The organism is Nocardia niigatensis NBRC 100131, from assembly GCF_000308655.1.
In the GTDB taxonomy this organism is placed as follows: Bacteria; Actinomycetota; Actinomycetes; order Mycobacteriales; family Mycobacteriaceae; genus Nocardia; species Nocardia niigatensis.
This window is the reverse complement of sequence record NZ_BAGC01000042.1, coordinates 1-57,671: the sequence shown is the minus strand read 5'-3', so window position 1 is coordinate 57,671 and position 57,671 is coordinate 1. Positions and strand designations below refer to the sequence as shown.

55 protein-coding genes and 1 pseudogene (1 of these 56 running past the window's edge) are annotated in these 57,671 nt (G+C 68.4%); 28 read left to right on the top strand and 28 right to left on the bottom strand.

Translation table 11 applies throughout. From position 1 onward, the window contains the following. Together ON33_RS17155 and ON33_RS17150 are read left to right on the top strand one after the other, a co-directional pair. Positions 1-457, top strand: the 3' portion of a protein-coding gene (locus tag ON33_RS17155; protein ID WP_040859978.1) for an SDR family oxidoreductase. It extends 284 nt beyond the left edge of the window; the window shows 457 of its 741 coding nt (coding positions 285-741); its start codon lies off the left edge, out of view; it ends in the stop codon at positions 455-457. A 44-nt stretch (positions 458-501) separates the two neighbouring features. Next, positions 502-1,500, top strand: coding sequence for a sigma-70 family RNA polymerase sigma factor (locus ON33_RS17150; RefSeq protein WP_040859977.1), 999 nt, complete (start codon positions 502-504; stop codon positions 1,498-1,500). Positions 1,501-1,598: 98 nt separating this feature from the next. Here ON33_RS17150 and ON33_RS17145 read toward each other — a convergent pair whose 3' ends face one another. Further along, positions 1,599-2,762, bottom strand: coding sequence for an alkaline phosphatase family protein (locus ON33_RS17145; protein ID WP_157184580.1), 1,164 nt, complete (start codon positions 2,760-2,762; stop codon positions 1,599-1,601). A gap of 245 nt (positions 2,763-3,007) precedes the next feature. Here ON33_RS17145 and coaD point away from each other — a divergent pair, with 245 nt between their 5' ends. Beyond that, positions 3,008-3,493, top strand: coding sequence for a pantetheine-phosphate adenylyltransferase (gene coaD, locus ON33_RS17140; protein WP_040859975.1), 486 nt, complete (start codon positions 3,008-3,010; stop codon positions 3,491-3,493). 72 nt (positions 3,494-3,565) lie between these two features. On the opposite strand, the gene ON33_RS17135 is transcribed toward coaD, so the two are convergent. Continuing rightward, the gene (locus tag ON33_RS17135; protein WP_051152385.1) at positions 3,566-4,375 is read right to left on the bottom strand and encodes a putative endonuclease domain-containing protein; all 810 of its coding nucleotides are present in this window, start codon (positions 4,373-4,375) and stop codon (positions 3,566-3,568) included. Between the two features lie 418 nt (positions 4,376-4,793). Then, positions 4,794-5,342 carry a GtrA family protein gene (locus tag ON33_RS17130; protein ID WP_063711020.1) on the bottom strand — a complete coding sequence of 183 codons (549 nt, stop codon included), beginning with the start codon at positions 5,340-5,342 and terminating at the stop codon, positions 4,794-4,796. Positions 5,343-5,595: 253 nt separating this feature from the next. Between ON33_RS17130 and ON33_RS17125 the strand changes: the two genes are divergently transcribed. The 6 genes from ON33_RS17125 (at position 5,596) to ON33_RS17100 (ending at position 9,659) form a co-directional block, all read left to right on the top strand. Next, on the top strand, positions 5,596-6,342 hold the full coding sequence (locus ON33_RS17125; RefSeq protein WP_040859973.1) for a polarized growth protein Scy-related protein: 747 nt from the start codon (positions 5,596-5,598) through the stop codon (positions 6,340-6,342). Positions 6,343-6,490: 148 nt separating this feature from the next. Then, positions 6,491-7,129, top strand: coding sequence for a YceD family protein (locus ON33_RS17120; protein ID WP_051152384.1), 639 nt, complete (start codon positions 6,491-6,493; stop codon positions 7,127-7,129). A 2-nt stretch (positions 7,130-7,131) separates the two neighbouring features. Continuing rightward, the gene (gene rpmF, locus ON33_RS17115) at positions 7,132-7,314 is read left to right on the top strand and encodes a 50S ribosomal protein L32 (protein ID WP_040859971.1); all 183 of its coding nucleotides are present in this window, start codon (positions 7,132-7,134) and stop codon (positions 7,312-7,314) included. A 17-nt stretch (positions 7,315-7,331) separates the two neighbouring features. Next, positions 7,332-8,102 (top strand): ribonuclease III, encoded by a 771-nt coding sequence (gene rnc / locus ON33_RS17110; protein WP_040859970.1) that lies wholly within the window; start codon positions 7,332-7,334, stop codon positions 8,100-8,102. Then, positions 8,103-8,960 carry a bifunctional DNA-formamidopyrimidine glycosylase/DNA-(apurinic or apyrimidinic site) lyase gene (gene mutM, locus ON33_RS17105; protein WP_040859969.1) on the top strand — a complete coding sequence of 286 codons (858 nt, stop codon included), beginning with the start codon at positions 8,103-8,105 and terminating at the stop codon, positions 8,958-8,960. 117 nt (positions 8,961-9,077) lie between these two features. Next, entirely contained in the window at positions 9,078-9,659 is a 582-nt protein-coding gene (locus ON33_RS17100; protein ID WP_040859968.1) for a dihydrofolate reductase family protein, read from the top strand. A gap of 3 nt (positions 9,660-9,662) precedes the next feature. Here the strand turns inward: ON33_RS17100 and ON33_RS43390 are convergent, their stop codons facing one another. Continuing rightward, positions 9,663-9,824 (bottom strand): response regulator transcription factor, encoded by a 162-nt coding sequence (locus tag ON33_RS43390; protein ID WP_281033220.1) that lies wholly within the window; start codon positions 9,822-9,824, stop codon positions 9,663-9,665. A 420-nt stretch (positions 9,825-10,244) separates the two neighbouring features. Here ON33_RS43390 and ON33_RS17095 point away from each other — a divergent pair, with 420 nt between their 5' ends. Then, a complete protein-coding gene (locus ON33_RS17095) occupies positions 10,245-10,760 on the top strand; it encodes a hypothetical protein (protein ID WP_040859967.1) in 516 nt (171 codons plus the stop codon). A 6-nt stretch (positions 10,761-10,766) separates the two neighbouring features. On the opposite strand, the gene ON33_RS17090 is transcribed toward ON33_RS17095, so the two are convergent. The 6 genes from ON33_RS17090 to ON33_RS17065 form a co-directional block, all read right to left on the bottom strand. Beyond that, positions 10,767-11,219 carry a DUF350 domain-containing protein gene (locus ON33_RS17090; protein ID WP_040859966.1) on the bottom strand — a complete coding sequence of 151 codons (453 nt, stop codon included), beginning with the start codon at positions 11,217-11,219 and terminating at the stop codon, positions 10,767-10,769. 59 nt (positions 11,220-11,278) lie between these two features. Further along, positions 11,279-12,442, bottom strand: a complete 1,164-nt coding sequence (locus ON33_RS17085) for a glutathionylspermidine synthase family protein (RefSeq protein WP_040859965.1) — start codon at positions 12,440-12,442, stop codon at positions 11,279-11,281. Further along, the gene (locus ON33_RS43385; RefSeq protein WP_245550567.1) at positions 12,442-13,608 is read right to left on the bottom strand and encodes a hypothetical protein; all 1,167 of its coding nucleotides are present in this window, start codon (positions 13,606-13,608) and stop codon (positions 12,442-12,444) included. Before ON33_RS43385 ends, ON33_RS17085 begins: the two co-directional genes overlap by 1 nt. Before the next feature lie 28 nt (positions 13,609-13,636). Beyond that, complete coding sequence (locus ON33_RS17075) at positions 13,637-13,918, bottom strand: acylphosphatase (protein ID WP_040859964.1); 282 nt, start codon at positions 13,916-13,918, stop codon at positions 13,637-13,639. Beyond that, a complete protein-coding gene (locus ON33_RS17070) occupies positions 13,915-14,379 on the bottom strand; it encodes an OsmC family protein (RefSeq protein WP_040859963.1) in 465 nt (154 codons plus the stop codon). The genes ON33_RS17075 and ON33_RS17070 overlap by 4 nt, the downstream gene beginning before the upstream one ends. A 70-nt stretch (positions 14,380-14,449) precedes the next feature. Continuing rightward, complete coding sequence (locus ON33_RS17065; protein WP_040860018.1) at positions 14,450-15,109, bottom strand: HAD family hydrolase; 660 nt, start codon at positions 15,107-15,109, stop codon at positions 14,450-14,452. A gap of 164 nt (positions 15,110-15,273) precedes the next feature. Here ON33_RS17065 and ON33_RS17060 point away from each other — a divergent pair, with 164 nt between their 5' ends. Next, a complete protein-coding gene (locus ON33_RS17060; protein ID WP_218001453.1) occupies positions 15,274-16,467 on the top strand; it encodes a cytochrome P450 in 1,194 nt (397 codons plus the stop codon). Between the two features lie 23 nt (positions 16,468-16,490). Here the strand turns inward: ON33_RS17060 and ON33_RS17055 are convergent, their stop codons facing one another. From ON33_RS17055 to ON33_RS41320, 3 genes are read right to left on the bottom strand one after another with little or no spacing between them, the layout of a single operon-like run. Further along, the gene (locus ON33_RS17055; protein ID WP_373281041.1) at positions 16,491-17,192 is read right to left on the bottom strand and encodes a response regulator; all 702 of its coding nucleotides are present in this window, start codon (positions 17,190-17,192) and stop codon (positions 16,491-16,493) included. Next, positions 17,189-19,708 (bottom strand): DUF4118 domain-containing protein, encoded by a 2,520-nt coding sequence (locus ON33_RS17050; RefSeq protein ID WP_040859962.1) that lies wholly within the window; start codon positions 19,706-19,708, stop codon positions 17,189-17,191. The genes ON33_RS17055 and ON33_RS17050 overlap by 4 nt, the downstream gene beginning before the upstream one ends. Next, positions 19,705-19,878, bottom strand: coding sequence for a hypothetical protein (locus tag ON33_RS41320; protein WP_157184579.1), 174 nt, complete (start codon positions 19,876-19,878; stop codon positions 19,705-19,707). Before ON33_RS41320 ends, ON33_RS17050 begins: the two co-directional genes overlap by 4 nt. 448 nt (positions 19,879-20,326) lie before the next feature. On the opposite strand from ON33_RS41320, the gene ON33_RS41315 reads away from it, so the two are divergent. The 6 genes from ON33_RS41315 (at position 20,327) to ON33_RS17020 (ending at position 28,085) form a co-directional block, all read left to right on the top strand. Beyond that, positions 20,327-20,980, top strand: coding sequence for a hypothetical protein (locus ON33_RS41315; protein WP_157184578.1), 654 nt, complete (start codon positions 20,327-20,329; stop codon positions 20,978-20,980). 137 nt (positions 20,981-21,117) lie between these two features. Further along, the gene (locus ON33_RS17040; RefSeq protein WP_218001452.1) at positions 21,118-22,890 is read left to right on the top strand and encodes a serine/threonine-protein kinase; all 1,773 of its coding nucleotides are present in this window, start codon (positions 21,118-21,120) and stop codon (positions 22,888-22,890) included. 353 nt (positions 22,891-23,243) lie between these two features. Further along, entirely contained in the window at positions 23,244-23,330 is an 87-nt protein-coding gene (gene kdpF / locus ON33_RS43380) for a K(+)-transporting ATPase subunit F (protein WP_120737472.1), read from the top strand. Then, positions 23,331-25,007: a potassium-transporting ATPase subunit KdpA gene (gene kdpA / locus ON33_RS17030; protein ID WP_040859960.1), complete on the top strand. Its 1,677-nt coding sequence runs from the start codon at positions 23,331-23,333 to the stop codon at positions 25,005-25,007. Further along, complete coding sequence (kdpB, locus tag ON33_RS17025; protein WP_040859959.1) at positions 25,004-27,154, top strand: potassium-transporting ATPase subunit KdpB; 2,151 nt, start codon at positions 25,004-25,006, stop codon at positions 27,152-27,154. Before kdpA ends, kdpB begins: the two co-directional genes overlap by 4 nt. 1 nt (position 27,155) lies before the next feature. Then, complete coding sequence (locus ON33_RS17020) at positions 27,156-28,085, top strand: potassium-transporting ATPase subunit C (RefSeq protein WP_040859958.1); 930 nt, start codon at positions 27,156-27,158, stop codon at positions 28,083-28,085. A gap of 64 nt (positions 28,086-28,149) precedes the next feature. Here ON33_RS17020 and ON33_RS17015 read toward each other — a convergent pair whose 3' ends face one another. Next, positions 28,150-29,691, bottom strand: a complete 1,542-nt coding sequence (locus ON33_RS17015; protein ID WP_245550566.1) for a substrate-binding domain-containing protein — start codon at positions 29,689-29,691, stop codon at positions 28,150-28,152. A 181-nt stretch (positions 29,692-29,872) separates the two neighbouring features. On the opposite strand from ON33_RS17015, the gene ON33_RS17010 reads away from it, so the two are divergent. Continuing rightward, positions 29,873-30,208, top strand: coding sequence for a helix-turn-helix domain-containing protein (locus ON33_RS17010; protein ID WP_051152383.1), 336 nt, complete (start codon positions 29,873-29,875; stop codon positions 30,206-30,208). A 115-nt stretch (positions 30,209-30,323) separates the two neighbouring features. After that, a complete protein-coding gene (locus ON33_RS17005; RefSeq protein ID WP_040859957.1) occupies positions 30,324-32,240 on the top strand; it encodes a potassium transporter Kup in 1,917 nt (638 codons plus the stop codon). Positions 32,241-32,245: 5 nt separating this feature from the next. Here the strand turns inward: ON33_RS17005 and ON33_RS17000 are convergent, their stop codons facing one another. The 4 genes from ON33_RS17000 to ON33_RS16985 form a co-directional block, all read right to left on the bottom strand. Further along, positions 32,246-32,452 carry a hypothetical protein gene (locus ON33_RS17000; RefSeq protein WP_040859956.1) on the bottom strand — a complete coding sequence of 69 codons (207 nt, stop codon included), beginning with the start codon at positions 32,450-32,452 and terminating at the stop codon, positions 32,246-32,248. Between the two features lie 141 nt (positions 32,453-32,593). Continuing rightward, complete coding sequence (locus ON33_RS16995; protein ID WP_040860011.1) at positions 32,594-33,064, bottom strand: YbaB/EbfC family nucleoid-associated protein; 471 nt, start codon at positions 33,062-33,064, stop codon at positions 32,594-32,596. Positions 33,065-33,093: 29 nt separating this feature from the next. Continuing rightward, complete coding sequence (locus ON33_RS42625; RefSeq protein ID WP_040859955.1) at positions 33,094-36,612, bottom strand: WXG100-like domain-containing protein; 3,519 nt, start codon at positions 36,610-36,612, stop codon at positions 33,094-33,096. A gap of 9 nt (positions 36,613-36,621) precedes the next feature. Continuing rightward, a complete protein-coding gene (locus tag ON33_RS16985; RefSeq protein WP_157184577.1) occupies positions 36,622-36,936 on the bottom strand; it encodes a WXG100 family type VII secretion target in 315 nt (104 codons plus the stop codon). A gap of 645 nt (positions 36,937-37,581) precedes the next feature. Here ON33_RS16985 and ON33_RS16980 point away from each other — a divergent pair. After that, a complete protein-coding gene (locus ON33_RS16980) occupies positions 37,582-38,403 on the top strand; it encodes an SDR family NAD(P)-dependent oxidoreductase (protein WP_040860009.1) in 822 nt (273 codons plus the stop codon). A gap of 127 nt (positions 38,404-38,530) precedes the next feature. On the opposite strand, the gene ON33_RS16975 is transcribed toward ON33_RS16980, so the two are convergent. The 5 genes from ON33_RS16975 to ON33_RS16955 form a co-directional block, all read right to left on the bottom strand. After that, positions 38,531-40,681 carry an acyltransferase family protein gene (locus tag ON33_RS16975; protein ID WP_040859954.1) on the bottom strand — a complete coding sequence of 717 codons (2,151 nt, stop codon included), beginning with the start codon at positions 40,679-40,681 and terminating at the stop codon, positions 38,531-38,533. Positions 40,682-40,764: 83 nt separating this feature from the next. Beyond that, positions 40,765-42,057 carry an ArsB/NhaD family transporter gene (locus tag ON33_RS16970; protein WP_040859953.1) on the bottom strand — a complete coding sequence of 431 codons (1,293 nt, stop codon included), beginning with the start codon at positions 42,055-42,057 and terminating at the stop codon, positions 40,765-40,767. 37 nt (positions 42,058-42,094) lie between these two features. Then, positions 42,095-42,538, bottom strand: a complete 444-nt coding sequence (locus ON33_RS16965) for a CBS domain-containing protein (protein WP_040860008.1) — start codon at positions 42,536-42,538, stop codon at positions 42,095-42,097. Between the two features lie 177 nt (positions 42,539-42,715). Further along, positions 42,716-43,501, bottom strand: coding sequence for a metallophosphoesterase family protein (locus ON33_RS16960; protein WP_051152393.1), 786 nt, complete (start codon positions 43,499-43,501; stop codon positions 42,716-42,718). Between the two features lie 87 nt (positions 43,502-43,588). Further along, entirely contained in the window at positions 43,589-44,029 is a 441-nt protein-coding gene (locus tag ON33_RS16955; protein WP_040859952.1) for a carboxymuconolactone decarboxylase family protein, read from the bottom strand. Positions 44,030-44,259: 230 nt separating this feature from the next. Between ON33_RS16955 and ON33_RS41310 the strand changes: the two genes are divergently transcribed. Further along, the gene (locus tag ON33_RS41310; protein WP_157184576.1) at positions 44,260-44,439 is read left to right on the top strand and encodes a hypothetical protein; all 180 of its coding nucleotides are present in this window, start codon (positions 44,260-44,262) and stop codon (positions 44,437-44,439) included. A 123-nt stretch (positions 44,440-44,562) separates the two neighbouring features. Here ON33_RS41310 and ON33_RS16950 read toward each other — a convergent pair whose 3' ends face one another. Both ON33_RS16950 and ON33_RS16945 read right to left on the bottom strand, forming a co-directional pair. After that, a complete protein-coding gene (locus ON33_RS16950; protein WP_040859951.1) occupies positions 44,563-45,687 on the bottom strand; it encodes an acyl-CoA dehydrogenase family protein in 1,125 nt (374 codons plus the stop codon). 2 nt (positions 45,688-45,689) lie between these two features. After that, positions 45,690-46,922 carry an acyl-CoA dehydrogenase family protein gene (locus ON33_RS16945; protein ID WP_040859950.1) on the bottom strand — a complete coding sequence of 411 codons (1,233 nt, stop codon included), beginning with the start codon at positions 46,920-46,922 and terminating at the stop codon, positions 45,690-45,692. 120 nt (positions 46,923-47,042) lie between these two features. Between ON33_RS16945 and ON33_RS16940 the strand changes: the two genes are divergently transcribed. Both ON33_RS16940 and ON33_RS16935 read left to right on the top strand, forming a co-directional pair. Continuing rightward, positions 47,043-47,522, top strand: coding sequence for a DUF1707 SHOCT-like domain-containing protein (locus ON33_RS16940; protein ID WP_245550565.1), 480 nt, complete (start codon positions 47,043-47,045; stop codon positions 47,520-47,522). A gap of 200 nt (positions 47,523-47,722) precedes the next feature. Continuing rightward, positions 47,723-48,625 (top strand): Rpn family recombination-promoting nuclease/putative transposase, encoded by a 903-nt coding sequence (locus ON33_RS16935; RefSeq protein WP_040859948.1) that lies wholly within the window; start codon positions 47,723-47,725, stop codon positions 48,623-48,625. Between the two features lie 70 nt (positions 48,626-48,695). Here the strand turns inward: ON33_RS16935 and ON33_RS16930 are convergent, their stop codons facing one another. Further along, positions 48,696-49,214 (bottom strand): helix-turn-helix domain-containing protein, encoded by a 519-nt coding sequence (locus ON33_RS16930; RefSeq protein WP_051152379.1) that lies wholly within the window; start codon positions 49,212-49,214, stop codon positions 48,696-48,698. 94 nt (positions 49,215-49,308) lie between these two features. Here ON33_RS16930 and smc point away from each other — a divergent pair, with 94 nt between their 5' ends. Together smc and ON33_RS44020 are read left to right on the top strand one after the other, a co-directional pair. After that, positions 49,309-52,914 (top strand): chromosome segregation protein SMC, encoded by a 3,606-nt coding sequence (smc, locus tag ON33_RS16925; protein ID WP_040859947.1) that lies wholly within the window; start codon positions 49,309-49,311, stop codon positions 52,912-52,914. Between the two features lie 104 nt (positions 52,915-53,018). After that, a complete protein-coding gene (locus tag ON33_RS44020) occupies positions 53,019-53,669 on the top strand; it encodes an HAD family acid phosphatase (protein WP_083869033.1) in 651 nt (216 codons plus the stop codon). Positions 53,670-53,723: 54 nt separating this feature from the next. Here the strand turns inward: ON33_RS44020 and ON33_RS16915 are convergent, their stop codons facing one another. Then, on the bottom strand, positions 53,724-54,599 hold the full coding sequence (locus ON33_RS16915; protein WP_245550564.1) for an NmrA family NAD(P)-binding protein: 876 nt from the start codon (positions 54,597-54,599) through the stop codon (positions 53,724-53,726). 139 nt (positions 54,600-54,738) lie between these two features. Between ON33_RS16915 and ON33_RS16910 the strand changes: the two genes are divergently transcribed. Then, on the top strand, positions 54,739-55,545 hold the full coding sequence (locus ON33_RS16910) for a TetR/AcrR family transcriptional regulator (protein WP_245550563.1): 807 nt from the start codon (positions 54,739-54,741) through the stop codon (positions 55,543-55,545). 173 nt (positions 55,546-55,718) lie between these two features. Beyond that, positions 55,719-56,624: a hypothetical protein gene (locus ON33_RS16905; protein WP_157184575.1), complete on the top strand. Its 906-nt coding sequence runs from the start codon at positions 55,719-55,721 to the stop codon at positions 56,622-56,624. A 32-nt stretch (positions 56,625-56,656) separates the two neighbouring features. Here ON33_RS16905 and ON33_RS16900 read toward each other — a convergent pair whose 3' ends face one another. Continuing rightward, positions 56,657-57,046: a DUF2237 family protein gene (locus ON33_RS16900; protein WP_040859945.1), complete on the bottom strand. Its 390-nt coding sequence runs from the start codon at positions 57,044-57,046 to the stop codon at positions 56,657-56,659. 217 nt (positions 57,047-57,263) lie between these two features. Between ON33_RS16900 and ON33_RS16895 the strand changes: the two are divergent. Then, a pseudogene (locus tag ON33_RS16895) lies at positions 57,264-57,671 on the top strand (signal recognition particle-docking protein FtsY); the annotation flags it as partial.

Genomic DNA, 57,671 nt, shown 5'->3' with positions numbered 1-57,671 from the left:
CTGGAAGACCTTCAGTCGCAACTGGGAGACCGATACCAAGCAGGCGTTCGTCTGGATCGGGGCCGCCCTGCGGGAGCCGCTGCCCTCGGGGAGCGCGGTGATCGCCATGTCGAGCGGGGCCGCGCTGGCGGGGTCGCCGCTCAGCGGCGGATACGCCGGAGCCAAGTCCACCATCCGATTCATCCGGACCTACGCCGCCGAGGAATCGGACCGCGCGGGGCTCGGCATTCGGTTCGTGGCCCTGCTGCCCCGGCTGACACCGGCCACCGGGCTCGGTGAGAAGGCGGTCGCGGGGTATGCCGCCCGGCAGGGTATCGACGTGGAGACCTATCTCGCCGAAATGGGGCCGGTGCTCACGCCCGAGCAGGTCGGCAAGGCGGTGGTCGAACTCGCCGATGATCTCGGCAGTGCCGCGGAATACTTGGTGAGCGGCGCCGGGCTGAAGCAGATCGGCTGAGGGTCGCGACCATGACGACCAGCGCACCTCCGGGAGTAGCGGCCATGCCCTCCGACACCGAACGGCCCGCGGTCACCGCAGCGCCCACCGAGCGCGAATTCGCCGCTCTCACACAGCGATTCCGGCCGGAGCTGCTCGCGCACTGCTATCGCATGCTGGGGTCGGTGCACGATGCCGAGGACCTGGTGCAGGAGACCTACCTGCGGGCCTGGCGGGGGTTCGGCGGGTTCGAGGGCCGGTCGTCGCTGCGGCACTGGCTGTACAAGATCGCCACCATGGCCTGCCTGACCGCGCTGGAAGGGCGTTCGCGTAGGCCGCTGCCGTCGGGGCTGGGCGCGCCGGAGGACGATCACCGGGTGGCGATGGCGGCCCGGGAACCCGGGGTGGCGTGGTTGCAGCCCGCGCCGGACTCGTTGTTCGGGTTCGACGATCCGGCCGCCATCGTGGCCGGGCGGACGGGGGTGCGGCTGGCCTTCATCGCGGCACTGCAACTTCTGCCCGCCCGGCAGCGCGCGGTGCTGACGCTACGCGACGTGCTGGCCTTCCGGACCGCGGAGGTCGCCGCCATGCTAAACACCACGCCGACCGCCGTGGACAGTGCGCTGCGGCGGGCGCGGAGCCGATTGGCGCAGGCCGGGCCGGTGGAGGCGGACCTGGCCGAGCCGGAGGAACTCGCGCAGCGGCGGCTGCTCGACGGCTATGTCGACGCGTTCACCCGCGCCGACCATGCCGCGCTGCTCGAACTCCTGCGTACCGACGTGGAGATGGAAATGCCGCCCACGCCAACGTGGTTCACCGGACGCGAGGCGGTCCTGGGATTCCTGCGCAGCCGTATCCTGCGGCCGGGCCTGTGGCGTTTCACGCCGACCCGCGCGAATGGCCAGCCCGCCTTCATCATTCACAAACGCGTCGACGACCACCACTACGAGGCCTACGGGATTCACGTCCTGACCCTGATCGGGGCCAGGATCGGGCGCATCACCGCGTTCAACGACCCGGCCCTGGTCCGCACCTTCGGCGCGGCGGCCGCGCTGGAACTCTGAGGCCCGGCCGGCCGTCGAGAGCCGAAGCGGGAGTGGAGGATACGGCGATGCCCGCCGTGCGCGAACACGGCGGGCATCGTCACAAAGGTCCGGGAGCGTCAGTTCTGGAACAGGTCTTTCACCGATTGCGGGGCCTTGTACTGGCAGGTGTTGGCCAGGCAGCCCAGATCCCACAGCTGCTCGATGGCCGACAGCACCGAGTAGTGGTCGGAGACCTCGGTCGAGACCTTGTGGTGCGGCTGGGGCTTGCCCTGCTCGCCCTGCTCCTTGTGCACCTTGTCGGAGTTGATCACCAGCAGTGGGGCGTCGCCGCCACCGAGGACGGTGCCGTTGGCGCCGACCGGGCTGCCCGGGCCGCCGGAGAAGCCGGAGTAGTCGTTCTCGTCCCAGGCGATCACGATGCTGGAGCGGGTCTTCTTCCAGACGTCCGAGTTCGTGATCTTGGTGACGGTGTCCTTCAGGTAGTCGTCACCCAGGTGGATCGGGCCGTGCGCCACACCGGAAGCCGGCTCTTCACAGGCCGGCTTGTTGATCAGCGCGGCGGCGACGTGCGAGATGCCGTGCATGTCCGAGCACTGGTCGGGGCTGATCCAGGTGAAGGCCGGCACATTGCCGCTCTTCAGATCGGCGTCGAAGTTGTTCTCGAACGGCACGACCTTCTGCAGGCGGGCATTGCCGGGGGAGTTGACGTCCGAGAAGTACATGAACGGATTGTGTTTCTGGGCGTACAGCTTGACCGTGGTGCCATTGACATTGCCCGGCGCGAACTCGCCCTGGAAACCGGCCGAGGGCATGCCGCCCATGTAGGCCTTCCAGGACTTGCCCTTGCCCTCGAGCTCGTCGACCAGGTTCTTGCCGGCGAACAGGTGCGGCTTGGCGGTCGCGCTGGCGATCTGTGCCGCGGTCAGCGCGGCGCCGGAGGTGCCGTCGCCGGAGTTGGGAACGAATTCCTCAGGGGCGCAGGTGGAGTCGGCGCCGGCCTTGCAGTCGTCCCAGATGCCCTGGAAGTCGCCGGAGAACATGGAGAGGTAGTTGGGCAGCGACGGGTGGGTCACGCCGTGGAAGCCGGTGGACACGCCATTGTCGTTCGCCAGCTGGTTGATGAAGGGCGCGTCGGCGGTATTGCCGAGGATGTCGGCGTCGCCCTGGTTCTCCATCATTATGTAGAAGATGTGCTCCGGGGCCGCCCCCTGGCCGTTACCCGGATCGGCGGATGCGGTCGCGCCCACCAAGCCGCTGAACGCGCTCACTGTCGCAGCCACGGTGACTGCGATCCTCCGACCCAACGATGCCCTTGCCATATGCGTGTACTACTTCCTCATCGTGCGTAATTGCCGATGCAGCTTCGCAATTGGCTGAGCAAACGATCAACGCGAGCAAACCGAACAGTACACAAACAGGGAAAGGCCAGATTCTGGGTTGTAAAACCATAGCTGACCAGGCATGACCGATTTGCGAAGTTTGGGGCGACACCGGTCGATACCCCGCCATGCGGTAGCGTTCGGCCATGGCTGGAGCACTGTGCCCCGGGTCGTTCGACCCCGTGACCAATGGACATCTCGATGTGATCGCGCGCGCCGCCGTGCAATTCGACGAGGTCGTCGTGACCGTCGTGGTGAACCCCAACAAGCAGGGCATGTTCACCGTCGAGGAGCGGATGGATCTCATCCGCGAGGTGACCGCCCACCTGCCCAATGTGCGGGTGGAATCCTGGCGCGGCCTGCTGGTCGATTTCGCCAAGCAGGAGGGCATCACCGCCATCGTCAAGGGCCTGCGCGATGCCACCGACTTCGGCTACGAGCTCCAGATGGCGCAGATGAACCGCAAGCTCACCGGCGTCGACACCTATTTCATCGCCACCAACCCGGCCTACGGCTTCGTCTCCAGCTCGCTGGTCAAGGAGGTCGCCGCCTACGGGGGCGACGTCGCTGACCTCCTGCCCCCGATCGTCCACAAGCAGCTGCTCGCCCGCATCGCCGAACGCAAGGCCTGACCGCCGCAGGGGCGCAACTCTCTCCGCCCCTGCGGAATCCGGGCCGGTGATCCGCCGCCGGACCGGTGGGGATCAGAGCGCGCGGACCGGCAGGCCGCGCGGCTCGGGCGACGGGGCCGGTTCGATCCGGCCGTCCGGGCGGCGCCGGCGGGTGGCCAGCGCGGACCGCAGCTGCCGGGCCGGGCGGCCCCGCACCAGGTCGTCCCAGGTCCAGCGCACCACATCGAAACCGAGGGCGCGCAGCGAGGTTTCACGGGTCTGCTCCCGCCGCACGGCCGCCGCCAGATCCTGACCCGGGCGCAACAGGCGGCCGTATTCGGTGGGCCCGTCGAATTCGCAGAGGATACCGGCGGATTCGTAATAGAAGTCGACCCGGCCGACGAACCGGCCATCGGGAGTCAGCACATCGCCCTGTGACCGGGGCAGCGGGAGCGCGTGCTGCTGGATCATGGTGCGGCTCAGCGACTCACCGATGCTCTGGCTGCGGCCGTCGAGCATGGCGATCACCTGTTTCGCCTGGCCGATGCCGTAGCGGCCCTTGGCCCGCGCGAGCTCCGCGCCGAGCTCGGCCGCGCCCAGCCCGAACATGCCCGCCAGCGCGTCGCCCGCCACCACGGCCGCCTCGAACGGCAGGGTCAGGGCCAGATCCACCACCGTCCGCGCCGGCGTGGTGACCAGCAGGCCGTCCAGCTCCGCGACCGAATCCACCGGCGAACCATGGACTTTGGTGAACGGCCGGGTCCGGCCGCCGCCCCGGCGGTTGCGGGTGACACACACCCGGTCCAGGGGAGCGCGCCACAGCGTGGTGCCGTAGAGCACGGCCGCCGACTGGTGGCTCACCACGGTGCCCGCCGCCATTTCCGGCAGCACGGTCCGGATCAACTGCCGATGCTGTTCCCGGCGACTCAGTGCCGGTGCGAGCCCGTGCCGTCCGTCCCTACGCCGCGGCCCGGGAGTCAGCTGCGGCCCGGGGCTCCGCTGTGCGCCGCACCCCTCGAGCGGCGCCCGCCGGGATCCGTCCGCTTCGCACCGCCGCACGGCGGCCATCGTCTCGGCGGCAGCCGTGGTCCGGGTGGTCATTCGCCCGCCCGCCGGGGTGGCCGCGGACGGCGATGCCGTACGCACGACCCGCGGACCCGCCCCGCCGGCCGCTGTGATCGCGGCCCGGCCGTATCCTGCCGTCCCCCAAGGCATCCGCGCCCACGGTCCATGTCGGAACCCCTTTCGTCGTCGATGCTGTCTTGGACGCCGACACGTCGAAAAGGGTTCCCGCGCATGCGGAGAACAGGAGAGGAAGGGCTCAGAAGACCCAGAGCCGCAGGGTCAGGAAGCGCATGGTGCCCACCGCGGCGGTAATGCCCAGCACCGCAATGGCTTCGGTGACACCGCCGATGCCCGGTTCGGTGACCTCGAGAATCGCCAGCCCACCCGAGGTGATGGCCAGTCCGGCCAGCGCGAGCGCGCCGCCCTCCAATTGCGCTGTGTGCCAGCGCACCCGGTCGGCCGCCTGGAAGGTGAGCCGCCGGTGCATCTCATTGGCCAGCGCCGTGCTCACGATGGAGCCGGCCAGATTGGCCAGCTGCGGGCCGCCGCCGTAGAGCGCGAGGAACAAGAGGATGTAGCCGACATTGCTGAGGCCGCCGACCAGGGCGAAGCGAATCAATTGCGCGAGGACCGCGTCCCCGCGCAGCCAGACGCCCAGCCGCCCCAGCCACCGGGCACTCGTCGCCTGCAGGGCCTCGGTCCCGTAGGCCAGGGCCTCGGTGCCATAGGTGTAGGTGTTCACCAGTCCGGCCACGGGCATCGTCGCCCGTTCCGGAATCTCGTGGACAGCCATCGTCTTCCCCATCCGAACACGTCGGTGCCGGCCCGGCGGTCCGGAGTCGTTCCGGGCCACGGTCATTGGCCGACACTTTCTTGCCCTTCAAAAATACCATCAAGTGGAGCAGTTTCCTCCACTTGTTTTTGTGGTCTGTGAAACAGGCCATCTGCCGGAAAACCCGCGACACGCCGTGTCGGACCTTGTTGACAGCGCTGAGATTGGCAGACTGGCTGAAGCGGAGAGTCTCGCCGTGAGTCCTGGCAGGAGAGTGGGGTAGCACATGTACCGGGTATTCGAAGCGCTCGACGAACTGGTGGCCATCATCGAAGAGGCCCGCGGCATCCCGCCGACCCGCAACTGCATCGTCCCGCGCGGTGAGGTCCTCGAACTCCTCGACGATGTCCGCGACGCGCTGCCCGGCGAACTCGACGACGCCCAGGACGTGCTCGATCACCGCGACAAGATCGTCACCGATGCCCGCACCGGCGCCGAGACCACGGTCAAGACCGCCAATGAGCAAGCGCACCACACCGTTACCTCCGCGCGCGACGAGGCCGACCGCATCCTCGCCGACGCCAAGGCGCACGCCGACCGCATGGTCGCCGAGGCCCGCGCCCACGCCGAACACCTCGTCGCCTCCGCGGAGGAGGAGGCCGAGCGCACCGTCACCGACGGTCAGAAGGAATACGACAGCCTCACCGGGCGCGCCCGCGCCGAGGCCGACCGCCTGGCCGCCGCGGGTCAGGCCTCCTATGACCGCTCGGTCGCCGAGGGCAAGGCCGAACAGGATCGGCTGGTTTCCCAGACCGAGGTGGTCCGTGCCGCCCACGTCGAATCCGCCCGGCTCATCGATACCGCCCAGGCCGACTCCGACCGCCTCCGCCAGGAATGCGACGACTACGTCGACGGCAAGCTCGCCGACTTCGAGGAAACCCTGCACAACGCCCTGCGCATCGTCGGCCGCGGCCGCCACCAGGTCCCTTCGGGCGCCTCGGTTCCGGACTACGCCTCCGAGTTCCGCCGCTGATCTCCGAACATCGCCCCGCTTCGTCCCAATTTGGGTCGCAAGCGGGGCTTTCGGTATCGTTGGGTGGTTGCCCATTCCACACCTAGCGTGAGTGAGTTCAGAGATGTCCGCCGATTCCGGTAAAAACTCGCGTCATCGTCATCCCAAGATGACCGACGCGGGTTTCGTGCTGGACGTACGCAGTCTCGGACGCGCCCCCGGATCCATGCGCGAGCTGCATCGCACCTTCACCACCGACGCGAAGATCGGTCTCGATCTGGTCGGTATCCCCGCGGGCGCGGAGCTGGAGATGGATCTCACGCTGCAGTCGGTCTCCGAGGGTGTGCTGGTCACCGGTACGGTGTCCGGTCCCATCGAGGGCGAATGCTCGCGCTGCCTCGAATCGTTCACCGACGAGATCGAGTTGCAGCTCACCGAACTGTTCGCCTACCCGGACAGCGCCACCGAGCAGACCACCGAGGAAGACGAGATCCCGCGCCTGGTCGACGATTTCATCGACCTCGAACCGGTGATCATCGACGCCGTCGGCCTGGAGCTGCCGCTGCAGCCGCTGTGCGAGCCGGACTGCGCCGGATTGTGCCCGGAATGCGGCGTCAAGATGGCGATTGCGGGTTCCGGCCACGGTCATGAGATACTTGACCCTCGCTGGGCCGGGCTCGCCAAGTTCTCTGACAAAGAACACAGCAGTGCTGAGTCCCCCGATACGGATTCCGTGTCGGACCCATCAACCGATTCCATCCTTGCGGGACACAACGGTGCCGCAAGTAAGAAGACAGAGGAGAGCTAGTCGTGGCCGTTCCGAAGCGCCGGATGTCCCGTGCCAACACCCACGCGCGTCGCAGCCAGTGGAAGGCCGCCGCGCCGACCCTGATCACCTGCCCGAACCGCGCCTGCGGCCAGAAGACCCTGCCGCACATCGCGTGCCCGAGCTGCGGCACCTACAAGGGCCGTCAGGTCACCTCCGCGATCTGATTCGCGCTCGAGCGACCGTGACCGCCAGCAAGGATGCGGCGGATGTTCCCGCCGTGGGTGACGCAGCCGACCATGCCAGTCTGCTCGGGGCACTCGGCGTGGACGTACAACCGGAGCTTTTGCGCCTAGCGTTGACGCACCGGTCGTACGCCTACGAGAACGGTGGCCTGCCGACCAACGAGCGCCTGGAGTTTCTGGGCGATTCGGTGCTCGGCCTGAGCATCACCGAGCGCCTCTATCTCGAGCACCCGGACAAGTCCGAGGGTGAGCTGGCGAAGCTGCGCGCGAGCGTGGTGAACATGCATGCACTGGCCGAGGTGGCCCGCTGCCTCGGCGAGGGCGGTCTCGGCCGCCATCTCCTGCTCGGTAAGGGCGAGGAGCTCACCGGCGGCCGTGACAAGCCGAGCATCCTCGCCGACGGCATGGAGTCGCTGCTGGGTGCGGTGCACCTGCAGCACGGCATCGATGTGGCACGCACCGTCGTGCTGCGGCTGTTCGCCGAACTGCTCGAGCGCGGTCCCCGCATGGGGGCCGGGCTCGACTGGAAGACCAGCCTGCAGGAGCTGACCGCCGAGCGCGGCATCGGCGTGCCCAGCTACGAGATCACCTCCACCGGACCCGATCACGACAAGGAGTTCACCGCCACCGCGGTGATCGGTGGTCAGGGCTACGGCCAGGGGGTGGGCCGCTCCAAGAAGGAAGCGGAGCAGAAGGCCGCGGGCGCGGCCTACAAGGCGTTGAACGCCGAGAACGCGTCCGAGGGTTCGGCGGACGGCTCGAAGAGCTAGATGCCCGAACTTCCCGAGGTCGAAGTCGTCCGGCGCGGGCTCACCGAGCATGTGGTGGGCCGCGTCCTGGACCGGGTGACGGTCAAGCACCCGCGTTCGGTGCGCCGGCACGCACTGGGCGGGGACGATCTCGCCGCCCGATTGACCGGTCTGCGCGTGGAGAACGCGCAGCGGCGGGGCAAATTCCTGTGGCTCACCTTCGATGAGCCCGATACCTCTCTGGTCGTGCATCTCGGCATGTCCGGGCAGATGCTGGTGCAGCCCGCGACCGCGCCGCTGGAGAAGCACGCGCACATCATCGCGACCCTCGACGACGGGAACGAACTGCGGTTCGTGGACCAGCGCACCTTCGGTGGCTGGCTGCTCTCGGATCTGGTCGAGGTGGACGGGACCTGGGTGCCCGAGTCTGCGGCGCACATCGCGCGCGACCCGCTGGATCCGCTGTTCGACGCCGACGCTGTGGTGAAGACGTTGCGCGGCAAGCACTCCGAGATCAAGCGGCTGCTGCTGGATCAGACCGTGGTGTCCGGGGTCGGCAATATCTACGCCGACGAGGCGTTGTGGCGGGCCAGGATTCACGGTGAGCGCCCGGCGGACAAGCTGACCAGGCCCGCGCTGCACACCCTGCTCGCCGAGACGCGGACCGTCATGAGCGAGGCGCTGCGGGCCGGGGGCACTTCCTTCGACGCCCTCTACGTGAACGTCAACGGACAGTCCGGGTACTTCGAGCGTTCGCTCAATGCCTACGGGCGCGAGGACGAGCCGTGCCGGCGCTGCGGTGCGGTCATGCGCCGGGAGAAGTTCATGAACCGTTCGTCTTTCTCCTGCCCCCGCTGTCAGCCCCGCCCGCGCGGCTGAGACCAGCAGGTTTTCTTCTTTCCAAGGTCATTCGAGTCTGCCCGAGCCGCACTATCGGGTGCGCCGAAGCGCTACCGTTTCCTTAGCGATGTGCCTTGTGCCGGCTGGAGGAAACAAATGCGCAAATTGACCTACTTCGTCGCGGCCACCATCGACGGCTTCATCGCCACCGATGCGGGCTCGGTCGACTTCTTCCCGGTCGGGGGTGACCACGGGCCGGCGATCATCGCGCAGTACCCCGAGACCCTCCCGACCAAGGTTCGTCAGGTGCTCGGCGTCGATAGACCCTGCCAGAACTTCGACACCGTGATCATGGGTCGCAAGACCCACGACTTCGGTGTCCGGACCGGCACGTCCAGCCCGTATGCGCATCTGCGGCAGTTCGTGGTGTCGACCACGCTGCCGGAGAATCCCGCCCCCGACGTGGAGTTGATCTCCGAGAACCCGATCGAGCGGGTGCGCGAGCTCAAGCGTGAGAAGGGGCTCGGCATCTGGCTGTGCGGCGGCGGTGAGCTCGCCCAGACCCTGATGCCCGAGATCGACCAGGTGTTCCTGAAGCTGTATCCGATTGTGCTGGGCCACGGCCGGCCGATGTTCGGCGCCGGCGGGCAACTGCCGGAGCCGACGAAGTTCCGGGTGCTGACCAGCCGCATGTTCGAGGACGGCGTCGCCTTCATCAAGTACAGCCGCGTGCGCTGACCCTCACGCGAGGCCGTGGTCGAGCGCGTAGATCGCGGCCTGGGTCCGGTCGCGGACGCCGAGGCGGGTCAGGATGTTCGAGATGTGGTTCTTCACGGTGCCCTCGCTGACGTAGTGACGTGCCTCGTCCTGTCGAGGTGGTGCGCAGTTTAGCGGGCGGCTCAGGTGGGTGCAGATCGTCCGGCGAGCACGGTGTGGTGGGCGTGGTCCGGCCGGCTGTCCGAGTGGGACGGCAGGTTCGCAGGTCCAGGGCGGCGAGGATGACGAGGGCGAAGGTGAGGATGGCGAGTCGGAGCGGTGTGGCAGAGGCGCTGCCTGTGAGGGTCGCGAACCAGCTTGCGCACAGGACCGTGGCGTAGGTGAAGCACGTTACCCAGGTCAGGGCTCGCGGCCGGGACATGGGGTTGAGCGTAGGGGTGTGGGGTGGGCGGGGCGAGGGGGCGGAGGGGAAATAGGCCGAAGGTCATGGTTTTGTCACCGGTCACCGTGCCGGGGGACATCGGCCGGGTGGCACTTTTCGGGCGGGGTCTGGGTTCGTAGCGTTCGGGAGGTATGAATTCGTCTGCCCCGGAAGGGAATTGGGTAATGAACGGTCAATCGTTGTGCCGGCTCGCGGCGGTCGCGGGTGTGGTGTGCGGTGTGGCGACCGCGCTCGCCGGTGTGCTGGAAACTGTTGCCGGGCAGAAGTTTCCGGTCACGGAGGTGCTCAATGGCGGGGCGGTGCCGTTCGGGATCGCGTTAGCGGCGGGGCTCTACCTGGCGCAGTACCAGCGGATGGGGAGGTTCGGCGGGTGGGCCTTCGCGGTGCACTTCCTGAGCTTCGGGTATTTCGCGGGCATCGCGTACACCATGAATTTCGTGCTGGTGCACTTGGATCCGGCGGTGGTGGACCGACTGCTCGCGGGGCCCGCGCGGGTCGTGCCGCCTGCCGCGGTCGGGTGCTATGTCCTCGGCTTGACCGTGCTGTCGCTGACGTTCCTGCTGCCCGCGCCGGTCGTGCGGGTGGGCCATGTGTTCGTGGGCGCCGGCATGATCTGGCTGGCCGGGTGGCTGTGGGCATCGGCCGGGCGGTCCGCCGACCGGCTGCCGCAGTACAGCTAACCGGCGTCAGAGGATGGCGACGGCCACCACCAGGCCGATGGCGAGGTGCGCGGCGGCCACCACCACGGACTCGGTGCTGAACTCCGGATTCTTCAGCACCTCACCGATATTGATGCCGAGCACGAATTCCAGGCTGCGGACCGCGATGATCTGGGCCACGATCCCGACCAGTCCGTACACCGTGGTGGCGATCAGGCCCTCGGCGAGCTTGCCGGCCTGCGCGTAGACGGCCAGCACCACGATGAACGCCGTGCTGAGCATGGCGGCCGAACTGACCACGACGGCGTTCGGGAGCCCGCGCGCCACCATGGCGCGCAGGCTGCCCGGTGTGGTCCAGTCCACGGTCTGGAAGCCGATGAGCAGCAGCGCCAAGCCCAGCAGGGCGTAGCACAGGATCGCGCCGACGCCCCGGCCCAGGGAGTTCCAGTACCCGGCTTCGAGTGCGAGAGCGGTGGTCAACGGGTCTCCTCCGGGTCGGGGTGATTCGTGCGGTGTCCACTGCGAAAATCCGGTGCGCGCTACTGCGGTATCCGGTGTGGGACGAAGGTCGAGCTGTCGTCGGTGATGAGGCCGACGGTCTCCCGGATACCCAGTCCCGCCGAGGTGTCGCCCACGATCCAAGCACCCAGCACCGGTCGCATGCCGTCGAATTCCGGTAGCGGGTCCAGCATCTGGTAGACGTACCCCTCGGCGCCGTAGACGCCGCCGGTGGCGGTTTCCATGCCCGCGCCGACGATGGTCATGTTCGCGCCCTCACGGCCCAGCTTCGGCTTGCGGATGTACTCGGTGAGCTCGTGCGGGTCGTCGAGGTAGGCGGGCAGCAGGTTGGGGTGGCCGGGGTACATCTCCCACAGCACCGCCAGGATCGCCTTGTTGGACAGCAGCGCCTTCCACAGCGGTTCGATCCACATGGCTTCCGGCAGGGACTCCACCACGCGGCGGCCGAAGTCGTCGTCGAGGGCCCATTCCCACGGATACAGCTTGAAGATGGCCTCGATGGGGGCCTCGGCCAGATCCACGAAACGGTGCAGCTCCGTGTCGAATCCGACGTCTTCGATGGGCAGGGCGACGGTGTCGAATCCGGCCTCGGCGGCGGTCTCCTGCATGTAGGCGGTGGTGACGTTGTCCTCACCGGAGGAGTCCGCGCTCGACCAGCTGAAGTGCAGTTGCGAGCCCGGCAGCGTCTCACGCAGCTCACCCCAGCGTTCGACCAGCTTCTCGTGCAGGGAGTTCCACTGGTCGTCGTCGGGGTGGGTGTCGGTGAGCCAGTGCCACTGCACGATCGCCGCCTCCAGCAGGGAGGTGGGCGTATCGGCGTTGTACTCCAGCAGTTTCGCCGGGCCGCGGCCGTCGTAGCGCATGTCGAAGCGGCCGTAGACGTGCGGGTCGGAGCGGTGCCAGGACTTGGTGATGGGCTCCCAGCTCCATTGCGGCAGACCGAAATCGGCGAACCGCTCGGTCAGCACCACCTGTTCGACGGCGTGCAGGCACATGGAGTGCAGCACCTCGACCTGTGCCTCCATGGCGAGGATCTCGTCCATGTCGAATTCGTAGTGCACCGACTCGTCCCAGTAGGGGCGCGGTTGACCGTTCGGGTACTGCCCCGGAGAGCCGTAGACCAGACCCTGACTCTCGATGATCCGCTGCCAGCCCGGCCGCGGAGTGCTGCGTACCCGCCGCACTAGGAACCTCCACCATGGATCTTCGCGCCGAGTCCGCCGCGTTGAATCGTGCTGCCGCTCTTGGTCTTCACCGTCGAGCCCGTCGGGGCCGTCGTGCTGCCGCCGGTCGGCGCGTGCCCGATGGTGCCGCTGCCGCCGTAGTAGTACCGGTAGGAGTGCCCGGCCAGGAGGAAGAACCCGGGGTGAACCCCGCTGTCCCCGTGATCCGTCGCGTCCGAGCAGTAGTTGTCGGGAACGACGATCTCTTGATTGTCCTGTGTCGCGGTGACGCTCTGGCCCGCCCCGGTGGGCACGGTCTCACCCTTGTTGGCGACCACCGTGCAGTACGCGGTCACCTCGGGCCCGTTCCACGCCGACGCCACCAGATACCCGCCGCCGACCAGCGCCGCGATGCCCACCACGGCCGCGCCGCCGATGAGTAGTCGTTTCTTCTTGCGCTGCTTGGCTTCCGCGGCCTCCGCCTCGGCCCGCTCCTGTGCTTCGGCCCGCCGCCGCGCCTTCTCCCGCGCTCGGGCCTCGGCCACCGTGGGCGGCCGCGGCTGCGTGATCCCGGCCTCCTGGTTGGTGATACTGCCGCGCCGCCGGGGCGCGTCCTCCACCGGAGCGGGCAACGCGGGCTCCGGTGGTTCCACCACCGGTCCCGGCAGGACGAACCCGGCCCCGCCCAGCAGCGGTGGCGGGGTGGCGCCCAGCGCGGCGGTCGGTGCGGCGTCTCCCGATCGCCCGAAAGCTCCGGACCCACCATGGAATTCGCCCGCGAGATGGTGCGGTGCGTGCGGCGTCGCGCCGTGCTCGGCCCCGAAGTCCGCGGGCAGCGGCAGCGTGGGCTGAGGCCCACTCTCCTGGGGCGCGAGGGACTGGCCGCCGGTACCCGCTGCGTCGGGGGCGGATTCGGTGGGCAGCGCGAGAGTCGGCTCGTGGCCGCGGGGTTGACCTGTTGCGGGGGGCTCGCTGGGCGTGCCCGGCTCGGCCGTCGTGAACCGGACGGTGGGGTCGTTGCGGCCGACGGGTGTGGCCGGCTCGGCGTCCGGATCGTCCGGGAGCGGGTAGTGCGCGTGGCCGGGGTGGGCGGGATCGGCTGGGGCGCTAGGGGATTCGGCGGGGTGTGCGGGGTCGGGTGTGGGGCGGTCCGGGTTGTCCGGACTACCGGGACGGTCTGTGGACATTGGTCGACTCCGTGGGCTCGCCGCTCGCTTAGCGTTCTTCGAATCCTGTCATGCCGCCCGCGGCGGCACTCCAGTCTTCCACCACCAGGTTTACCCGACCTGGTGTTGTACCGGAACGTAGCAGGTCGAGCAGGGTTTCGCAGCGATCGCGGGGGCCTTCGGCCACGACGTGCACGCGGCCGTCGCGGTGATTGCGGGCGTAACCGGTCAGGCCCAGTTCCAGGGCGCGCGAGCGGGTCCACCAACGGAACCCGACGCCCTGTACGAATCCGTGCACCCAGGCGCTGAGCCGGACCGGGTCACCGCTCATGCGTCGATGCGGAAGGTCAGGTTCACGGTGGTGCCCGCCTCGAGGGTGCGGCCGACCGTGCAGACCTTGTCCACGGCGCGCTGCGCGGCGACCAGCAGGCGCTCGCGGGTTTCGGCATCGAGCTCGCTGAGGTCGAGCTCGAACTCCTCGTTGAGCTCCGGGTACACCTCGTTCTCGCGGTCGGCGTCGCCGGAGACGTGCACGGTGGCGTCGAAGTTCTCGCCGAGCCGGCGCGCGAGGGTGAAGTCGGCGCTCAGGCCGGTGCAGCCCGCCAGCGCGATCTTCAGCAGCTCACCCGGGGTGAACGCGCCCGGCACGCCCGCAGACGCGATGGACACCTCGCCACCGCGGTTGTTGCGGCCGGTGTAGGCGCGGGTGCCGGTGCGTTCGGCCCACAGCTTGACCGGCTCGGCGGCCGGGTCGGTGGCGACGGTCTGCGGTGCGGCGGTCTGTTCGGACATGGTGAAGATCCTCCCATTGGGTCACCCGGGGCAACCATCTGGTTGCCGCTCGTTCGGAACGCCGAGGTGGTCAGCCGAATTCCGCCACCAGTTCCGGGGTGACCTCCCGCAGGCTCTCGGCGACGTACGACGTGAGCGCGAGAGCGTCCACCGCGGGCGGGTACCTGGGGTGCGGGACGGCGATGACCGTCATGCCCGCCGCGTGGGCGGCGCGCAGGCCGTTGCTGGAATCCTCGATCGCGATGCACAGGTCGGGGTCGACGCCGAGGCGGGCCGCGGCCTCGAGATAGCCGTCGGGTGCGGGCTTGCCGCGCGCCACCTCCTCGGTGGACACGGTCGCGGCGAACAGGTCGGTGACGCCCATGTGATCGAGCACCACATCGATGAGCCGGCGCGGGGAGGAACTGGCCAGTCCGAGGGGACAGGTCCGGGCCAGCAGCCGGACGGTGGCGGTCGCGTCGGGCATGAGCGGCAGGTGGCCGCCGTAGCGGGCGGCCATGCGGGAGATGACGTCCTCGGCGACCTCGTCGGGGGTGCGGCGGCCGTCGAGCAGATCCTCGCTGAGGTAGCGCGACCATTCGGCCGTGCTCATGCCCATGAAGCGGTCCTGGGTATCGGGCAGCCAGCGCCCGCGCATCTCCTCGACGTACTCGCGTCGCACCTCCTCCCAGATGGGCTCGGTGTCGATGAGCACACCGTCCATGTCGAACACGATCGCGGCAACAGACATGGCGTCCATGGTGGTTCATCACCGTCCGGGTACCCGGCATCGGGTGCCGCGCGCGGCGCGTCCACTGACTGGGATCGCGGTGCCGAACCGCGCCGCCCGCCGGGGCCCGGGGTTAGCGTCCGAAGCGAAAGACGTATACCCGCAAGCGAATACCGAGGTGGGCCGTGGGCACGGTCATGGACATCTACGATCCGGAGCTCTATGTGTCCGGGCCGATCCACGAGATCTTCGCCGAACTCCGCCGCGCGGACCCGGTGCACTGGCAGGAGATGCCGGGCGAACCCGGTTACTGGGCGATCCTCAAGCACGCGGATGTGGCGCACGTGGCTCGCAATCCGGAACTGTTCTCCGCCGAGCGCGAGGGCGTGATCCTGGAGAACCAGCCGCCCGAACGACTCGAACAGACCCGCAACATGCTGCTCATGATGGATCCGCCGCGGCACACCGAGTACCGCAGGCCGCTGGCCGAGCACTTCAAGGCGCGGGTCATCGGCGAGCTGGAGGACCGGATCCGGGAGCTGACCCGGAATCTGCTCGACAGCGTCGACGGCGAGGTCGAATTCGTGCACGACGTGGCGGGCGTGCTGCCCAGCCAGGTGGTGGGCGGCCTGTTCGGGATTCCGGTCGCGGACTGGCCGAGCATCCGGCGCTGGGCCGAACAGTCCACCAGCCAGCAGGATCCGGAGCTGGTCGGCGATTTCGACGTCACCGCCGAGCTGACGAATATGGCCATCTACGCCATCCAGTTCTCCATGGCGCGCCGGGCCGAACCGCCGCAGGCGGACCTGACCTCTCTCATCCTGGGCGGGGCCTACGGTGGAAAGCCCATGTCGGACCTGGAGTTCGGCAGCTTCTTCACCCAGCTGGTGACCGCGGGCAACGACACCACCAAGACCATGCTGTCCTCGGGCCTGGAACTGCTGCTGCGGCATCCCGAGCAGCTCGCGGCCCTGCGCGCGGATCCGGCGTTGATTCCCGGTGCGGTGGAGGAGATCCTGCGATACGCCAACCCGCTGCACTATTTCCGGCGCACGGCCACCGCCGACACCGAGATCCGCGGGGTCCCGATCAAGGCGGGGGACAAGGTGGCCATGTGGTACACCTCGGCGAATCGGGACGAGGACGTCTTCGGCGCCGCGCAGGACTTCGATATCCGTCGTAATCCCAACCCGCACCTGTCCTTCGGCCTGGCCCAGCACTTCTGCCTGGGCGTGCACCTGGCCCGGCTGGAGGGCCGGGTGTTCTTCGAGGAGCTGCTGGCCCGCTTCCCGAAGATGGAGCAGACCGGCGAATCCCGGCGTATCCGTTCGAATCTGAACAACGGACTCAAGTCGCTGCCCATCCGACTGACGCGGTAGTGGTCCGAATCGCTGTCCGGGGATTACGACTGGAAGCGGTAGCCCATGCCGGCCTCGGTGAGGAGGTGCTTGGGCTGGGAAGGGTCGTCCTCGAGTTTGCGGCGCAGCTGCGCGAGATAGACCCGCAGATAGTGGGTTTCGGTCGCGTACGAGGGACCCCAGACCTCGCGCAGGAGCTCACGGCGGCCGACGAGCTTGCCGCGATTGCGGACCAGCATCTCCAGCACACCCCATTCGGTCGGGGTCAGATGCACGTCGTGGCCGTGGCGGGTCACCTTCTTGGCCGCGAGATCGACGGTGAAGGAGGCGGTTTCGACGACCGGTTCGGCGGTGTCCGCGGTTTTGGCCGAGCGGCGGACGGCGGCGCGCAGGCGGGCCAGCAGCTCGTCCATGCCGAAGGGTTTGGTGACGTAGTCGTCGGCGCCGGCGTCGAGGGCCTCCACCTTGTCGGAGGAGTCGGTGCGGGCGGAGAGCACGATGACCGGGGCGGTGGACCAGCCGCGCAGGCCGGCGAGCACCTCGATGCCGTCCATATCGGGCAGGCCGAGGTCGAGAATGATGACGTCGGGGTGTTTCTCGGCGGCCGCGCGCAGGGCCGCGGCCCCGTGGGACGCGGTGGTCACGTCGTAGCCGCGCACCGACAGATTGATGCGCAGGGCACGCAGGATCTGGGGTTCGTCGTCGACCACCAGCACTTTGATCGGCGCCGCCGCCGCGTTCGTCACCCGTTCTCCTCTGCCGTGCCCGCGGGGTCGTCGCCCCCGGGCAGATCGATCACCATGGTCAAACCGCCGCCGGGGGTGGGCTCCGCGTGCACGGTGCCGCCCATGGCGTCCACGAAACCGCGCACCACCGACAGGCCCAGGCCCACGCCGGTGGAGGTGTCGCGATCGCCGAGCCGTTGGAACGGCTCGAACAGCTGATCCTCCAGGCCGGTCGGTACGCCAGGGCCGGTATCCATCACCGTAATCGCCACTCGCTGCCCGACCTGTTCCGCCGCGACGCGCACCATCGAATCCCTGGGGGAGTAGCGGGCGGCATTGTCGATCAGATTGGCCAGGACCCGTTCCAGCAGACCGGGATCGGCGAGCACCGAAACGGTGTCGACATCCACCTTCACCCGGTCCATGGTGGTGCGGCGCATGCCGCGGGTGCCCATGCCCATCAGCGCGTGGTGCACCACCTCGTCCAGATAGACCCGGCGCACCTGCGGCCTGATCACGCCGACCGCCAGGCGTGAGGAGTCCAGCAGATTGCCGACCAGCGCGGTCAGCTGATCCACGGATTCCTCGATGGTTTCCAGCAATTCGGCGGTGTCCTCGGGGGAGAACTCCACATCGTCGCTGCGCAGACTGGACACCGCCGCCTTGGCCGCGGCCAGCGGGGTGCGCAGATCGTGGCTGACCGCCGAGAGCAGGGCGCGGCGTAGCTTGTCGGCCTCCATGAGCGCCTGGGCGGCGCTGGCCTCCTCCTGCAACTGCTTCTGCTGTACCAGCCCGGCGGCCTGATTCGCGACCGCGCCCAGCACCAGGCGGTCCCCGGCGGTCACGGCACGTCCTCGCAGCAGCAGCCAGTGCATGTCATCGCCTGCCTCCAATGCGGTTTCGGCATCGCTGACCTGCGTCGGCGCGTGTTCGCCGACCGAGGCGATGACCTCGTTGTCGGTGACCAGGCTGACCGCGTCCTGACCGTAGGTCTCACGGGCGCGCTCGAGCAGGTCCGGCAGGTCCGCGCCGTGCAGCACCGAGCCCGCGAACAGCGTCAGCAGCTCGGCCTGACGAGAGGCCTTGCGCGCCTCGCGAGTTCGCTTGGCCGCCACATCCACCAGCGCCGCCACCGCGACCGCCACGAACAGCAGCACCACGATGGTGAGGAAGTTGTCCAGCTGGGCGATGGTGAGGCTGTAGCGCGGTTGGGTGAAGAACCAGTTCAGCAGGACGCCGGACAGGATCGCCGAGAGCGCCGCCGGGGCGATGCCGCCGAGCAGCGCGACCGCGATGACGCCGATGAAGAACAGGGCGCTCTCACCGCTGAGGTCCAGGAAGCGGTCGAGCCAGAAGTAGATGACGGCGCAGATCAGCGACGGCACGATCAGGGCCGCCGACCAGGAACCCACCTTTCGTTCGCGGCGGGTCAGTGCGGACCAGCGAAAGGCGCTGCCCCTGTTGGATTCCTCATGGGTCACCATATGGACATCGATTTTGCCGGACTCCTGCACCACCGTGGCGCCGATGCCCTCGTCCAGCATGCGCGCCCAGCGGGAGCGCCGGGAGGTGCCCAGCACCAGCTGGGTGGCGTTGACCTGGCGCGCGAAGTCCAGCAACGCCGTCGGCACGTCCTCACCGGTGACGGTGTGCAGGCTCGCGTCCAGACCGGTGGCCAGGTCGCGCAGGCGATTGAGCCGCTGCGTCGACACCCCGGCCAGCCCGTCACCGCGCACGATGTGCAGCACGATCAGCTCGGCGCTGGACTTGGCGGCGATCCGGCTGGCGCGCCGCACGATGGTCTCCGATTCCGGGCCGCCGGTCACCGCCACCACGACGCGTTCGCGCGCCTCCCAGGTGGTGGTGATCTTGTGGTCCGCACGGTATTTGGCGAGCGCGGCGTCGACCTGATCGGCCAGCCACAGCAGCGCCAGCTCGCGCAGCGCGGTCAGATTGCCCGGGCGGAAGTAGTTGCGCAGGGCCGCGTCGACCTTCTCGGCGGCGTAGACATTGCCGTGGGACATGCGGCGGCGCAGCGCTTCCGGCGTGATGTCCACCAGCTCGACCTGGTCGGCGGCGCGAACCACCCAGTCCGGCACGGTTTCCCGCTGCACGACGCCCGTGATCTGCTCGACCACGTCGTTGAGGCTCTCCAGGTGCTGCACATTGACCGTGGACACCACATCGATGCCGGCGTCCAGCAGTTCCTGCACGTCCTGCCAGCGCTTCTCGTGCTTGCTGCCCGGCACGTTGGTGTGTGCCAGCTCGTCGACCAGCACCACCGCCGGGTGCCGGCGCAGCACCGCCTCCGTATCCAGTTCGGGCAGGGTGGTGCCGCGGTACTCGATCATCCGGGCCGGGATGCGCTCGATTCCGGCCAGCAACTCGGCGGTCTTGCTGCGGCCGTAGGTCTCGACCACGGCGGCCACCACATCGCGTCCACGCTCCAGCCTCCGATGCGCTTCGGCGAGCATCGAGTAGGTCTTGCCCACGCCGGGGGCAGCGCCGAGGTAGATGCGTAGCTGACCGCGTTTCACTCGTCAATCATCGCGCGGGGTGCGCGGATGCCCTGCTGTGCCGTGCGGACGGGTTCGGGTGTGATCTCTGCGGTGGCCACGGTGTTTTCGGCGGCGGCCAGGACGCGCAGCACCAGTGCGCAACCGAGGAACCCGAAGATCACCATCAGGGTGACGGCGATGTGTGGCACGGCTTCTCCTTGGATCTCGACATGTGCGTCCGGCCGCGCGCGTGGCCGGGTTCCCACTTTTTACCTCCGATGCTGGTCAGGTCGGCGATCCTGACGGATTCTTTACGGCCGTGTCCCGTGTTGTTGACAGGATCCGAGCGGTCCCCGAGGCATTGTGAGCTGATCGCCTCGGATGGAACCCGGCTGGAAATGTACAGCGGCGCTTGGAGAGTTCCACGCAAATTAGCAACGAAGTGGCGAACTTCGCGGCTGGTATAGAACTCGGGCAACATCTGGATATTCAGCCTGTCATTGGCGGCTCGATGTAACCCGCGACGGCAAAATCCGAGATGAGCCATGCTCATCCGCGGGAAATAGCTACCGATCAGCTATCATTCGTGACGCACGTGTCCCATCACCAGCAGCCGGGGGAGCATTTCCAAGTCGAATCCAGCGAGAGGGTGGTCGAATGACTCGTCGGTATGGAGGATCCCGGACCAGCGCGTCGCGACGCGCCCTGTTGCCGATCGTCGGCGCGATACCACTGGCCGTCGCCGTGACCTGCTCCGTCGCCACTGCCGACGCCGCGGCGCAGCCCAGCGACCCGGCCGCTGTGTTCTTCGAGCAGCTGCAGACCGGCCCGGTGCAGCCCGGCGTGCCGACGATTCCCGCCGCCATCCTCGATCAGGCGAAGAACGCCGCAGCCGCCGCCCAGGCCGCTGTCGGCGACGGACTGCACACGGTCCCCGTCGACACTCGCTACTCGGACAACGCCACCAACCTGAACGTGGGCAGCGGCGCCGCCGGTCTCATCATCGGCGCGGTCGTGGGTGCGGTACCGGGCGCGGTGATCGGGGCCGTGCCGGGAGCGCTCATCGGGGCTGCGGTCGGTGCGGCCGTCGGCGGGGTCGCGGGCGGTCTCGCCATGGCCGTGCCGACCCTGGGAGTGGGCGCGCCCATCGGGGCCGTGGGTGGCGTCCTCGCGGGGGCCGGCATCGGTGCCGTGATAGGTGCTGTGCTCAGTGCGATCGTGTCCGGTATCACCATTGGCGTCATAGGCGCGGCTGTCGGTTACGAGCTCGGCGCGGCCACCGGGATCGGCAACGGATTGCAGGGCGGCTGAGGAGCGACTGCCATCGCCGATCCTGACGATCGCCTCTCGGTCGTGTGCCGCGTTGCCGGCGGGATCCGAGCGGGCCGGAAAAGACCGACCGGCACCAGATCTCGCGTAGGCAGTGTGGGAACCCTAAGCTGACGTCCGTGAATTCCGGGCGGTCAATGGTCGACGGGCGTTTCGAGTTGATCGAACCACTCGGCAGCGGCGGCATGGGCACGGTGTGGCGCGCCTACGACATCGCGCTGCACCGCGAGGTGGCGTTGAAAGAGGTGCGGGCCGAGAGCGACGCGCCCTCCGCCGAGGTGCAGCGGGAGCGGGTGCTGCGCGAGGCGCGGGCCCTGGCGCGCATCGCGCATCCGAATGTGGTGGCCATTCACCACATCGTGGACACCCCCGCCGAGAAGCATCCGTGGATCGTCATGGAACTGGTCTCCGGCGGATCGCTCGCCGATCGGCTCGACGAGGGCCCGATGCCTGCGGCCCAGGCCGCCTGGGTCGGGCGCGGCATTTTGGCGGGACTCCGCGCCGCGCACGCGGTGGGCGTCCTGCACCGCGACGTGAAACCCCCGAATGTGCTGCTGCGCACCGACGGTTCCCCCGTCCTCACCGACTTCGGTATCGCCGCCGTCAACGATCTCACCGGTCTCACCTCCACCGGTAGCGTCGTCGGCTCGCTCCCGTACGTAGCCCCCGAACGTCTCCAGGGCCATGAGGGTAACCCCGCCTCCGACCTCTGGTCGCTCGGCCTGGTCCTGTTCGCCGCCGTCGAGGGCTACCAGCCCATGCGCCGGGACACCGACGTCGCCACCCTCGCCGCCGTCCTGATGGGCTCGGTCCCGCCCCCGCGCCGAGCCGGTCCGCTGACCCCGGTCCTGCAAGCCCTGCTGGTCCCCAACCCCGGCCACCGCCCGCCCGCCGACCAGGTCGACCGCATGCTCGCCCAGGTCACCGCCACCGGCGCCCATCCGCTGGAATACCCTGCCTTCCAGCAGTCTTCGGACCCTCACCAGACGGCGACCTCACCCCAGGACGTCACGCCGCCGCAGTTCCAGGCCTTCTCGACGGTGTCCGGATCTCACGACGCGCCATCGCAGCCGTTCACGACGCCTTCGCAGGCCCTCCCGGCAACACCCCAGGGGTTTTCGGCCGCGCCGCAGCAGGCCTACCCGACCACGCCACCGGGATACCCGACTCTGCAGCAGCCGCGTGGATTCAGCGGCTCCCAGCCGTATCCACAGCTCGCTTCGAGCCCCGTCGGCACTGCGCCACAACGCAATTCGCTTCCCTGGATCCTCACCGGCGCGGCCGTCGTCGTGGCTGCCGCCGTCGTTGCCGCCATCGCCCTGTGGCCGTCTTCCGGTGGGGGCCAGGGCATGTCGGGTCAGCCGACCGGTCTCGTCCAGCCCACGGGGATTCCCCTGAGCGGCGTCATCCCGCCCACGGTCATCGCGCCCACCACCGCCAAGGGTGACGCCGCCACCGACCTGCTCACCCCGGACGGCGTCCGCAAGGCCATCGCCGCCCTCGAAAAGGTCGCCGGCGGTAAGCAATTCATCGAGACCGACATCTACCCGGAGCACATCAGTACCGGCGCCCCGGTCCAGAACCAGCCCAAGCTGTACGACCAGTTCTCCTACCGCAAGGGCGTCGCCCAACGCGATGGCGCGGGCTCCGAACTGAAAACGCCCACCATCGACCTGTCCGCCATCAACTGGGACCTGCTCCCCGGTCTCCTGGCCGCTGCCGCTCAGCAACTCAACGTCCCGACCCCCACCAGCCGGTACGTCAAGGTGGACCCTGCCTGGACGTTCAACAACAAGCAGCCCACCCTCCTGATCTACCTCATCGACGACTACGGTGGCGCCTACCTCGCCGCGGGCCTGGACGGCACGATCGTCACGAGCTACCCCCGCTAGTAGTCTCGCCATTCACGCCTCGGAGACGTTGCGCTCCGGGGCTTTTCCATGTCCATCTGCCGCGAAATACCAGGTCCTGACGGTTTCTTGATGGATATGTGCGGGATGTCGACAACTTCCGTGCGACGCGCGGCGCGACGCTGTAAGCGGAGCGTCAATGCGACCGGCTGGGACGCTAAGAAGGCGTAAAGGACCTCGAAGTTGGGCTTTCCCGGCGATTGACTCACTCCGGCGCGTCTCAGGACGCGCCCGTACGTAGAGAGGTTTCGAGACATGTCTGTCGTGGTGTTCACGGTGCTGACGGTGGCGATCTTCGCGCTGCTCGGTCTGATCCAACGCGGGGTGGAACGGCTGTGACGCAGAACATTATCGGTCTGGTCCTGGCCGTCGGTATCGCCATCTATCTGGTGGCGGCGCTGCTGTATCCGGAGAGGTTCTAAGTGAGCACCACAACCGCAGGGATCCTTTTCGTGGTATCCCTGGTCATCGCGCTGGCCGCGGTGCATGTGCCGCTGGGCGACTACATGTATCGGGTTTACAGCAGCGAGAAGAACTCCAAGGTCGAGAAGGGTCTCTACCGACTGATCGGCGTACAGCCGGGTGTCGAGATGACCTGGGCCGTCTACGCCCGTAGCGTGCTGGCCTTCTCGGCCGTCAGCGTGCTGTTCCTGTTCTTCCTGCAGCTGATTCAGGGCAAACTGCCGTTGCACCTGAATGATCCGGGTACCAAGATGACCGCGGACCTGGCGTGGAACACCGCCATCAGCTTCGTCACCAACACGAACTGGCAGAACTACGCCGGTGAGTCGACGATGGGGCACGTTGTGCAGGCTGTGGGCCTGGGTGTGCAGAACTTCGTCTCGGCTGCTGTCGGTATGGCCGTGGCGGTCGCGCTGGTGCGCGGCTTCGCCCGTCGTCACACCGGCGAACTCGGCAACTTCTGGGTGGATCTGGTGAGGGGAACCACCCGTATTCTGCTGCCGTTCGCCATCGTGTTCGCCATTGTGCTCGTCGCCGGTGGTGTGATCCAGAATCTGCACGTCTACGACCAGGTCGCACAAACTGTCGGCAACACCGGTTCACAAACCCTGCCGGGTGGACTCGTTGCCAGCCAGGAGACCATCAAGGAACTCGGCACCAATGGTGGCGGCTTCTACAACGTGAACTCCGCGCACCCGTTCGAGAACCCGACCGCCTGGACCAACTGGATCGAGATCTTCCTGCTGCTGGTGATCAGCTTCTCGCTGCCGCGGACCTTCGGGCGCATGGTCGGCTCCAAGAAGCAGGGCGCCGCCATCGCCGCCGTCATGGCGACCCTGGCTCTGCTCAGCGTCACCGCGATGAACCTCTTCCAATTGCAGCACCACGGAACGGTCCCGTCCGCCATCGGTGCGTCCATGGAAGGCGTGGAATCCCGCTTCGGCGTATCGAATTCGGCGGCCTTCGCCACCGCGACCACGCTCACCTCGACCGGTGCGGTGGACTCGGCGCACGACTCCTACACCAGTCTCGGCGGCATGATGACCATGTTCAACATGCAGCTCGGTGAGGTCGCGCCCGGTGGTACCGGTTCGGGTCTGTACGGCATGCTGATCCTCGCGGTCATCACCGTATTCGTGGCGGGCCTGATGGTCGGCCGCACGCCCGAGTATCTGGGCAAGAAGATCACCCCGAAGGAGATCAAGCTCGCCGCGTCGTACTTCCTGGTGACGCCACTGATCGTGCTGACCGGCACCGCCATCGCCATGGCCCTGCCGGGCGAGCGCGCGGGCATGGCCAACTCGGGTCCGCACGGGCTCTCGGAAGTGTTGTACGCCTTCACTTCCGCGGCCAACAACAATGGTTCGGCTTTCGCCGGTTTGTCCGGCAACACCGTCTGGTGGAACACCGCACTCGGCTTGGCCATGGTGTTCGGCCGCTTCATTCCCATGATCTTCGTGCTGGCCCTGGCCGGTTCGCTGGCGCAGCAGGGCTTCACGCCCGCTTCCGAGGGCACGCTGCCGACGCACCGGCCGCAGTTCGTGGGCATGGTCGCCGGTGTGACCGTCATTCTGGTCGCCCTGACCTTCCTGCCCATGCTGGCGCTCGGCCCGCTCGCTGAAGGAATCCACTCATGACCACTCCCACAGTCGATTCCGCGCCGGTGAAAGAGGCGCACGGCAAGCCGAAACGCGGTGTCTCGGCCGGGTTGTTCGATCCCAAGATGCTGGTGAGGTCCCTGCCGGACGCCGTCAAGAAGCTGGATCCGCGCGTCATGTGGCGCAATCCGGTGATGCTGATCGTCGAGATCGGCGCGGTCTGGAGCACCGTCCTCGCGGTCGCGAAGCCGACCTTCTTCTCCTGGGCGATCGTCGTATGGCTCTGGCTGACGGTGATTTTCGCCAACCTGGCCGAGGCGGTGGCCGAGGGCCGCGGCAAGGCGCAGGCCGACACCCTGCGAAAGGCCAAGACCGACACCATCGCTCGCCGGCTCGTGGACTGGTCCCCGGGCGCGCGGGTGGTCGAGGAAAAGGTCGCGGCTCCGGAGCTACGGCGTGGCGACTACGTCGTGGTCGAGGCGGGCCAGGTCATCCCGGGTGACGGCGATGTCATGGAAGGCATTGCCTCCGTGGACGAGTCGGCCATCACCGGTGAATCCGCGCCGGTGATCCGCGAATCCGGCGGCGACCGTTCCGCGGTCACCGGCGGCACCACGGTGCTGTCGGACCGGATCGTCGTCAAGATCACGCAGGAGCCGGGCGGCTCGTTCATCGACAAGATGATCGCGCTCGTCGAGGGCGCCTCGCGGCAGAAGACGCCGAACGAGATCGCGCTGAACATCCTGCTGGCCGCGTTGACCATCATCTTCGTGTTCGCGGTGGCGACCCTGCAGCCGCTGGCCATCTTCTCGAAGGTCGGCAACCCGGGTGTCGGGGACAATCAGGCGTTGGACATCAATGGTGTCACCGGCATCGTCATGGTCTCGCTGCTGGTGTGTCTCATCCCGACCACCATCGGCGCGCTGCTGTCGGCGATCGGCATCGCCGGCATGGACAGGTTGGTGCAGCGCAATGTGCTGGCCATGTCCGGCCGTGCCGTCGAGGCCGCGGGTGACGTGAACACGCTGCTGCTCGACAAGACCGGCACCATCACCCTGGGCAATCGTCAGGCTTCGGATTTCGTGCCGATGCCGGGCGTCACCGCCGACGAATTGGCCGACGCCGCACAGCTTTCCAGCCTCGCGGACGAGACCCCCGAGGGCCGCTCGATCGTGGTGTACGCCAAGCAGGCGTACAACAAGCGCGAGCGCACCCCGGGTGAGCTGACCGGCGCGCAGTGGGTGGAATTCACGGCCCAGACCCGCATGTCGGGCGTGGACCTGGCCGACGGCCACCAGCTGCGCAAGGGCGCGGCCAGTGCGGTCACCGAGTGGGTGCGCGCCAATGGCGGTGCGGTGCCGAGCGAGGTCGGCGTGACCGTCGACGGCATCTCGGCCTCCGGCGGCACCCCGCTGGTGGTGGCGGAGATCAAGAAGGGCACCGCCGCGCTGCTCGGGGTCATCCACCTCAAGGACGTGGTGAAGCAGGGCATGCGGGAGCGCTTCGACGAGATGCGCAGGATGGGCATCCGCACCGTCATGATCACAGGCGACAATCCGTTGACCGCCAAGGCGATCGCCGACGAGGCCGGTGTCGACGACTTCCTCGCGGAGGCCACGCCCGAGGACAAGCTGGAGCTGATCAAGAAGGAGCAGGCCGGTGGGCGCATGGTCGCCATGACCGGTGACGGCACCAATGACGCGCCCGCGCTCGCGCAGGCCGACGTGGGTGTCGCCATGAACACCGGCACGTCGGCGGCCAAGGAAGCCGGCAATATGGTCGACCTGGATTCCGACCCGACCAAGCTCATCGAGATCGTCGAGATCGGCAAGCAGTTGCTGATCACGCGTGGCGCGCTCACCACGTTCTCGATCGCGAACGACATCGCCAAGTACTTCGCGATCATTCCCGCGATGTTCGTGGTGCTGTTCCCGGGCCTGGATGTCCTGAACATCATGCGACTGCACTCGCCGCAGTCGGCGATCCTCTCGGCGGTCATCTTCAACGCGCTGGTCATCGTGGGCCTGATCCCGCTGGCGTTGCGCGGCGTGAACTACCGGCCGTCGAGTGCGTCGAAACTGTTGAGCCGCAACCTGTACATCTACGGCCTCGGCGGCATCGTCGCGCCGTTCGTCGGGATCAAGCTCATCGACCTTGTCATCCAATTCTTCCCGGGGATGTCCTGATATGCGTATGTCAACCTGGATCCGGCAGCACCTCGCGGCGCTGCGTGCGCTGCTGGTGCTCACGGTGATCACCGGAATCGTCTATCCCGCAGTAGTTCTCGGTGTCTCGCAGATCCCCGGGCTGAAGGACAAGGCCGACGGGTCGTTGCTCACCAGGGACGGAAAGCTGGTGGGCTCCAGCCTGATCGGGCAGGCGTTCACCGACGGCAAGGGCAACGCGCTGGTGCAGTACTTCCAGACGCGTCCGTCCAACTCGGCGCCTGCCGACGGCAGTATCCCGGACGGCTACGACCCGACGAACACCTCGTTCGGCAACATGGGTCCGGAGTCCGTGGTGGACACCCTGGATGCCACCGACCCGAAGAAGGACAAGCTGAGTCTGCTCAGCACGGTCTGCTCGCGCAGCCAGGCGGTCGGTCAGCTGGAGGGTGTCGACGGCAGCCGTCCGTACTGCACCTCCGGCGGCGTCGGCGCGGTGCTGGCGGTCATGGGCGATCGTGACTCCCACGGCCTGGTCACCCACCCGACCCAGGTGATCAGTGTCAACGAGACCTGCTCGACCGATGTGAAGAACCCCGCCAAGCCATTCCAGGACGCCTACGAGGGTGTGAAGGTGGAGTGCGCCAAGCGCGGCGAGGATTACTCGGCCGGTCAGATCGTGCCGATTCGCGGCGACGCCTCGTCCGATACCCCGGTGCCGACCGACGCGGTGACCGCCTCGGGCTCCGGCCTGGACCCGCAGATCTCCCCGGAGTACGCGGCCATCCAGGTGGCGCGGGTCGCCAGGGCGCGTAATGTTTCCACTGATCAGATCAGGGCGCTCGTGGACGCGCACCGGAGCGGCCGGGTGCTGGGCTTCATGGGTGAGCCCACGGTCGATGTCGTCGAGCTGAACTACGACTTGGACAGCAAGTACCCGTTCAAGGGCTGATCAGCCGATTCCTGGGGTCCGGTCGCTTCGCTCACGAAGGCGACCGGGCCCCTTGGCATTTCGGCTACTTGTCCGGCGAGCAGGTTGTCGGGTTGGGGAGTTCACCGCACGGCGTGTTCCCCTGCGAGCGCAGTACGTCCTTGCCGGTGCCGCCGGTGAGGAAGCGCAGGAACGCGGCGGCCAGCGAGTCGGCCGGGACTTCGCCGTTGCTGTAGGCGTATTCGACGCTCCAGAACGGATAGGTGTGATCGAGCACCTGGTCGCGGGCGGGGGAGTGGCCGTCGATCGTCACCGCCTTCACACCGGAAGCCTGTGCGGCGTCGAAGTATTCGCTGTAGCCGATCGAACCCGGCAGGTCGGCAATGGTTTTCAGCATGTCGGCGGTGACCGGCACCTCGCAGAAGGCCGGGCTCGGCGGGTTGGTGACCGCGACGGTGCGGCAGGACGTGGCGGCGGGCGTCGGCGGCTGGTCGTCGCCGAGCACATGCTTGCGGAATCCTTCGCGGGTGCCCGACCCCAGCACCCGATTCACCACGCGCACCGGCAGATCCGCGCCGCCGACCTGCTGCCAGTTCTGCACCCGGCCCGCGTAGATATCGCGGATCTGCTGCGTGGACAGGTCGTGCACGCCGACCGCCGGGTTGACGATCATGGCGAACAGCGACATGACCAGCGAGCGCGGGACCAGGTTCGGGTAGCCGACACCTTTCGGCCCGTCACTGATGGCGAGCAGCCCCGGATTGTTCTTGCCCTCCTCGTCCACCCTGCTCAATCCCCGGTCGCTGCTGTCGAATTCGAAGTCGAACTGCGCCTTGGAGCAGTGTTTGGCGTACGCGTCCGCGGCATTGCGCATCGCGGGCTCGAAAGCAGTAGAGCCCACCAGGGTCAGTTTCCCCGAAATGCAGTCCGCCGCATCGTTGTCCGGCTTGTTGTCGCCCAACCCCATCACGAACTGCACGGCGATCACCGCGACCAGGAAAACGATGAGCCCCAGCAGTCTCGGCGACACACCGACGCGACTGCGGGTCTCCGACACCCGTCCGCCCTTGAGCTTGGCCCGCATCACCGGCGCGGGATACTCACCCGCTCCTGCCGTCCGCTGCAGGATGGCCAGGATCTTGTAGTGGTCGCCCCGATCCATCGGCACCTTGGGCAGATCGATGATCCCGACCCGGTGCTGGACGTCCTCGCGGCTCCCGATCCCCGTCCCCGGCTTCAGGCTGTCGCCCATGGCGTCATCGGACAGCTCGGTCACCGCCATCCCGATGATCCGGCGATGCGCGAAATGCAGGTGCAGACCGACATTGTCGGTATCCGGGGAGGCGTAATCGCTGCTGTCGATGTCGGTGATGCCGTTGTTCTCGATCCGCACCAGCACCACCGACAGATCCTGCAGATCCGGCGCCGCCCCGTCCCCCTCGGGCCGCAACTGCGGCAGCACCCCCGGAAACACCGATTCGATCTCCCCGGTGACCGGCGTATCCATCTGCACCCGGTACCCCAGCCGCTTCCGGCCCACCAGGACGAACTCCCATACGAACGCCAGGATCGGCACCGTGATACCGATGACCGCCAGCACCGTGTCGAGCGCTATACCGCCCACCACGCCCCCGAATTCTGTTGTGTTACCGCGTCATCGGTAGAGCCTAGTGAGAACCGTATGGATTCGGTAAAGATGGCGGATCGCAGCGGAACAGGGTCGTCAAGATCGGGCGTCCAGCTCGCCCGGCCGTCCTAGTGTCGATGACGGCAGGGTTTCCGTTGTCGAAAGGCGAGGCGTCGGTTCGATGCACATCCCCGCGGATGAGCTGTCCGCACTGCGCGAACTGGTGAATCACCGCGGTGTGGTGGAGTTGCTCGACCTTCTGGCCCGCGAGCCGCGCACCGTGCGGCAACTGCGGGCCGAGCTCGGCCTGCGCCGGCCCGGCGCCTCGCGGGTCCTGCGGCTGCTGGCTGCCCGCGGGATCGTCACCGCCGATGCGGTCGGCAGTTGGGACGAGCCGCTGGGGATCACCGGTCCCATCCGGTTGACCGGGAGTGGCCGGCGCACTGTCGAATTGCTGTCCAGTTTCGCCGTGTGGGAAGCACTCTACGAGCAATCGGATGCGGCGCGCGACCGCTGAGCGGCCCGGAGCCGCCGCCGGCTGACGGCATGCCCTCCCGACCTGCGCGCGACCGACCGGTATCGTCCCGGTCGGTGCGTGGCTATCCGGTCGAAGCCACGCGGAGGAGGATGGCGTGGCAGCACCGGTTTCCGGCGGGCACACAGGATCTCGTCTCGCGTTGACGATCGGGGCACTCGGGGTGGTGTTCGGAGACATCGGCACCAGCCCGATCTACACCCTGCAGACCGTGTTCAATCCCGATGACCCGCATCCGGTTCCGGTGAGCCGGGACAACATCTTCGGCATCGTGTCCCTGGTGTTCTGGTCCGTCATGATCATCGTGACCGTCACCTATGTGCTGCTGGCCATGCGCGCCGACAATGACGGTGAGGGCGGCATCATGGCCCTCATCACCCTGCTGCGCCGCTGGACCCTGCCGGGCGGGCGGCGGACCGCCATGATGCTGGCTGCCCTGGGCATCTTCGGCGCCTCATTGTTCCTGGGCGACAGCATGATCACGCCCGCGATCTCGGTGCTGTCGGCGGTCGAGGGCCTGAAAACCGTCTCGTCCGGGATGGACGGGTTCATCGTGCCGATCACCGCGGTGATCATCGTGGTGCTGTTCCTCGTGCAGCGGCACGGCACTGCCGCCGTCGGGCGGGTCTTCGGACCGATCATGATCGGCTGGTTCCTGGTGATCGGCGCCTGCGGGATCCGGGGCATCGCCGGCCATCCGGAGATCCTGAAGGCGCTGTCGCCGGCCTATGCGCTCGGATTCCTGTTCGGGCACTTCGGAATCGCCTTCTTCGCGCTGGCCGCCATCGTGCTGGCGGTCACCGGCGCCGAGGCGCTCTACGCCGATATGGGCCATTTCGGCCGCAGCGCGATCACCCGCGCCTGGCTGGTGCTGGTCTTCCCCGCCTGCGTGCTGAGCTACATGGGGCAGGGTGCGCTGATCCTCGATGATCCCGCCAATATCGGCGCGCCGTTCTTTCTGCTCGCGCCGGGATGGGGGCGGCTGCCCATCGTGCTGCTGGCCACCGCGGCCACGGTCATCGCCTCCCAGGCGGTCATCACCGGGGCGTTCTCGGTGGCCGCGCAGGCCGCGCAGCTCGGTTACCTGCCCAGGCTGCGCATCGCGCACACCTCCGAATCCACCATCGGACAGATCTATGTGCCGTGGATCAACTGGCTGCTGCTGGTGTCGGTGCTGACGCTGGTGTTCGCGTTCCGCAGTTCCGCGGCCCTCGCCTACGCGTTCGGTATGGCCGTGACCGGCACGATCACCATCACCACGCTGCTGTTCTTCTATATCGCGCGGGCGAAATGGCGGACGCCGCTGTGGCTGGTCGCGCTCGGCGCGATCCCGCTGCTGATGGTGGATCTGCTGTTCTTCGGCGCGAACCTGACCAAGCTGGTCCACGGTGCGTGGCTGCCGCTGCTGATCGCCGTCATCGCGTTCACCATCATGACCACGTGGCAGCGCGGCCGCGAGATCGTCACCGCCGAGCGCGAGCGGCGGGAGGGCTCGCTGCGCGAGTTCGTGGACCGATTGCGCGCCGACGTGTCGACGGTGATCACCGTCCCCGGCACGGCCGTCTTCCTCAACCGCGGCAAGGAGACGGCGCCGCTGGCCATGCGCGCCAATGTCGAACACAATCACGTGCGCCACCGGCAGGTCGTCATTCTCTCCATCCATACCGAGCCGGTGCCGCGTATTCCTGTGTCGCAACGGATCTCACTGGACCACCTCGGCTACGCCGACGACGGCATCATCCACGTCACGGCCAACTACGGCTACATGGAGACCCCCGACGTCCCGGCGGCGATCCGCCTGCTCGATCCGGCGGACACCGAAGGCGTGCTCGACCTGGATCAGGCGTCGTACTTCCTCTCCAAGATCGAGCTGCGACGCGGCGACGACCCCACCATGGCCCCCTGGCGGAAACGCCTGTTCATCGCCACCTCTCACATCACCGCGGATGCCGCCGAATACTTCGCCCTGCCCCGCGACCGCACGGTCACCATGGGCTCCTGGATCGAGGTGTAGGCGTCTCAGGCCGCGGGCCGGCGGGACGAACGATCGTGCCGCCCCTGCTGTTCGATCATGTCCATCAGGCCGTCGACCGCGGCCAGCGACGACCATTCGTTGCGCGCGACCAGACCGGGATATCGGTCGGAGCGGGCGATGAACGCGGCGTCCTGGAGTGACCAGTACACGGTGATGGACGACAGGCAGACACCGCTGTCGATGATGCCCATGATGATTGCCTCTTCTCCCGGTCCTCGGCTCGGGCCTCTATTCAACCCTGGGGGTTCGGGCCGACCCGGGGCCTTTACGGATCCATAACCACTGCGCGCACCGGATTTCCGGTTCCTTTGCGAGCCCGGCCCGTCTCGAGGTCACCACCCGGACTCGCGGTAGGCGGCGCCCGGATCGCGGCGCTGGAAGTCCTCCGCACGTGGCTGCGGCGAATCCGGTTGGGGTGGAAGTTCTCCGGTCAGCGGAGGGATCATCGCGCGGATGTCGGGTGCGCCTTCGACGAGGTCGCTCAGGGTGGGCATCGCCATGCGCCGGCGCTGGAGCGGGGCCATGAGCTCTCGGACCTGCCGGGCGGCGTCCGCCGCGGCCGCGGCCGACGCCCGCACGAAGGCGTCGGCGATCTCGGGATAGCTGAGATCCGCTATCCCCGAACCGAATCGGACGTCGGTCACGGTGCCGTTGGCGTCGGTCGTGACGGTCACCCGCTTCCGCGTCGTCGCACGACCGGTGATCTGCGCCCGCGCGCGTTGAATCCGCGCGACTTCCCGCATCTGTCTGCGCATTTCGTCGAGCAACTCCACCATCTCCGTTTTCGCGTGTTCGTTCGACATGCACACTCCTTTCATCGGATCCGGCGCGCTCATCGTGCCGGACCATCGAACAGGCGCGACCTGCGCATCGGATCGGCCGGCACGTCGCGTACGAAACGTCCGATATCGCTGTCCGGCACCACACTCCGATAGGTCAGGTCGCACCAGATCTGCGCGTCCCGGCTCACGACGAGCCGGGCCCGCTCCTGCTCCACCGGTGACCACTCGACCCGCACGCCCGGGTCGTCCAGGTACACGACCGCGGCGGGGAGCCGCAGCGCCAAACCGAAGCGATCGTGATAGACCACGGCGGCCACCTCGTCCAGATAGCCGAACACGCCCCCCGGCCCGGTCGACGCGGACGGCACACCGCTCACCGCCCGCAACTCTCCGGTCTCCGGAACCAGCTCCGCGAACGACCCGAATTCGGCCAACGACCGAACCAGGACCGAACCTCGCGCCCCTTCCACCTCGGTTCCGCCGTGCACGGCCGCCCGCGGCCACAGGGCCGGACTCCGTCCCGCCCCGTGTATGCCGCCCGCCGACCCCGAACCTCCGGCCGCGAACGGCATACCGCCCAGAATCGGCGCACCCGAAATCGGCCCGAGCCCCGCCCCGGCCGGCGGCTTCCGCTTGCCGTCGTCCTCCTCCGCATCGGCGGCAACCGACATGGCGTGCAAACCAGGCCCACCCTCTCGATTCGCGAAACCACCTGCACCCGAACCGTATTCGCCGTCGTATCCCGCCCTCGGGGGAGCAGACGTCGAGGGGCCGGACGTAGGCGTCGGATCCGGCGTAGGTGTGGATGTTGGGTCCGGTGTTGGTGTCGGATCCGGTGTTGGCATGGGTGTCGGATCCTGTGTTGGTGTGGGTGAAGGCGTGGGCGTCGGGTCCGGCGTGGGCGTGGGTGTGGGATCCGGTGTTGGTGTCGGATCGGGCGTGGGCGTCGGATCCGGTGTGGGTATGGGATCCGGTGTGGGTGTTGGGTTCGATGGTGTCGGCGTGGGTTCGGGATCCGGGGTGGGCGTGGGTATTGGGTCAGGTATGGGTTGAGGCGTTGGGGTGGGCGTGGGTGGCGGGGTAGGTGTGGGCGCGGGCTCCCAAACCGAATCCGGCGGAGGGGTGGCGGCTTCGAACGGGGAGATCGGCGGCAGGGTGAAATACCGTGGCGTATAGGGAATCTTCGACGTGGTGTCGGGGAATTCCTCCTTCGGTTCTCGGGGCTCGGGGGACCGTTCGCCCTCGTTGGTCCGGGGCTGCTCACCTGTTACCGGATGCGCGGCGTCGCCCGTGCCCTCGCCGGCCTCGGCCTCAGGATCACCCTCTTCCCTGCGTGGCTGAGCCGGGTGCTGCGTTTGCTGTTCCTCCACGGTCGCTGGTTTTTCAGCGGCGCTGGGCTTTTCGGTGGCCGTCGGTTCCTCGGTGGCGGTCAGTTCCTCGGTGGGAATCGGCTCTGCGCCTTCGGCGATCGGGGCATCCGCCACGTCGCCCCGCAACTCTCGTCGCAAGCGGAGAAACTCGTCGATCTGCTTCTGCAACTCCATCCGCTGCACCCGGAACTCACCGGGCCGCAGCCCCGCCCCTTCGAGCGCGGCCGTCCGATCCGCGAACTCGTCGGCTTTCCGCGCGAACGCCTCCTCCGCGGCCTGCCGCAGTTGCGCGGGACTCATCCCGTCCGGGTCAACCCCCAGCCGCCGCAACTTCTCCCGAGCCGAATCGAGCCCATCCCCGCCCTCCGGCGTCGACTCACCCTGCGGCTTCGACCGGTCTTGCGGTTCGGGTCGGCCTTTGGGCTTCGACTCGTTCTGCGGTCCGGGCTCGGCCTTCGATGTGGCGGCCGAGTGCGATTGCACCTCGGTGGCCGGTTGATGGGCAGGAGCCAGGGATGGGGTCGGCGCGGGCGGGGTTGTGCCCGCACGGTGATGCTCGAACAGCGACCGCAGCTCGCCGCGCAGCGCCATGGTCTCGGAGATCTGCTGCTGAATGGCATCGCGTCGGGCGAAATACTCGGCCGGGCCCAGATTCTGGTTGGCGAGATCGTCGGCGGCCGCGGTGAGTTCGCCGACGCGCCGCATGACGGCGTCGACGGAGGCTCGCTCCAGCTCGTGCGGGCTCATGCCGTCGGGGTCGACGCCGAGCCGGCGCAGGGTATCGCGGACCTGGGCCAGCGGCTCCGGCGCCCGCACCGGGGACGATGAGCCATGCTGTCCCGTGCCCCGGGAACCCGCTTCACCGGCACCCTCCTGGCCGATGCCCGCCCGTGATTCGGTCTCGGACCGGCGGCCTTCGGATCCCGCACCCGCAGTCCCCGCCCGACGTCCGTCAGAGCCCGATCCCCGGCGAACCTCCGGAGCCGAAGTACCCGCGGTGCCGCCGACCGGCCCTTCCCGCCTGTCCGGTCCGGCTACGTGGGTGACCGGACCGGCGGCATGCTCTCCCGGACCCGTGCCCTGCCTGCTCACTTCCGTGGCGCCGCTTTCCGGACCCGCGGCCGTGCCCTCCGATCTGCCGGCCGCGCTCTGCGGATGCGGTGTGCTCCCGTCCGGTGCCCCCGCCTCGCGGAATGACTGCGGTGAGGAGTGGGCCTCGGCCGGAGCTTCGCCGCCGCGCATCGCCGGGTCTGCCGCGTGGAAGGGGTGCGTCTCGGGACCGTTCGTGGCGGGGGAGTGGCGGAATCCCTTGCTGCCGCCGACCAGTACGCCGTAGGCTCCGGCGCTGGTCAGGATGCGGGGGTCCCAGGTCCACCCGTTGGCGAAGCCGCCGATGCCCCAGGCCCCCAGGCCGCCCGCGATGCCGGAGCCCGCGCCGACGGCCGCGCCCTTGACGGCGTTGCCGAAGCTTCCACCGGGCAGGTGGATCTTGCCTGCCGCCTTGCCGAGCAGTGAGCCCGCCGGGCCGCCGGCGGCTCCGGCCGCGGCGGCCGTGTAGGCGGTGGTGCCGACCCGTTCCCAGTCGATGCCGTCACGGTGGCCGGCGCCGACCTGATAGGCCTGGATCACCAGATCCTGTCCGGCGCCGAGCACGGTACTGAAAACCACATGCTTGGCAGCGAATTTCACCAGTGCCGCGAGACCGGTCTTGGCCGCGAACCGCGCGATGGCGGCCACCGCTCGTTCACCGAGCAGTCGCACCGCCACACGGGTGGCCCCGATCGCCAGTGTCTCGGCGAGCGGTGCGGTGGGCGGAAACAGCCAGGCGGCGGCGATCTCCACGGCGAGCATGACCAGCGACGAGATGATGAGGATCTTGGTGTACTCGATCTCGGTGCCCAGCCCGTCGGCCGATTCCGCGACGGCTTCGAGGATTTCGGCGAGATGTTCCAGGGATTCCGGGCCGTGGTCGAGCTGGTCCAGTGCCTTGGTCATGGCGTCGAGGCCGTCACCCCACGGGTAGGCGTCGATCGTCGCCTGCTTCGCGGCCCGCAGTGCGGGCCGCAGGTCGCGGAGATCGGCTGCGGCGGTGCGCCAGTCGCCGCCGATATCCCACATCTTGTCTTCATCGCCGTCGGGCCAGTCCGAGCCGGCGATCCAGCCGAGCCATTCCAGCTCGCTGGGAATAGTGATGGACACCGAATTTCGCTACCGGAAGGAGTTCCCGTTCCGTTTGTCGGTGTGCGCCAGCAGATCCGCGGCCTGGTTCTGGCCCTCGGCATAGGAGTCGAGCGTCTCGGCGGTATTGCCGATGCCCTCGCTGAGGTTCTTGTGCGCGGCGAGGTAGCCCTGATCTCCATCGGCGAAGGCGCTGCCGTATCCATCACCGCCCCAAGCGGTTCCCTTGGCCGACAGCGACTTCTCCAGCCTGGCGAGAATTTCGTCCACCCGGTCCCGCAGGTCCGCCATCTGCCCGGCGGCCCCGCGTAGCTGTTCCGGCGTCACACCAACCTTGGGCGCCACCCGCGCTCCCTCCACTCCTCGAACGGATTTCGACAGTGGCATGCGAAACCGTCGCCGAGAACGCACCGGTGGCCGAATTAACGTGGTCCTGACGGGGAAAGCGTGAACTCTTGACGAATTCTTTTCGGCGGGAAGGCTTCTCACTCGGCGTCCCTCACGGCGAGTCGTTGTCCGTGCGCACCCTCAGCGCGATCCGTTCGCGCGCACCGGGTTCATCCCGACATGGTGCCCGAGCGGTTCGGCAGCATCGAGGGCTTGCCCGGAAATTTCTCGTCAATACGGGCCGGTGAACTTGCCTCGCAGTATCGGCGACGGTTCTGATGGAAGGCATGGCTGACATGCGCACGAATGCTCGTGTCTCGTGGACGGGCGCCGGTGTGACCGGGCTCCCCGGGTTGTCGCCTGTTCGCTCGGAGCCGCCGACCTCGTTGGAGCGCTTCGGCTTCGGCGGAGAGGACGAGCCGCCGTCGCGCGGTTTCCGCCTCGCCTGACGGTCGAATCCGATCATTCTCGGTTGTCCGGCCGAATTCTCTCTCGTGATGCGAGCTGTCGCTCGGCGTCACTTCCCATCGCCCGGTAGGGCATTCCGTACGCGCGAGTGCGCGAAACCCGGGGTCCTGCCGCGCATTCTACGAATGGATGGAAATGTCCGACTCTCCCTTCGCTTCCCGTACCGCGCTCGTCACCGGGGCCACCAGCGGTCTCGGATTGGAGCTGGCCCGCCGCCTGGTCGACGGCGGCGCCACCGTGATCGTGCATGCGCCCGACCCGTCCTCCGGTGACCTTGCGCTGGAGGAACTGATCAAGGCCGGCGCCGAACCCATGCGGTTGCGGATGTTGACGGCCGACTTCTCGCGCATGGACGAGGTGGCCGCCCTCGCGGGCGCGCTGACCCGCACGATCCCGTCCCTGGACCTGCTGGTGAACAATGCCGCGATCCGTGGGCCGGAACGCCGTTCACTCACCGGCGACGGCAACGAAATCACCTTCCAGGTCAACTATCTAGCGCCGTACGTGTTGACGAAGGCGCTCGTGCCCGCCCTCGGCGCCGCCGGCGGCCGGGTGGTGAACGTGTCCTCGGATCGGCACCGCGGCGGCACCATCGGCTGGGGCGATCTGGACCGGAAGAAGGGCTACTACCTGCCGCTGCCGGTCTATTCCCAGTCCAAGCTCGCGCTGACCATGTTCACCCGGACCTTCGCCGAGGAGCACGCCGGGCGGCTGACCGCCCTCAGCGTCGATCCGGGCAATATCCGGACCGGGATGCTCCCGCTCTACGGCCTGGTCGGCCGCTCTGCCGCTGAGGTCGCCGCCGAACTCGCCCAACTCTGCGAACCCGCACGTCGAGTCAGCACCGGCACCTACTACACCGGCCTCGAGCCCACCGTGCCCGCCGCGCTGGTCGGCAATGCGACGGCTCGCGCCCGCCTGGCCAAGCTCACCACCCAGCTCACCGAAATCAGCTGACGAGAGGAATAACAACGGCGGACTACTCCTTCGATGCCTGCGTGCGCGACGTCGGCGCCGTCCTCCGGCAGCGCTGAGCGGATCAATCCGGCAGACACTCACCGGGTTTCCGGACACGCCGCTCGGGTCACCACCAGTCGAGGATGGGCTGGAGTTCGCGGCCCAGTTCCGGGGCCAGGGAGCGGGCGTAGCTTGCGGTGAGGTGGTGTTCGTCGTGGTAGATGAGGATATTGCCCTCCACGACCGGGCAGACGTCGGGCTCGCACACCGCGTCGTTGGGGTCGATGAGGTGCATGTTCGGGAACGCGGCGGCGGGGGCCGCGGCCGGATTCTCCGCATTGAGGGCCTCGCTGCGGGGGAGGCCGCAGCTGAGGCGGTCGCCGCCGCCGGCCAGACAGTCGATGGCCCGGTAGCGAATGCCGTTGCGGCGCAACCACGGCGTGTCGCGGATGCCGATGAGCTGCAGGCCGCGGTCCGACAGCGCGGACCAGACGTCGAGGTAGTCCTGCGGTGTCTCGTCGCCGCCATTGTCGCTGGGGCGGGTCGCGGTGGTGAAGACGTAGTCGGGTCGCTCCACGCCGAGCCGGTCGATCACCTCGGCCGACCAGTCCCGGCAGTCCGGATTGTGCTGGCCCTTGTACATGGGCTCCTCGGCCACCGTCAGCGGGCAGCCCATCTTCAAATAGACGACGACCCGGAACCGGTACTGCTCGCCCAGGATCTGCAGGGCCGGAATCCAGTGCTCGGCATGCGAATTGCCGACCACCGCGAGGGTGCGGTGCGCGTCGCGGTCACCGTAGGCGCAGGTGGTGACCGCGCGGGTGTCGAAGTCGGAGATGCAGCCGTCCCGGGTCGGGTAGGCGATATCGGCGGGAGCTTCCTCGGTGGTGGGGCGCATCGGAGCGCGCGGCACCAGCGCGTGATCGGTGAGAGCCGCCGCGCCAGGGTACTTGGCGGGATCCAGTTCGCCGACCGCGTGCGCCTTCGCGCCCATGCTCCACTGCCAGGCCAGGGTCGACCCGAGCAGCAGCACCCCGACCGTCGACACCGCCACCCCGGCCAGCACGCGGCCGAGCGCGGGCGTCGTGGCCGGCCGTGAGCGCAGGCGTAGCGGCTCCTCGACGAGATGGTGGGTCACGAACGCCAGCACCAGCGAGATCAGGATGATGACCAGCCCGCCCAGCCACCCGGCCCGGCGCTGATGCTGTTCACCCAGATAGAAGATGAGCATCGGCCAGTGCCACAGGTACAGCGCGTACGCGAACCCGCCGAGCCGCACCACCGGCCCGGTCGCCAGCGCCCGATTCACCAGCGGCTGACCGGCGGTGTCGCGGCCCGCGCCCGCGAGAATCAGTGCGGTCGTGGCCAGCACCGGAATCAGCGCGGCCGGACCGGGGAAGACCAGTGACCCGTTCACCATCCAGCCGCAGCAGGCGATGGCCGCGATTCCGCTCCAGGCGAACACTTCCCGCGTCGGCCGGGGCAGCCGGATCAACGGCGCCGCGAGGGCGAGCAGACCGCCCGCGAGGGGTTCCCACGCACGGGCGAAGGTGTCGTAGTAGTTCCAGCCCTGCTGGGTCGAAACCCCTTCGGTCGCATAGCAGAACGAGACGATGGCGGCGACGCCGAAAATGATCGCGAGCGTCAGCCGCAGTACGCCGTCCTCGCCCGCCCGGCGCAGAAACGGGTACCCGGAGGCCAGTTTCCACGCCCCCGCCCGGATCGCGCGCCGCAGCGTCCAGGCCACGCCCGCGACCGTCAGCAGCAGAACGAGATACATCTGCCCCTGCACCGACATCGACCACAGATGCTGCAGCGGGCTCACCGAGGGATCCGCGGCCAGATAGTCCGACCACGACAACGCCAGATACCAGTTCTGGTAGTAGAACAGCGAGGCCAGCGTCTGGCCCGCGATATTCGACCAGCGGGTGTGGGGGAGCAGTACCACCGTCGCGGCCACCACCGCCGCCAGCACCACCACCATGGCGGGCAGCAGCCGGCGCAGCGTGCGCCGGATCGTGCTCAGGACGCCCACCGATCCGCTGTCGGCGCGGCGCACGAGCATGCCGGTGAAGAAGAAGCCGGAGAGCACCAGGAACACGTCCACGCCGCCGGAGACGCGTCCGGCCCAGATGTGGAAGGCGACCACCAGCGCGATAGCTACACCGCGCAGCCCGTCCAGATCGAGTCGGTAGGCCCCTGGCCTGGTCGGAGCAACCGGTGCGTCCTGTCGGTCGCTGCCCGGCGCGGTCGGGTGATCGGTGCTGGATATGGACATGGCGGCTGCCATTGTCGTTCAGGTGTCGAGCAAATTACCAATCGCCACACAGAAGATGTCTATCTTGTGGCCTTTCCGGCTGGTCAGGCGAATGCGAAATAGCGCAGCCACAGATAGGGCGCGGCCATCGCAATCGTGACCGCGGTCACCGGAATGCCCTTGCGGGTGAATTCCCAGAACGAGATCGGATGGTCCGACCGCCGCGCGATCCCGAGCATCACCACATTCGCACTGGCCCCGACTGCTGTGAGGTTGCCGCCGAAATCCGCGCCCAGCGCCAGCGCCCACCACAGGGCATTCGCCTGGACCGGATGATCGACGTGTGCCACCAGCTCGGCCACCAGCGGGCTCATGGTCGCCACGTACGGGATGTTGTCGATGACACCCGACAGCACCGCCGAGACCGCGAGTATCAGCATGGTTGCCACGAGCGCGTCACCGCCGGTGAGTTCGGTCGCGAATTTCGCCAAACGCGCGATCACCCCGGTTTTCACCAGCGCCCCGATCATCACGAACAGACCCGCGAAGAACAGCAGCGTCTCCCATTCCACCGCGGACAGGTAATCCCGTTGCGGCAGACCGGAAATCAGCACCAGCGCACCCGCGCCGAGCAATGCCACCAGCGCGGGCTCGAGATGGAAGACGGGGCGCCCGAAGAATCCCGCGAAGACCATGGCCAGCACGATTCCGCACTTGATCAGCAGCTTCGGATCGCGAATCGCCTCCCGCTCGTTCAACTGCATGATGTCGGCGGCCCGCTCGGGATGGACCTCGAAGGAGCCCTTGAACAGTCGCGGCAGCAGCAGTGTGAACACGGCCAGCGTGAGGAGCACGATCGGCGTCAGATTCAGGAAGAAGTCGTTGAACGACAACCCGCCCCGGCTGCCGATGATGATGTTGGGCGGGTCGCCGACGAGCGTGGCCGCGCCACCGATATTGGAGGCCAGCACCTCGGCGATGAGGAACGGCACCGGCGGCACCTCCAGGCGCTCGCACACCAGCAGCGTGACCGGTGCGATGAGCAGCACGGTGGTGACATTGTCCAGGAAGCCCGACGCGGTGGCGGTGATGAGCACCAGCAGGATCATCACCCGCAGCGCGGATCCCTTGGCGCGCTTGGCCGCCCAGATGGCGGCGTACTCGAAGACGCCGGTCTGCCGCAGTACGCCGACGATGATCATCATCCCGAGCAGCAGGTAGATGACATTCCAGTCGATGCCGGTCTCGTGCGAGTAGAAGACGTCGTCGGAGTCGACGATGCCGAGGGCGATGACCACGCCGCCACCGACGAGCGCGGCAATGGTCTTGTGCACCCGCTCGGAGGCGATCAGGACATACGCGACGGTGAAAACCGCGATGGCGATGGCGACGGTCACGGCGTCCGCCGCGCATGCCGCGAACGCCCCGGCGGGCTCAGTTCGCCAGCGCCACTTCCAGCAGCCGCGAGGACGTGATCACGCCGAGCAGCCGGTCGCCGTCCTGCACCGCGACCAGCGGTGACTTGTACTTCGCCATCAGCGCCGCGACCTCGACGATATTGTCGTCTGCCTTGGCCGCGGGAATCTTGGTGAGCCGCTCCGGAATCACATCCCGGACCTTCTTGCCCCGCAACCGTTTCACCACCTGCCCGCACATGGACTCGTTGAGCACCCCCGCCAGCGACGGATCGTCCTGCACATACGTCGGCACGATGAACAGCGCCACCTGCGAGGCCGGCAGCACCGAATGTGGCTTGCCGTTGGCGTCGGTCACCAGAATCCCGGGCAGTCGATGCTCCGCGAGCAACTTCGCCGCGTCGATCGCGTCGGAGTCCAAATCGATCACCGGATATTCCTCGGCCATCTGAGCGGCATGCATATGTGCAGGATACGACGGATAGCCGAGCATTCACGGCAGCAGAATACGTCAAGATCGAAAACAGATGCCGCATCGAAACTCCCAGGTCGGACCGTGCGGCCCGAGGTTTCGGACCGGCCGACCAGACTTCCCGGCACGCCGTGAGCACAGATTTCGTAAAGGGTACCGCGAACGGGTTCATCGCGAGTCCGGAGGTTTCAGCTCATACGTCCGGTACGCGGCCCGAATGACCGGGTAGGAGACATTGCGGACTTCGACGCCCGCCATGGTGCGGCCGAACTCGGTGCCACTGTGGGCATGGCCGTGGACGGCCAGCGAGGTACCGGCCGCGTCCACCGCCTCGGCGAGCTCGTGGCAGCCCAGGCCCGGGTAGATCTTCGGAGGCTCGCCGACCAGGGTGTCGACGACGGGGGAGAAGTGCATGAGGGCGACGCGGATGTCGGCGTCCAGTGATGCCAGGGCGGCGCGCAGGCGGGTGGCGTCGACGGGGCCGCGGCGGAAGCGGGCGCGGTGTTCGACACTGCCCTCGGACGGGTTGCCCGGGTGGCCGGGGAAGCCGCCGCTACCGCCCATGACCCCGGCGATGCCCAGGCGAATCCCGTTGACGGGCAGGGTGATCGCGGTGCCGTCGAGCATGTGGACGCCGATCTCGCTGAGCCGCACCGAGATCCGGAAGCCGAGCCGGCGATCGTGATCGTGATTGCCCAGCACGGCGACGACCGGGACAGGGAGATCGGCGATCTCCGCGCACAGGGCGTCGGTGTCGCGCAGGGTGCCGCCATTGGTCAGATCACCGGCCAGCAGCAGCACGTCCGCGCGGGCGCCCAGCTCCAGCAGGGCGGGGCGGAATCGGCCGCGCATGCTCTCGCGCATGTGCAGATCGCCCACCGCCGCGATCCGGACGTGCCCGGATTCGCCGTCCGGGTCCCGGATCTCTCCGTTCTTGCCATTGCCACGGCCCATACCGTCAGCCAGCCACAGAACCTTCTTGGCTGTCAACGCTATTCGGGCCGTGGCCGTCGGCTGTGCGGGCCGTCGGCGGCCACGCGCCTACTCGCCCAGGGGCTCCAGCCGCAGCGGGACGCCCAACCGGTTCCACAGGTTGATCTGCGCGGTCACCGCGACCAGACCCGCCCGCTGCCCCTCGTCGAAGTGCTTCTCCACGCCCGCCCAGATCTCGTCGCTCACCCCGTGCGGGCCGAGTTCCGTTGCGGCCTCGGCGTACTCCAGTGCGGCCTGCTCGGCCGGAGTGAACAGCGCGGACTCGCGCCAGGCGTTGAGGTGCCAGAGCCGCCGCTCGGTCTCGCCCTCCTTGCGGGCCTCGGTGGAGTGCATGTCGATGCAGAACAGGCAGCCGTTGATCTGCGAGACCCGTATCTTGACCAGTTCCCGCACGGTGGCGTCGAGGAGGCCGCGACGGATCGCGGTCTCGGCGGCGATCCAGGCCTGGTAGACCTCGGGGGCTGCCTCCTGCATGGCCAAACGCGACATGGTGTCGTCCTTTCCGCTGGTTTCGTATCCACACCGAGGACGAGACAGGTCCCGCGGACGTGACGGGCAGTGCGCTGTGTCCTTGATCACACCAGGATGGCGATGCCCGCGGCCACGGTTACCGGCGGGTACTCGAATCGCCTCACATCGGACCGGTCGGGTCGTTCGGTCCAGAGGGTGGTGTTTGCCGTAATTGTGCGAAATGCGGCGCGGCGGACAATAATCCGCACGTGGGAACAGTTCTACTGATCGCGCTGGGTCTGCTGTGTTTCGTCACCGGACCCGCATTGGCGCTGGTTATCGTGCTCGCGGTGCGAGGGTCGGCGCGTGGCGCCGCCGCCGCGCCCCGGTCCGGACGCCGTGATGCCGGACGGATACCCGCCGGTGTGGACCAGCGGTATCGGAGGTAGATCAGGGGATCAGCGGTCGCCGGACCGCCTGCGCGAAGACCGGGTTCCGGTGGATCCCCCAGGCGATCCACCGGAACCCGGCCCGACACCGGGACCACCCCTGGAGCCGGTGCGCGGGAACCGCTACGGCCGCGTCATTGCGGCATAGCGGGCGATGTGTCGGTCGGTCGTGCCGAACTCGTACTGCACGGCCGTCAGGCGCTTGAAGAAGTGGCCGATGGCCAGCTCCTCGGTCATACCCATGGCGCCGTGCAGCTGCACCGACTCCTGGCCGATCCGGCGGGCGGCGCGGCCGATGGTGGCCTTGGCGGCCGCGGCGGCGCGGGCCCGCTCGGGCGCGGGGGCGTCCAGCTTCAGCGTCACCAGATACGTTGCGGCCACGGCCTGTTCGAGCTCCAGCAGCATATCCACCATGCGGTGCTGCAGGGCCTGGAAGCTCGAGATCGGGACGCCGAACTGCTGGCGCTGCTTGGTGTAGGCGACGGTGTCGGCGAGCACCTTGCGCATCGCCCCGACCGCCTCCGCGCACACCGCGCCAATGCCCTCGTCCACGGCGGCGGCGACGGCCTCGCCCGCGTCCGCGAGCAGCAGGGCGTCGGCGGGCACCCGCAGGCCCTCGAAGGTCAGGTCGGCGGCCTGGCGCTCGTCGATGGTGCGGTACGAGCGCACGGTCAGCCCGGCGGGCGGGTCGGCGGCGTCGAAATCGACCACGAACAGCGCGGTTTCGTCCGCCAACCGCGCGGTCACCAGCAGGTGGGTGGCCAGCGGCGCGGCGGTCACCACCGACTTCTCACCGGTCAGCACCCAATCGTCGCCGTCCCGGACCGCGGTGGTCGCGACCGCGGCGTAGTCGTAGCCGGATCGCGGTTCCAGCGCGGCGAATCCGGTGACGACCTCGCCCGCGGCGATGCCCGCCAGCAGATCCTCGGCCCGCTTGCCGGTGCTGCGCCGCAGCAGGCCGCCGCCCACCACCACGGTGTCCACGTACGGTTCCAGCACCAGCGCGGCGCCCAGCGCCTCGGCGATGATCATGGTCTCGACCGGGCCGCCCCCGATGCCGCCCACCGACTCCGGCAGGCTCGCCCCGAGAATCCCGACCTCCTCGGCCAGTCCGCGCCAGACCTCCGGCTGCCAGCCGGCCCCGGTCCGCGCCGCCGCGCGGCTGGGTTCGAGCGGATAGCGCGCCGCGAGGAACTCGGTGACGGTGTCGCGGAGCAGTTCTTGTTCGGCGGTGAAAGAGAAGTCCATGGCTACAGTCCCAGGGTGGCTTTGGCGATGATGTTGCGCTGAATCTCGTTGCTGCCGGCGTAGATCGAGCCGGCGCGGTCGTTGAAGTACCGCAGCGGGGCGACCGCCTGCCAGTCCGCGCCGGCGACGAAACCGTCGGCGGGCGGGATGTAGTCGGCGATCGGGCCGCCGGGCATGGTGGCGTGCGGCTGATAGGCGCGACCGTGCGGACCGGCGGCCTCCAGCGCCAGTTCGGTGAGCGCCTGGCTCAGCTCGGTACCCAGGATCTTGAGGGTGGACGCGGCCGGGCCCGGGTCCTTGCCGCTGGAAACCAGTGCGAGGGTGCGGTATTCGAGGATCTCCAGCACGTCCGCGCGCAGGCGGGCATCGGCCAGTTTGGCGGCGAAGGCGGGATCGTCGATGAGCGCGCCGCCGTTCGGGCCGACCTGCTCGATCGCGGCCTGCGCCAGCTCCTCGGCCATGACCTGCAGCGCGGGGGCCACCGCGCCGCCGCCGCGCTCGAAGTTGAGCAGGAACTTGGCGACGGTCCAGCCGTCGTCGATCTGGCCCAGCACATTCGCCTGCGGTACCCGGACCTGGTCGAAGAAGACCTGGTTCTGCACCTGCTCGCCCGAGGTCATGACCAGCGGGCGGATCTCGATGCCCGGGGTGCGCATGTCGATGAGCACGAAGGTGATGCCCTGTTGCTTCTTGGCCTGCTTGGAGGTGCGGACCAGGGCGAAGATCCAGTTGGCCTCGGTGGCGTGGGTGGTCCAGATCTTGGAGCCGGTGACCACCAGGTCGGTGCCGTCGGGCACCGCGGCCATGGTCAGCGAGGCCAGGTCCGAGCCGGACTCGGGCTCCGAATAGCCCTGGCAGAAGAACACTTCGCCGGTGAGGATGCCGGGCAGGAAGAAGTCCTTCTGCTCCTGGGTGCCGAAGGCCATGATGGCGTGCGAGACCATGCGAATTCCCATGGGGGACAGGCTCGGTGCGCCGGCCAGGGTGCATTCGCGGCCGAAGATGTAGTGCTGGGTCAGGCTCCAGTCGCATCCGCCGTACTTGACCGGCCATGCCGGGGCGGCCCAGCCGCGCTCGTGCAGGATCGCCTGCCAGCGCATGCTGGCCTCGTGGTCCGGGTAGACGCTGGTCGCCAACCGTCCCGCGCGGCGAAGATCTTCGGTTAACTTTTCGTCGAGGAAGCTGCGCACTTCATCACGAAACGCCAGATCGGCAGGCGACCAGTCGAGGTCCACGATGACTCCTTGTCCGAGAACTGGCACTAACCATCTCATCGCATCACCCCTGCTGGCAAATGTGCTGGCACCTGCCTTCACTTGGATCCCTTGACATTCCAATGTGGAGGTTTATCCTTGATGCATATTCCACTGTGGAGCATGTGGCAGCGTCCGACCGAGAGGATCGACATGGACATCACCACCGGCACCCGCGCCTCCGACGCCGAACGCGCCCAGATTGCCGACCTCCTCGGCCGCCACCTCGCCGACGGGCGCCTCGACCTGGCCGAATACAACGAGCGGCTGACCCAGGTCTACTCGACGGCCACCCGCGAGCACCTTCACCTGGTCCTCCAGGACCTCCCCGACCTCCCCGAGACCGGTGCGGCCCAGACGATCTCTGGCACCCGCTTCCCCATCTGGCAGCGGATCGAAGGCAGCGCCTGGCTCGGCGTCAGCCTCCTCTGCCTCGTCATCTGGGCCGCAATCTCCCTCACCGCAGGCGAATTCACCTACCCCTGGCCCATCTGGGTCATCGCCCCCTGGGGAGCGGTCCTGGTCTTCCGCGTCGTCATGGGCTGGGAATCCGCCGCCTGGAACCGCTACCGCACCCGCTGACCCCGAGTGCTCGTCAGGGCGTGACTTCGCCGCGTGTCAAATGGCGAGTCGCCATGAAACCGATTGCCGGGGAGTGGATGCGGCGTAGGTTGCCTGAATATGGCTGACCCGCCGAATAATCCGCACGACGCCTACTTCCGGCACGTCCTGGCCAAGCCCGCGAACGCTGCCGGAGAGTTGCGGGCGGTACTCCCCCGGCCGTGTCCGTGCTCGTGGACTGGGACGCCTTGGAAAGGCAGCCCTGCAGCTTCGTCACCCCAGAGCTCCGTTCCCGCTTCAGCGACCTCCTGTTCCGCACCCGCCTGGCGTGCCACGACGCCTTCATCTACGTCCTGGTCGAGCACCAAAGCCAACCCCACCCACTGATGCCCTTCCGAATGCTGGAGTACATGGTCCGCATCTGGAACCACTACATCGACGACCACCCCAAGGCCGACACCCTGCCAGTGGTGATCCCCGTGGTTGTACACGCCAGCCCCAACGGACGCCGTTGGAACAAACCGACCGAGCTCGCCGACCTGATCAGCATCGACCCAGGCACTCGCACGGCGCTCGGCGATTACCTCCCGAGCCTCCGCTTCCTCCTCGACGATCTTGCCGCGGTAGACGTGCCCGCCCTCCTCGCGCGGAAGCTGACTCCCGAGGCCCGCGTGATGTTCGTGCTGTTGAAGAGGGCCCAGGGAAACCGTCATCTCGACAAGGATCTGACGCTCCTGCTCGATGACTTCGGTGCGATGCTGGCTGCGTCGGGCGGCAAGGCGCAATTGGTGTGCGCGCTGACGTACATTCTCATTGTCGGCGAAATCAGTGAATCCGATCTCGGATCCGTCATCGGACAACTCGGACCCCAGGCCAGGGAGGTCATCATGACGACAGCGGACCGACTCCGCGCCGAAGGCCGCGCGAAAGGCCGCGCGGAAGGTGAGGCGAGGGGCGAAGCGAAATGGCGCGCGCAGGCTCTGATCGAGCAGCTGTCGGAGAAGTTCGGGACGTTGACCGCCGAGACTGTCGCCACGGTCCGTTCCGCGACCCCGGAGCGGTTGCGGGTGTGGAGTGCGCGGGTTCTGACAGCGGGCAGTATCGACGCGGTGTTCGAGGATTAGTGTGCAGCACTTCCCATTTGGGATTCGCTGCACACTGAGCGGCTCGCGGAACGAGCTCTCGGTGCCTTGACTACAGGGCGAGTTGGGTGCGGAGCGCGGTGGCGAACCAGTCGAAGATTCGGGTCAGGTCGGGGAGCGCGGGCCAGGCGTTGATGGTGGCCACCAGGTGCCAATAGCGTTCTACGCGTGGGCCGTTGGCGATTTCCAGGCGGTTCAGGATCCATTCTCGGAGATTGCGGTCGTCCGGCTTGGTGAAGGTGTCATCCGATCCCCGGTTGGCCACCGCGCGCCGGAGCCGCAGTACGCGGATCTGTACGTCCACCGCCTCGACGTGCGCGGTCGCGACCTCGGTCAGGGAGGTTTCGCGGGACAGCACGCGCCGCACGGTCGCCAGGTCCATGCCCAGTTCGCGCAGGGTGCGTACCAGTTCCAGGCGCGCCACGTCCTCGATGTCGTACCGCCGGTAACCGCCGGGGCTGTACATGGTCGCCGGAACGATCCCTTTGTCGGAGTAGAAGCGAATGGTCGTGACCGTCAGGCCGGTGCGTTCGGCCAGCGCCCCGATCGTGTAGAGCGTTTCGTCGTCCATGCGTCAACCTTGGTGCTTCCCCTTGGTGGAGACTCCAGTCTTCGGGTCCGGCATACTCGGAGCAATCCTGGGGAACCGGGTAGTCTGGGCCGCTGTGCACCTGAAGAGTCTGACGCTGAAGGGGTTCAAGTCCTTCGCGTCCGCGACGACGTTGCGATTCGAACCGGGGATCACCTGTGTGGTCGGGCCCAATGGGTCGGGGAAATCGAACGTCGTCGACGCGCTCACCTGGGTGATGGGTGAGCAGGGCGCGAAGGCGCTGCGGGGCGGGAAGATGCAGGACGTCATCTTCGCCGGTACCGCGGGTCGCGCCCCGCTCGGTCGTGCCGAAGTCACGCTGACCATCGACAACTCCGACGGTGTCCTGCCCATCGACTACTCCGAGGTGTCGATCACCCGCCGCATGTTCCGCGATGGCGCGGGCGAGTACGAGATCAACGGAAACTCCTGCCGGCTCATGGATGTCCAGGAGCTGCTCTCCGACTCCGGCATCGGCCGGGAGATGCACGTCATCGTCGGTCAGGGCCAGTTGTCGGCGATCCTGGAGTCGCGGCCGGAGGATCGGCGGGCCTTCATCGAGGAGGCCGCGGGCGTGCTCAAGCACCGCCGGCGCAAGGAGAAGGCGGTCCGCAAGCTGGACGCCATGCAGGCGAATCTGGCCCGCCTCACCGACCTCACCACCGAATTGCGCAGACAGTTGAAGCCGCTGGGCCGGCAGGCCGAGGTGGCCCGCCGCGCCGCGACCGTCCAGTCCGAACTGCGGGACGCCCGATTGCGGCTGGCCGCCGACGATCTGGTGAGCCGCCGCCGCGAACTGGAGAGCCAGCAGAGCAAGGAGGCCTACGCGCGCGAGCGGCAGGTCAATATGCAGGCCGAGCTGGACGCCGCCAATGCCGCTCTGGCCCAGCAGGAATTCGAGCTGTCCAAGCTCACCCCCAGCGCCGAGGCGGCCGCCCAGACCTGGTTCCAGCTCTCCGCCCTCACCGAACGCGTCAATGCCACTATCCGCATTGCCCGCGACCGTGCCCGCAACCTCACCATCGAGCAACCCGCCGGCGCCGGCCGCGACCCCGAACAGCTGGAGCGCGAGGCGGATCGGGTCGAGGCCGAAGAGGCCGAACTGCGGGAAGCGGTCGAAATCGCCACCGAGACCCTGGAATCCGCCCGCGAACAACTCTACGAACGCGAACAGGCCGCCAAGGCGGCCGAACAGGCCCACCTCGCCGCCGTCCGCGCCATCGCCGACCGCCGCGAGGGCCTGGCCCGCCTGTCCGGCCAGGTCGACACGCTGCGCATTCGGGCCCAGTCGGTGGACGGCGAGATCGCCCGCATGTCCACCGGCATCGCCGAGGCCCGCCGCCGCGGTGAGGACGCCAATGCCGAATTCGAGGCCGTCCAGAGCGAACTGAGCGAACTCGACGCGGGTGAGGAGGGCCTCGATCACGCCTACGAGCATGCCGCCCAGGCCCTTGCCCTGGCCGACCAGCGCGTCACCGAACTGCGCGAGAAGGACCGCGAGGCCGGAAAGCGCGTCGCCTCGCTGACCGCCCGCATCGAGGCCCTCACCATGGGCCTGCGCCGCAAGGACGGCGCGGCCTGGCTGCTCGAGCACCGCACCGACGGCCTGCTCGGCCCGCTGTCCGGCCTGATCCGGGTGCACGGCGGATTCGAATCCGCGGTCGCCGCCGCCCTGGGCCCGCTGGCCGACGCCGTCGCCGCCGACACCGGCCCCGCCGCGCACGCCGCCGTGCGCGCCCTCAAGGAGTCCGACGGCGGCCGCGCCGCCCTCGTCTACGCCGCCGATCACCCGGTGGCACAGGCGGATTCGCGACTGCCGGCCGGCGCGCGCTGGCTCACCGAGGTGGTGGACTGCCCCGCCGATCTGCGCGGCGCCATCGCCGCCCTCACCGTCGGCATCGCGGTCACCGACGATCTCGCCACGGCCGCCCAGGTCGTCGCCGAGCGCCCGGAACTGCGCGTGGTCACCCGCGACGGCGACCTCACCGGCAGCGGCTGGCTGCTCGGCGGCTCCGACCGCGCCCCCAGTCAGCTCGAGGTACAGGCCGACATCGATTCCGCCCAGGACGAACTGGCGTCCTGGCAGCGTCAGGCCGAGGAACTCGAGGCGGCGCTCGCGGGCGCGCTGGCCGAACAGTCCGACCGCAAGGAAGCGGTCGACCACGCCCTGCTCGCCCTGCACGAATCCGATCAGGCCCTGGTCGCCATCTATGACCGCCTGGGCCGCCTCGGCCAGGCCGCCCGCACCGCCCAGCGCGAATGCGATCGCCTGCTGGCCCAGCGCGACGACGCCGAAACCGGCCGCGAGGACACGCTTTCCAAACTGGCCGAACTCGAGGACCGGCTGCGCAACGCCGAACTCGAACAGGCCGAGATGGATCCGGAGGCCGCCGGCACCGAGACCGCCGGCTACGCCCGCGAGGAGGCCGCCGCCGCCCTCGCCGAGGCTCGCACCATGGAGGTCGAGGCCCGCCTGGCCGTCCGCACCGCCGAGGAACGCGCGGAATCGGTTCGCGGCAAAGCAGATTCGCTGCGCCGCGCCGCCCGCGCCGAACGCGAGACCCGTGCCCGCGCCGAACGCGCCCAGGCCGCCCGCCGTCAGGCCGCCGGCGTCGCCGCCGTGGTCGCCGAATCCGCGGAGCGGGTGGCCGCCGAACTCGAACAGGTCGTCGCCCAGGCCTCCGCCCGCCGCGACGAATTGGTCCGCCGCCGTAGCGAATTCGCGGCTCAGGTGGAGCAGACCAAGGAGCGGTCCCGCGCCCTCACCACCCAGCTCGCCCAGCTCACCGACACCGTGCACCGTGACGAGGTCGCCCGCGCCCAGGCCGCGCTGCGCATCGAACAGGTCGAGACCACCATCTCCGAACAGTTCGGCATCAGTCTCGACGACCTGGTCGCCGAATACGGCCCGGACGTCCCCATGCCGCCCACCGCGCTGGAGATGATGGAGTACGAGCAGGCCCGCGACCGCGGCGAAGCGGTCAGCGAACCCCAGCCGATGCCCTACGACCGCGCTACCCAGGAGCGCCGCGCCAAGCGCGCCGAGAAGGACCTCACCACTCTCGGCAAGGTGAATCCCCTGGCGCTGGAGGAGTTCGCGGCCCTCGAGGAGCGCTACACCTTCCTCAATACCCAGCTCGAGGACGTCAAGAAGGCCCGCCAGGACCTGCTCGACGTGGTCGCCGAGGTGGACGAGCGCATCCTGCAGGTCTTCACCGAGGCCTACGAGGACGTCGAGCGCGAATTCACCGGCGTCTTCGGCCGCCTGTTCCCCGGCGGTGAGGGGCGGCTGCTGCTCACCGATCCCAGCGACATGCTGACCACCGGCGTCGAGGTCGAGGCCCGCCCGCCGGGCAAGAAGGTCAAGCGGCTCTCGCTGCTCTCCGGTGGCGAGAAGTCCCTGGCCGCAGTGGCTTTCCTGGTGTCGATCTTCCGGGCCCGCCCCTCCCCGTTCTATGTCATGGACGAGGTCGAGGCGGCGCTGGACGACACCAACCTGCGCCGGCTCATCGGCCTGTTCGAGCAGCTGCGCGAGAAGAGCCAGCTCATCGTCATCACCCACCAGAAGCCGACCATGGAGATCGCCGACGCGCTCTACGGCGTCAGCATGCGCGGTGACGGCATCACCCAGGTGATCTCACAGCGCATGCGCGGGGAGAATCTGGTCGGCACCGCGCCGTGACGCGGTGACGGCCGGGACGCCGCCGTCCCGGTGAGCGGGATCGCGGTGCGGGGCAAAGTGAAACGCCTGCGCGTCGCACGGGGGAGGCGCTAGCGTCCGGCCCCATGAGACGCTCCATCGCCGTACTGGCCGCCGGCATCGCCGTCGGCCTGGTCGCCCCGCTCCCGGTCGCCCTCGCCGACTCCGGCTCCTCCGCCCTCGGATCCGGCTCCGCCTCCGGCTCGGGTACCGGCTCGCTGTCCGGTTCGGGCACCGGCAACCTGCCGCCCTACAGCACCTGGATCAGCGACGTCACCACGGTCGCGAACGCCGCGCAGACCTACCTCACCACCGCGCTGCCCGGCGCCACCAAGCCCGCCATCGTCTTCGACATCGACAACACCGTGCTCGAGACGACCTACCATCCGGGCCCCATCGTCCCCGCCATCGCGCCGATCCTGACCCTGGCGAAGTGGGCGAAAAGCCAAGGCGCGTCCATCATCTTCGTGACCGGCCGGCCCGCGCTCATGAACCTCTATACCCAGATCAACCTGACCACCGTCGGCTACCCGGTGGACGGACTCTACGGCGGCGGCCTCACCACCGGCTCCAGCGGCGCGGGCGCCCTCGCCGACTACAAGACCGCCACCCGTGCGTCCATCGAGGCCCAGGGCTACACCATTGTCGCCGATATCGGCAACAGCGCCTCCGACCTGTCCGGCGGCCACGCCCAGCAGACCTTCAAACTGCCCGACTACAACGGCGCATTGCAGTGACCGGCCGGGGTCGGTGACCGGGGCGAGGAGACTCTCGTTTCCTCGCCCCGGTTCTCACGCCTCCAGCAGCGACTTCAACCGCGCCGCACCGGTTTCGGCCAGCCACATGTCGAAAGTCCGCAAGCCAGGATGGATTTCGCGCAGCGCCGGAATGTCGGCGTGCCAGCCCTGGCCCTCGCGCGACAACCGCCAGACCACCCCGACCTCGGTGCCCATGGCGTCGGCCTCCGCCGCGGTGGCCTCCAGATAGCGCACCGGGTGCCCGGTCGCGGCCGTGATCGCGGCGGCCGCCTCCGGCATGGACAGAGCATCACCCGCCAATTCCATTACCCGGCCGTGGAATCCGGCCGGATCCTCGAACGCCAGCTGCGCGAACACGGCGATATCGTCGAGCGCGATGGACTGCACCGGCCGGTCCGCCGGGAACAGATGCTTGTGCACGCCATCGTTGATGCCGTCCACCGGGAAGCCCCGCATGAAGTAGTTCTCCATGAAGCGGGCCGGGCGCAGGATCGTCCAGTGCAGGCCGCTGGACCGCAGCGCGTCCTCCACCCGCCGCTTGCCCTGCGCACCCCACTTGCCGTCCTCGGTATAGGAGGCGACCGTGGTGAACACGACGAACCCCACCCCCGCGGCGCGCGCAGCCTCGATGAAGCGGGTACCGCGCTCGACCTCCAGTTCGGTGTCCCACCCGTGCGGGCCGAACGTCGCCGGTGGCACCAGCAAGGCCGCGCCCACTCCGGACAGCGCCGGGGCGAGAGTCTCGGGAGCGTCGAAATCGCCGACGGCCAGCTCCGCGCCCGCCGCCGCGAGTTCCTGCGCCGCAGGCGATTCCGGATCACGCACCAGCGCCCGCACCGCGTGACCGGTGGCGAGCAACCGGCGGGCGGTGGCCCCGCCCTGCTTGCCGGTCGCACCCGTCACCAGCACCAGATCACTCCTGGAAGCATCATTACGAGAAGACATCGTCACCCGTTCGTTCGGTAGTATTCGGGTCGGTCGACCCGAATACGGACGCTAGAACCGCCCGTTTCCCTTGGCCACCACCGGAAAGGACCCGTGTAACGAAATGTCCGTGCCGAACCGTCCGCAGGAAGCGCCGATGCGGCCCCGCGACGTCCCCGGCGACCAGCCCGCCCCGAACACCCGCGCCGACGCGCGCCGCAATCGCGCCCTGGTGCTGGCCGCGGCGCAGCGCGTCATGGCCGAGGACGGCGTCTCGGTTTCACTGGCCGAGGTGGCGCGCCGCGCGGGCGTCGGCGCGGGCACCGTGTACCGGCATTTCCCCACCAAAGCCGCACTGCTGGAGGCGGTCATGCAGCAGCGCATCGACCGCCTCACCGGCCTCGCCCACCGCCTGCGCGAGGCGCCGGACCCCGGCCGGGCCTTCTTCGCCTTCTGCACCGAGGTCGTCACCTCCTCCCATCGCAACCAGGCCGTCTGCGACCTGGTCGGCAATGACGGCTGGCCGCGCGAACTGGTGCAGGACGCCGGGGCGCGCTTCCACACCGCCCTCGACGATCTCCTGGTCGCCGCGCAGCGATCCGGCGCGGTGCGGCCCGATCTCGCGCTCTCCGACGTGCTGGCCCTGTTCACCGGATGTGTTGCGATCCAACGGCTCACCCCCGGCCCCGAACTGTCCCGGCCCGCCGCCCTGGTCCTGGAAACCATGCGCGCCCGGTCCGTGCCCGGCACCGTAACGAAACTCCGGAACCCGCCCACGTCCCGTGACGAAACCACCACTCGTCACGAAACGCCCCACTGCCCGATCTGCGCCGGCCCGATCCGTCCGACCGGCACCGGCCGCCCCGCCCGCTACTGTTCACCCGCCTGCCGTCAGAAGGCCCACCGCCGGCGGCACGCCACCCCCGCATGAGCCCCTAACCGGCCCCTCCCGAAAGCCGTTGGGGCACTTCGTGACCTGGGTGTGTCCGAACGGATGCGAAGGTGTGACGAGGCGGCTTCCGGGGCGAAAAATACTGGTAGAAGGCCAAATCCGGCGTCTTCGTATGGACCCGCAACGGGCCGGTGGGGAAGTACGCTCCCTGCGTGGTTTGGGTGTCGGCCGCGACGTTCGGTGTCGCATGGTGGCTCGGTTTGTATCTTCTGGCGCGGGATCCGCGAAAGCCGTTGTTACGCAGAGCTGCCATCGGGCTGCTCGCGTTCGCCGCGGCCGTGGTCGCGGATCGGCTGGCCGGGGGGAGCGCCTGGTTCGACGGCCCGCGGATCGTGCTCGTGTGCGCGCCGGTGCTGGCCTTCAGTGGGGCCTTCGTGCGCCTGCTGCCGCTCGGCGCCGTCGAGCGGGTGGACCGCTGGTGGCGGGTCGGGCTGCTGCCGCTGTGCGCGCTGCTGGCAATGCCCGCCGCGGGCGGCTTCCTGCCCGCCGGATACCTGCTCGGCGCGCTCACCCTGCTGGCCCTGCTCGGCACCATGCTGGGGATGCTCGGTCAGCACGCCGAATGGTCCGAGGATTCGCGGCGGTCGGCGGGCGGCCTGCTCACCATCGGCGCGCTGCTGCTCGGGCTCAGCGCGGCCCTGATCCTGTTGGGGCTCAATGTCCTGCCGCGCACCGCCATGCTGTCGGTGATCGCGGCCGACCTGGTGGTGCTGGGCCTGGGCGTCGCGGTGGTGGACGCCTACGACGAGGGCGAGGGGCTGCGCGCCGACATGACGCACTCGCTGGTGCTGTCGGCCGCCACCGCGGCCGTCTTCGGCGGCCAGGCCGCGCTCGCCCTCGGCCTGGCCGGTGAGCGCCCCGCGCTGATCGCGCTGTTCTTCGGCGCCATCGCCGGTTCCATCACCCTGCAGGTGCTCAACGGCCCGCTGCACGCCGGCGCTGACCGGGTGGCCTTCGCCTCGGACCCACAGCTGTGCGCGGCCCGCATCGAATTGCGCAGCGCCACAGAGGCCTTACTGCGCAAGAACAGCGACAGCGGGTTGCACACCGGCGGCTGAGCGGTCAGCGCGGCCGCCGGTGGCCGGGTTCGTCAGAGCAGGTCGCTGACGTCGTCGGGGACGTCGACGGCGTACTTGCGCAGGGTCTCCATGGGCACCACCTCGAGGGCGTTCTCATGGGTCGCGGCCAGCACCACCGGCGCGGCCACCCCGTCCTCGTGAGCGTGTAGCCAGCGCACGGCCACCACACACCATCTGTCGCCCGGTTGCAGGCCCGGGAAGTTGTTCTCGGGCCGCGGAGTCATGAGGTCGTTGCCGATCGACTTCTGGTGCTCCAGGAATTCCGCTGTCACCACGGTGCAGACGGTGTGGCTACCCAAATCCTCGGGACCGGTGCTGCAGCATCCGTCCCGGTAGAAGCCGGTGAGAGGATCGGTGCCACACTCCTCCAGCGGTCCCCCAAGCACATTTCGATCGGTCACGTCGCCGATCCTATTGTCTCGGTGTCGCATTCGCCGCTCCTTCCGCACTGTGGCACGTTCTCGAGCAGACCGGTTGGTAGCTGCTGGCATTCTTCGAGCCCGACCCCGGCGTGTCTACGCACTGCGCGGCACAGCGGTGTGATACATGACACTGCCTTCCGACGCGTCGGTAGGTGTGTGAATCCGGTAATACCGGAGCCTCTGAAAGGATGGGGGTGTGACGACTGCTGAACTGTGGATTCTCATCGCCGCGATCGCGGCGGTGCTGCTCGTGGCGCTGGTCGCCGGCTACGCCCTGAACAAGCGCCGCCGGATCTCACTGACCGAGGAGGTCACCGAGACCAAGGAGGTGACCGACCGGTCGGGCGGATATCAGGCCTCGAGCGGATTCAACTTCAGCCAGGGCAGCGCCGCCGCCGAGCGCGAGAAGGCGCCCGAGGCCACACCCGAACCGGTGCCGCTCCCGCCCGAGCGCACCGACGACGAGGGCCAGCCGCACGTCGGCGACGACGCCGCGATCCCGCGCGACGCCGCCAAACGGAGCATCACCAATGTCCGCCTCCCCGAGCCGGTCCAGGGCCCCGAGCCCGCCCCGGCCACCGCGCCCGTCACGCCCGCTGAATCC

Coding starts and splice junctions, on each gene's coding strand:
- ON33_RS17150 (WP_040859977.1), top strand. CDS start 502: ATGCCCTCCGACACCGAACGGCCCGCGGTCACCGCAGCGCCCACCGAG.
- coaD (WP_040859975.1), top strand. CDS start 3,008: ATGGCTGGAGCACTGTGCCCCGGGTCGTTCGACCCCGTGACCAATGGA.
- ON33_RS17130 (WP_063711020.1), bottom strand. CDS start 5,342: ATGGGGAAGACGATGGCTGTCCACGAGATTCCGGAACGGGCGACGATG.
- ON33_RS17125 (WP_040859973.1), top strand. CDS start 5,596: ATGTACCGGGTATTCGAAGCGCTCGACGAACTGGTGGCCATCATCGAA.
- ON33_RS17120 (WP_051152384.1), top strand. CDS start 6,491: ATGACCGACGCGGGTTTCGTGCTGGACGTACGCAGTCTCGGACGCGCC.
- mutM (WP_040859969.1), top strand. CDS start 8,103: ATGCCCGAACTTCCCGAGGTCGAAGTCGTCCGGCGCGGGCTCACCGAG.
- ON33_RS17100 (WP_040859968.1), top strand. CDS start 9,078: ATGCGCAAATTGACCTACTTCGTCGCGGCCACCATCGACGGCTTCATC.
- ON33_RS17095 (WP_040859967.1), top strand. CDS start 10,245: ATGAACGGTCAATCGTTGTGCCGGCTCGCGGCGGTCGCGGGTGTGGTG.
- ON33_RS43385 (WP_245550567.1), bottom strand. CDS start 13,608: ATGTCCACAGACCGTCCCGGTAGTCCGGACAACCCGGACCGCCCCACA.
- ON33_RS17075 (WP_040859964.1), bottom strand. CDS start 13,918: ATGAGCGGTGACCCGGTCCGGCTCAGCGCCTGGGTGCACGGATTCGTA.
- ON33_RS17070 (WP_040859963.1), bottom strand. CDS start 14,379: ATGTCCGAACAGACCGCCGCACCGCAGACCGTCGCCACCGACCCGGCC.
- ON33_RS17065 (WP_040860018.1), bottom strand. CDS start 15,109: ATGTCTGTTGCCGCGATCGTGTTCGACATGGACGGTGTGCTCATCGAC.
- ON33_RS41315 (WP_157184578.1), top strand. CDS start 20,327: ATGACTCGTCGGTATGGAGGATCCCGGACCAGCGCGTCGCGACGCGCC.
- kdpB (WP_040859959.1), top strand. CDS start 25,004: ATGACCACTCCCACAGTCGATTCCGCGCCGGTGAAAGAGGCGCACGGC.
- ON33_RS17020 (WP_040859958.1), top strand. CDS start 27,156: ATGCGTATGTCAACCTGGATCCGGCAGCACCTCGCGGCGCTGCGTGCG.
- ON33_RS17010 (WP_051152383.1), top strand. CDS start 29,873: ATGCACATCCCCGCGGATGAGCTGTCCGCACTGCGCGAACTGGTGAAT.
- ON33_RS17000 (WP_040859956.1), bottom strand. CDS start 32,452: ATGGGCATCATCGACAGCGGTGTCTGCCTGTCGTCCATCACCGTGTAC.
- ON33_RS16995 (WP_040860011.1), bottom strand. CDS start 33,064: ATGTCGAACGAACACGCGAAAACGGAGATGGTGGAGTTGCTCGACGAA.
- ON33_RS16980 (WP_040860009.1), top strand. CDS start 37,582: ATGTCCGACTCTCCCTTCGCTTCCCGTACCGCGCTCGTCACCGGGGCC.
- ON33_RS16975 (WP_040859954.1), bottom strand. CDS start 40,681: ATGTCCATATCCAGCACCGATCACCCGACCGCGCCGGGCAGCGACCGA.
- ON33_RS16965 (WP_040860008.1), bottom strand. CDS start 42,538: ATGCATGCCGCTCAGATGGCCGAGGAATATCCGGTGATCGATTTGGAC.
- ON33_RS16960 (WP_051152393.1), bottom strand. CDS start 43,501: ATGGGCCGTGGCAATGGCAAGAACGGAGAGATCCGGGACCCGGACGGC.
- ON33_RS16955 (WP_040859952.1), bottom strand. CDS start 44,029: ATGTCGCGTTTGGCCATGCAGGAGGCAGCCCCCGAGGTCTACCAGGCC.
- ON33_RS16950 (WP_040859951.1), bottom strand. CDS start 45,687: ATGGACTTCTCTTTCACCGCCGAACAAGAACTGCTCCGCGACACCGTC.
- ON33_RS16940 (WP_245550565.1), top strand. CDS start 47,043: ATGCATATTCCACTGTGGAGCATGTGGCAGCGTCCGACCGAGAGGATC.
- ON33_RS16930 (WP_051152379.1), bottom strand. CDS start 49,214: ATGGACGACGAAACGCTCTACACGATCGGGGCGCTGGCCGAACGCACC.
- ON33_RS44020 (WP_083869033.1), top strand. CDS start 53,019: ATGAGACGCTCCATCGCCGTACTGGCCGCCGGCATCGCCGTCGGCCTG.
- ON33_RS16910 (WP_245550563.1), top strand. CDS start 54,739: ATGTCCGTGCCGAACCGTCCGCAGGAAGCGCCGATGCGGCCCCGCGAC.